Raw genomic sequence first — 57,398 nt, 5'->3', positions numbered from 1 at the left:
ACCACCGTGGGGCAGACGATCGTCGTGATCTCGGGGGGGCTTGATCTTTCCGTGGGCTCGGTCGTCAGCATGACGACGGCAATCGTCAGCCATGACACAATCTTTGCAATTCCGTTGGCGCTTCTTGCCGCCGCCTGCGTCGGGCTGGTCAATGCAGTCGGAATTCTTCGGCTTAATATCCATCCGATTCTGATGACGCTCAGCTCGATGACTGCGGTTCAAGGCGTTGCTCTGCTGGTCCGTCCGACCCCTGGCGGTGAAGCCCCGCGCATCCTTGTCTGGTTCTCTTCCACCAATGTCGTTGGTCTGCCGATCACCATCCTTCTTGCCGGTTTGGTGCTTGTCGCAGCGGGTTATGTCATGAACCGCACCCGAGTTGGCCTTCACCTGCTGGCCACAGGCGGGTCTCCAAAGAACGCGCTGCTCGGTGGGGTCAATGCGCGACGGACTATTGCTATAGCTTACGTCGTCTCGGCTTTGCTGGCTTGTGTTGCGGGTCTGAACTTAGCCGGTCGACTTGCGAGTGGCGATCCGCTTGTCGGAGAAGCGTTTGCGATCGATTCAATCGCAGCGACGGCTCTTGGCGGCACGCAGCTGACCGGCGGACTTGGTGCCGTTGGTGGCCCGGCCGCGGGCGTGCTGTTCCTTGCGCTTCTCTCGAACGGCCTCAACTATATGAATATATCAACCTATTACCAGATGCTGATTAAGGGTGGCCTTTTAGTGGCTGCCGTCTGCGCGCATCGACGTGTGGCCCCTGGCTTGTGAGGAGAAAATCACCGGAAATCAAACTGCTGTTCGATATGCTTGGCGACGGGCATGCTTTGGGATTTGTAAACCCAACGTCTCTATCGGATCGATTCTCTTCGACGCATCGTATTATGCACTGCGGACGGCGGCGACCTGCAGGAATGGAGCGTTCCGCAGAACATCGGTTCGATGGCGATGCGCAACATGAAGGTGCGATCTTTTCTCTGGCCGACGGTTTCCACCGATCTTTGGCGGTAGCACTTCTCGTCATAGACATTATTGGAACGCAAGGCCTCCACGAAGGCCGCCACTAGGGCTAAGCACGGTTGTGCGCAGCTTTGTTGGTACCAAGGCTTCAGGCAAAAACATGCTCTTCGAGCTCCCGCAAGGAATGCAATTGCCTGACGCCGGTGGGGGCGGGCATAATGCTGTGGGGTACGAAAACTGTTTCCATTCCCGACGCTAGTCCGGCTATTGCACCACTGGTACTGTCCTCCACGACGAGACAGTTTTCCATTGCAACGCCCAGCAGGTAAGCGGCCCTTAAATAGCCTTCGGGTTCCGGCTTGCCCTTCCTTACATCATTGCGAGATATGGTGATCAGGCCGGGTCGCAGCAACCCGGCCGCGCGAAGGTTGATGTCAACGATTGCGCGATCGCTGTTTGACACCACTGCCTGATGAATACCACTCGCGTCCAACCGATGCCAGGTTTCAAGGGCCTCATCAAACGCCTTGAGCGCGGATGCAGCCTTGAAATAGTGGTGGTGCTTGCGCTTTTCCCATTCTAGCGGGTCCATGTTGAGGCCGAACCCTTCGACGATGAGCTGGTAGATCTCGTCGCTTGCGCGCCCCACAACTCTCTCCTTGAGATCTGGGGGACCCGTTAGGCCCGCCTCGGCCATCGCGAGATAGAGCGCCTCCACCGCAATGTCCTCGCTGTCCACTAGCGTGCCATCCATGTCCCACAATACCGCTTCAAGCTTTCGCATGCCATTTCCCGCAATTATCCCGTGCCGCCAGGCATTTTGTTCCCGATGGGCCCCATGCCGTTTCGGGTCGGCAAGCTGACGTTTCCACTCAAAATCATCGTGAAATAAAAATCATTTTTTTTCCGGTTGCGCAATAACGAATTTCATTCTACATTTTCTGCACGAAATCAAATTCGATCGGAGGAAGCCATGAACGTGGCGAGCGCAGATGTTGCGACACGCATAGCGGTGGCGCGCATTCTGCCTGTTGTCGTGATTGATCGGGTCGAGGACGCGGTTCCGCTGGCACGGGCACTGATAGAAGGCGGCCTGCCGGTTGCCGAGATCACATTTCGCACAGAGGTGGCGGCCGAGGCCATTCGCCAGATTAGCGCCGATGCACCGGAAATGTTGGTCGGCGCGGGTACGGTGCTTACCACCGGCAACCTTGACGCCGCCCGTCAGGCTGGCGCCGCATTCATCGTCACTCCAGGTTTCAATCCTGCGATCGTTGCGGCTGCTCGAGACGCGGGCATGCCAATCGTGCCTGGCGTCAACAACCCGACTGGTATCGAGCAGGCGATGGCCGCTGGGCTTGATATCGTCAAGTTCTTTCCGGCCGAGCCAACTGGGGGTGTGGCTTTCCTCAAGGCACTCATGGGACCCTATGGTGGAATGCGTTTCGTGCCCACGGGTGGGATTGGCCCCAAGAACCTGGCTTCCTATCTCGCGCTCCCGGCCGTTCTGGCCTGCGGCGGCTCGTGGATGGTCGATCCACAACTGATTCGTCAGGGCCGGTTTGACGAGATTTCACGTTTGACCGGCGAGGCCGTGAGCCTTGCCCGGGCGGATTGAAACAAACGAAAAAATGCCCTTTGCGGGCGTAACATTGGAGGTAAAGCATGGCGAACAACACGCTGTCGGAAGGTCTTTCCCTTAAGGGAAAAACCTGCATCGTCACCGGCGCAGCATCGGGGATCGGCGAAGCCGTGGCCCGTATCTATGCACATAATGGGGCAAATGTCGCGATGATCGATTTCGATCGCGAGCGTCTTGAGCGGATCTCTGCCGAGATCGCGGCCGATGGCGGAACAGTGCTGCCGATTTTCGCCGATGTTTGCGAAGAGGCCGCCGTAAGAGCTTTCTTCGAGCAGGTGAACGACCAATTCGGTTCTATTGACGTAGTGGTGAATTCTGCTGGACGCGACAGTCTTGCTCCGCCGGTTACTCGCGTAACGCTAGAAGAGTGGAACAAGACCATCGGCCCGAATCTTACCGCGGTATTCCTGTGCTGCCGCGAAGCTTTCCTCTACATGGAAAAGCAGGCCGAAGGCGGCCGCATCATCAATATGGGTTCCTCTTCGACCCGTGTCGCCTCAGGCCCGGGCCACAGCCCGTATCGCGCCTCCAAGCACGGCATGCTTGGGTTCTCCAAAAATATCCTGCTCGAAGGCAAGGATAAGAAGATCGGCGTGACGGTTCTCAACCCCAGCCATGTCAAAACCCCGATGACGGAAATCATCGATCAGGGCCTTTATGACGGAAATCTCGAGGCCTATGTCGAGGGCTGGCTGGATGAGAAGGAAATGAAGGAAGGTATCCATGCCTCCTGCATCGACGTTGACAATGTTGCTTGGCTCGCGCTCTACGTAGCCACGCGCACGCCTGATGTGACCATTCCGACGATTTCCCTCTACCCGACCCACAAGGCACACCGCTACGGGATGGAGGTGTAACGCGATGAGGGCCGCCGTATTCAAGGGTAAGGGTCATATCTCGCTCGACGAGCGAGATCGCCCTAAACCGAAGGCCGATGAAGTGCTGGTCCGCGTCTTTGCCGCCTCGATTTGCGGCACGGATCTCAAAGTCATCCGCGGCGGGCATTTTCGAGTGGGCGAGAATGACACCCGTGTACTCGGCCACGAACTCGCGGGCGAGATCGTCGAGGTCGGGCGGCATGTCACTCAGTGGAAGATTGGCACACGTGTTTCTGCGGTGCCTAACATCGGCTGCGGTCATTGCGATATGTGCCGACGCGGCCTCAACAACATGTGCCCCGACTACAGCGCTTTTGGTATCGATATCGACGGCGGCTTCCAGCAGTACATGATTGTTACTCCGCAGGCCCTTTACGGCGGCAATCTCTTCAAGATTCCTGAAACGATGAGCTTCGAGGAAGCATCGCTTGTGGAGCCTCTTTCCTGTTGCTTCAACGGCTGGAAGGATCTCCAGGTGACCCCTGAAGACCGTGTCCTCGTAATGGGGACGGGGCCGATCGCCGGCATGTTCCTTCAGCTTGCCAAGGCATATGGAACCCGGCAGGTGATCGTGGTTGGAAGACGGGCCGAGCGACTTGCCGAGATTGCGCCCCTCGGCGCGACCGATACGGTCGACAGCAGCCAGGTCAATGTCGTCGAGGAGGTGATGCGGCTGACGGACGGTCATGGAGTTGATGTGGCGCTCACCTGCGCGCCGGCTCCGGAGCTTCAGGTCCAGGCCATCGAATGCCTTGCCCGCCTGGGCCGCATGAACTTCTTCTCGGGCCTGAGCAAGGGCTCGAAGGTGGAGATCGACACCAACAAGGTGCACTATTGGGGCCTCAAGCTGCTCGGTTCCACCGGCTCCAGCGTCGAAGACTATGCAAAGGCATTGAAGCTGGTGGAGACCGGCCAGATACGTGTGACGGACGTAGTCACTCACCGCTTCGGAATGGCAGATGCCGTTGCAGCCTTTGAGCACGCGTTGTCGGGCAGGGGTATGAAGACGATCATATATCCGCAGGAGGAGACACTTCAATGAAGGCGGCTGTTTTGCACGCGCCAGGGGATCTTCGCGTCGAGAATGTGCCGGTTCCCGCGATTGGTCCGAACGACGTTCTCGTCAAGGTCATGGCGGCCGGGATCTGTGGCTCGGATATTGGCCGGGTAATGGTCGCGGGGACTTATCGGTTCCCTACAATACCGGGCCACGAATTCGCGGGCAAAGTTGAAAGTTGCGGTGCCAACGTCACTTCAGTATCCGTAGGCGACAGGGTCGCCGTGGCACCTCTGATGCCCTGCCGTCAATGCCAGTGGTGCGATGCCGGCAAGTTCCATCTGTGCGACGATTACGATTTCATGGGCTCACGCAGCGATGGCGCCTTTGCCCAATACATCTGCGCACCGGCAACCAATGTTCTGAAGGTGCCGGAGACTGTATCTTTCGAAGTGGCCGCGACTATCGAACCAGCGGCCATCATCCTGCATGGTATACACAAGCTTGACATCAAGCTTGGCGATGCGGTTGCGGTCGTCGGCTGCGGCGCTCTCGGTTTCTTTGCCTTACAATTCGCAAAGCTTTCCGGCGCGAGGCCGCTTATTGCCATCGATGTCGACGAGGAGAAACTGGCGCTGGCCCGTGCGGTCGGTGCGGATCTTTGCATCAATCCGACGAAGCAGGAGGCGCAGGCCCTAGTCAGGGAGGTGACGAAGGGTCGTGGCGTTGCGGTATCGCTTGAATGCGCCGGTTCGGCCCCTGGCCGCGATCTTTCCATCCTGGTCACGGCCAAGCAGGGCACAGTGATGCTTTACGGCACCGCCTATGGCGATGTGACGCTCGCGGAAAAGGCCTTTGCCAAAATCGTCCGCGAGGAACTGCGGATAGAGGGCTCTTGGAATTCCTACTCCCTGCCGTTTCCGGGAAAGGAATGGTTTGACATCATCGGCCTGCTTGGAGAGGGCCGGCTGGTGGTGGAGCCGCTGATCACTCACCGGGCGGCGCTGGAGGAGGCGCCGGCCATTTTCAAGGCACTGAAAGAACGAACGTTCGGCCCCTATCACAAGGTTCTGTTCAAACCGAACGACTGACGCGTGAGGGGGGGGGAGGAAATCATGTGTGAGAAATATGTAATGGCCCTTGATGAGGGCACGTCCAGCGCGCGGGCAATTCTATTTGACCGCGCGGGCAGCCTGGTCTCGCTGGCCCAGCGCGAGTTCCGGCAGATTTATCCTAAACCGGGATGGGTGGAGCACGACGCAAATGAGATCTGGTCCACCCAGCTCTCAGTTGCCCGGGAGGTGATGCAAAATGCGGGCGTCGGACCGGAGTCTATAGCTGCCATCGGTATCACTAACCAGCGTGAGACCTGCCTCATCTGGGACCGCAAGACCGGCGTACCGCTGCATAATGCGCTCGTATGGCAGGATAGGCGCACGGCGGGGGTCTGCGACCAACTGAAGTCCCGCGGGCTCGAACCTTACGTCAAGGAAAACACCGGCCTCGTCATCGATGCCTATTTCTCAGGCACCAAGCTTGCGTGGATACTCGACCACACGCCCGGCGCGCGCGAGCGCGCGCAACGGGGTGAGCTTGCCGCCGGTACCATTGATACCTGGCTGATCTGGAATCTAACGGGCGGAACTGCGCATATCACCGATGCTTCCAATGCATCGCGAACGCTGCTCTTTAACATCCGCACCGGCGCTTGGGACGAGCGTTTGCTCGAGGAACTGCGTGTGCCTCGTTCGATCCTTCCCGAAGTGTGCGACAGTTCGCAAGTCTACGGTCAGACGGATCGGGATCTGTTTGGTGGCGAAATTCCGGTTGCCTCCTCGATCGGTGACCAACAGGGTGCGCTTTTCGGCCAGTCCTGCTTCCGGGCGGGTATGGCAAAAGCTACCTACGGCACCGGCGGCACGCTTTTGATGAGCACCGGAACAGAGATCCGGTCGTCTGACAACGGTCTTTTGACTACTGTTGCGTGGCGCCTGAATGGTCAGCTTGAATATGCGCTGGAAGGCACGCTCTTTTCAGTAGGTTCCGTCGTCCAGTGGCTTCGCGACGAACTGAAAATCATTCACAGCGCCTCTGAAACCGAGGCCGCCGCCCTTGAGGTGCCGGATACTAACGGCGTCTATATCGTGCCCGCTTTCACCGGGCTTTCAGCTCCGTTTTGGGACCAGTACGCGCGCGGTACCATTGTCGGCATCACCCGTGGCGCGAACCGCAATCACCTAATCCGGGCATCGCTTGAATCCATGGCCTACCAGATCCGCGATGTGATTGACCGTATGGAAGCGGATTCGGGCATCGCGGTTGCCGAACTCAAGGTGGACGGCGGGGCGGCTATGAACGACTTCGTCCTGCAGTTCCAGTCTGACCAGCTCGGTGTGCAGGTGCTGCGACCGAAGGTGATTGACACGACTGCGCGGGGTGCAGCGTTCCTGGCCGGTCTTGCGGTCGGCTACTGGAAGACCAAGGCGGACCTACACAGCGCCTTTGCCCTCGATAAGGCATTTCAACCGACTGCGGACCGGTCGTCCGCCGACAAGCTTTACCGTGGCTGGTGCCGCACCGTTGACCGGTCGCGGGACTGGGCCGAACACGATTGAGGATCTCATCCATGGCCTACGCACCCGCAACCGGGCGGACGATATATTTCATTGGCGTCAGTACGCAAAGATCGTCCATCATGAAGGTCTTTCCGGCCTGGTCGGACGAGCTCGGACTGGACGCCGAGATCAAGGGCATCGACTTCGCACCGAGCTCCGATCCAGTTGCCTACCGAGAGGCGGTGGATTTCATTCGCCGAGACCCCCTGTCGATGGGTGCTTTGGTGACCACTCATAAGGTCAATCTGCTGAAAGCCAGCCGCGATCTCTTCGACGAGCTCGACCCCTACGCTCATACGCTTCATGAGATCAGTTCGATCTCGAAGCGCGGCAATCGAATGATCGGCCACGCCAAGGACCCGATCAGCGCGGGTGCCAGCTTCGAGGCAGTAGTAGCGGAAGGACATTGGGGCAGAACCGGTGCAACGCTCTGTGTCCTCGGTTCAGGGGGCTCGTCACTCGCACTCACGCTCTATCTGCACAACAAGAACGCCGTGGGCGGGGACGTGCCGTCAAAGTTGATCATCACTGCGCGCCGGGCTGCCTCGCTCGAAGAAATGCAGAAGGTGCATGCGGCAATCGGCTTCTCTATACCGATAGAGTACCGGTTGGCTGCGACCCCACAGGAAGCGGATGCGGTCGTGGGCTCCCTTCCGGCCCACTCGCTCGTCGTGAACGCCACCGGGCTGGGCAAGGATGGACCGGGTTCACCGCTTACAGACGCTGCCCTCTTTCCAAAGATGGGGCTCGTCTGGGAATTCAACTATCGCGGGGAGTTAGTCTTCCTTGACCAGGCGCGTGCCGCCGAAGCGTCGCGCGGTCTCACCGTCCATGATGGCTGGGTCTATTTCATTCACGGTTGGACCCGCGTCATCGCTGAAGTCTTTGACATTGATATTCCGATGTCCGGCCCGGCCTTTGATCGGCTGAGCCAACTCGCCAAAGATGCCACATCCTGAAAGGAACGATCAAATGAACTCCCTATTGCCAAGTCTGCATGAATTCAACCTAAACAACGGGCTGAGCTCTACGCGCGAGCCGATACGCCGCACGCTTTCCAAGATGAAAGGCATGTTCCACGACCAGGCCGCGTATGATGCGGCACTCGCCCGCGGTGACGGCTTGCTCTACGAATTCTACGATATGGGCGTCCCCGACAGCGAGAAGGACGTGGCATACGGCACCTCGATAACCTACCCCGGCAAAATCGGCGACGAGTATTATATGACGAAAGGGCACTTCCACACGGTCATCGACACGGCGGAAGTCTACTACTGCTTGCGCGGCCATGGCTTCATGATGATGGAAACGCCGGAGGGCAAGACCGAATGGCTCGAATTCCTGCCGGGCAAAGCGGTCTATGTACCGGGACGGTGGGCGCATCGCTCTATCAATGTCCATCCGACGGAGCCGCTCGTCACCTTCTTTGCCTTTCCCGGTAACGCGGGGCATGACTACGGCACCATTGAAACCAAGGGGTTCCGCAAGCTGATGGTCGAACGGGACGGCAAGCCGACCGTCATCGACAATCCGCGCTGGAAGGGTTGAAACGGAACAGGCCATGACCGATAAGATCGCCGTCACACCCCGATCCCTCTCGGTTCGGGGACACCCCCTGCTTGCCCGCCTGGTTGAGCAAGGCTTCGAGATCGTCTACCCCGCGCCGGGCGAAACTCCTTCGGAGGAAGATCTCCTGCGTGCAATTCCCGGATGCGTCGGCTGGTTGGCCGGCGTGGAACCGATCAGCCTGCGCGTGCTCGATGCTGCCAAGGAGTTGCGTGTTATCAGCCGCAACGGTACCGGCACCGACAATGTTGACGTCCAGGAGGCGGAAAAACGTGGTATCGCCGTCGAACGGGCGATGGGGGCTAATGCGCGCGGCGTCGCGGAGCTTTCGATAGGGCTCTTGCTCGCTGCCGCTCGCCACATACCCTGGTCGCACGACCAGTTGAGCCGGGGCGAATGGCGCCGGAGGATAGGCCAGGAACTACGGGGCCGAACCCTCTCGGTCATCGGTTGCGGCGCTATAGGCCGCGAGGTAGCGCATATGGCCACCGGCCTCGGCATGTCGGTCATCGGCTATGATCCTTATCCCGACCCTCGCAACATCACGGAAAACTTCCGCTACGCGCGCCTGGATGAGGCCATGACCGCCGCGGACGCGGTAAGTTTCCATTGCCCGCCCGGCGACCGCCCCATCCTCGATGCGCCGATGCTGGAGCGGATGCGTAAGGGCGTCATCGTGGTCAATACGGCGCGCTCGGAACTCATCGATGAGACAGCCATGTTGGCCGCGCTCGACAGTGGGCGCGTGGCAACGCTCGCCACCGATGTCTTTCCTCAGGAGCCACCGAAACCCTCGCCTCTTTTAGCCCATGAACGAGTTATACTCACGCCCCATGCTGGCGGGTTTACGGAGGAGAGCGTCGAACGCGCAACCAGCGTCGCCATCGACAATCTGCTGCGGGTTCTGGTGCGCCGATGAGCGTTTTCCACTCCGCTCCGCTTGCCGATCCCAATGACATGGCTCCGCCTGAAACGGGAGCGGATCTCTGGTGGCTGGGGCAGGCGGGCTTTTTGATCGCACAAGGGGGTCTTCGCATCGTCATAGATGCGTACTTGTCCGACAGTCTCGCGCAGAAATACCGTGGTACCGCCTTTCCGCATCAGCGGATGATGCCGCCGCCGGTTGAGCCCGGAGCGTTGCGGGAAATCGACTGGCTGCTGTGCACCCATGGTCATACAGATCATATGGATCCCGGTACCATCCCGGCGCTCCTTGCCGAGAATCCGCGCGCACGGGTCTTGGCACCTCGCGCAGAGCGGGCTCGCGCCCTGGAGCGCGGTGTGCCGCCCGAACGGCTAGTGTTGATAGATGCCGGCGAAACATTCGATCTCGGCGGCGTGCGCTGCACGGCTACACCCTCAGCCCACGAGGATCTCCGCCACACGCCGGAGGGTTATCTTTATCTCGGCTATGTGCTGACAGGGGGTGGTATCGCCCTCTGGCATTCGGGCGACACGATCCCGTTTCCCGGTCTTGCCGAATGGCTGATGCCCTTCCGATTAGATCTGGCGCTGTTGCCCGTTAATGGCCGGGATGCGCAGAGGGCGGCAAATGGAGTCCCTGGCAATTTCACGCTTTCTGAGGCGATGGCTATCACTGACGCCATCGGCGCGCGCGGCCTCCTGGGCCATCACATTGATCTTTTCGCATTCAACACGCTCGTTCGTGAGGAGGGACAGCGCCAGTTGGAGGCCAGTCGCGTCCGAGCTCACTGCGCACTGGCAGCACCTGGGCTTCGATACCGGGTGGAGGCGGTGGCGCGCGCGCCACTTTCGGTGCTTGTGGTTTGTCGCGGCAACATCTGCCGCTCGCCTACCGCTGACGGCATTCTGCGGCAGGCGATTCCCGACCACCATATCGACAGTGCCGCGATCATGAGCTGGAATGTGGGACGACCGCCCCATCCTGAAACCGCTGCCGTGGCGGCTGCGCGCGGCGTGCAGCTGGGCGGGATCGTTGGTCGGCAGATCTGTCTCGCAGACTTCAACAATTTCGACCTCATACTCGGCATGGACGACGAAAACATGGATCGCCTTTACGCAATGCGTCCGGCGGGGGGGCATGCGCGCCTGGGACGTCTTGGCGCCTATGCGTCGCTCGGCGTGGAAAGCTGCATCATCGACCCGTGGGGCCAGGAGCGGGCGGTCTTCGAAGAGGTTTTCGATCAAATCAAAACGGCCTGCGACCGGCTGGCGACTTTCGTTCGTGTTGCCGATAGCCGAGCGACATAAGACGATAGAGATCAACCAAGGGAGTGAGAGAAATGGATTTCGGCGTAACTGGCAAGATAGTCATCGTCACGGGCGGTGCCACAGGCATCGGCCATGCAATTGCAAAGACCTTTCACGAGGAGGGCGCCATCGTCATTATCAATGGCCGCGACCAGGCCAAGCTTGACAAGGCGGCGACCGCCATCGGGACGCGTTGCCACGGGGTCGTTGCGGACCTGATGGCCGCTGAGGGCGCTATCCGCCTTGCGGAATTTGCCGCTAGGCTCGGGCCTGTTTCTTTCCTCGTGAATAATATTGGTGTTTTCGACGTCAACGATTTCTTCGAGGTCAGCGACGAGCGCTGGATGGACTACTTTCAGCACAACCTTATGACGGCGATCCGCATCAGTCGCATTGTCATGAAGGAGATGCTGGCACGTGACGACGGCAGCATCGCCTTCATCTCTTCCGAAGCTGCTATCCGCTCCATTGGTAATATGGTGCCGTATTCGGTGACCAAGACCGCGATGCTAGGCCTCAGCCGCTCGCTCGCGGAGTTGACCCGCGGTACCAATGTGCGGGTCAACAGCTATATGCCGGGTACGACTGCGACGGAATCGGTCGAGACTTATTTCGACGGCCTGGCGCAACAACAGGGTAAAACCGTGGAGCAAGCGCTAGCCGATTTCTACCGCGATGTGCAGCCTTCAAACCTCACCCAAAAGCTAATTGATCCCGCTATGCATGGTCGGGGGGTAGTCCAGCTGATGACCAATGCGGCAATGAATGGTGTCTGCCATCGGGCCGACGGCGGCACGATACGGTCGATCTTCGGCTGACCGGGCGTCGGGATCCACGGGCGCTGGCCCTTACTTGCCGGTTCGGCTTTTGATAAAAACTGGAGGATGATGCCATGGGTGGAAAACTCGGAATTCACAGCCTGGTCTTTACCGATGACTGGAGCGGGGAAAATGCGGCCCAAAGCTGCAGGGCTGCCGCGGAGATAGGTTTCGAGCTGATCGAGGTCCTGATGTTCGATCCGGCGCAGTTGGATATCGCATTGACACGGCGGGTGGTGCGCGAGGCGGGCCTTGGACTGCGCCTCGGTATGGCGCTCGGACCGGACACGGATATTTCCTCAACCGACCCGGATACGGCCAGGCGCGGCGAAGAGACCGTGGCGCGCTGCATGGAGATCGCCTCGGAGTTGGAGGCTCCGGCGATTTCAGGCATCACCTATGCCGCATTCAACAACTATGGCGCGCCGCCCACCGTCCGCCAGCGGACGCAGGTGGCGGAAAGCCTCACTCGGCTCGGCCGGCGCGCAGGTGAGCTTGGCTTGCGCTTGGGGCTCGAGCCGGTCAACCGTTACGAGAGCTTCCTCGTCAACACGCTGGATGAGGCGGCCGCGCTGATTCGTGAAGCAGGCGAATCCAATCTCTTCATTCACATGGATACCTTCCATATGAATATCGAAGAGGCTGATATCTCAGCGGCAATCTACCGCAATGCAACGCTCCTTGGCTACGCTCATGTGGCAGATAGCAACCGAGGGCTCCTGGGCGGTGGGCATTTCGATATCTCAGGTTATTGCTGCGCACTAGAAGCCATTGGATATCAAGGTGATATGACGGTGGAGGCATTCTCGTCCCGGGTGCTTTCGAGCCGTCTTGTCGGCGGCATTCGGCTGTGGAGGGAGGCGTGGGACGATTCCATAAAAGCCGCTCGCATGGCGTTCGATGTGCTGCGTGCTGCCCGAACCGGGGCATCGGCAGCGTGTCGGGTGTGGTAGAAAGAAATTTCTTTTTTTTGATCTAGCCAGATATAGAATTGCAAGCAATGCAATCGGAGGCTTTGGTCGATGGATACCGGAACGGACAACAAGCAATCGATCCTGATGCGGATCCGCTGGAAGGCTGGTTACATGAACCCGGCGCTGCGACGGATCGCGGACCGGGTCCTGAGGGCGCCGGAGGAAATCAAGTCAATCTCCATCAAAGATCTTGCGGTGCAATGCGAGGTGTCGGAATCGACCGTCACCCGCTTCGTCCGGGAGATCGATGTAAACAGTTTCCAGCATTTCAAGATCCTGATTGCCGAAGAGCTCTCTCAGGGCAATTCGGCCGCACCCTACATTACCGATCGGCATGTGTATGAGGACATCACAGATCAGGACGACACGTCTTCCGTGCTTTCAAAAGTGGCTGCACGCTACGCCATGACAGTTTCGGACACGCGGTCCGGACTTGCGGAAGGAGCGCTGGAGCAAGCCGTGGCTGCAATCGAGGCGGCGGATGTGATGGGCTTCTTTGCGATGGGGGCATCGCTGCTCTGTGTGGAAAACGCCCTGCTGCGCTTCATGCGCGTCGGAAAGCGCTGCCTGTTTTTCCGTGATCTCGGTATACGCCAGATTTCCACCTCGACCCTTGGCCCAAGCTCCTTGGCGATCGGGGTGTCAAACTCCGGACGCACCATCTCCACGGTAGACAGCCTGCGGGAAGCAAAGCTTCGCGGAGCAACAACGCTTGCGATCACCTCGTTCCCCGATTCTCCAATCGTGCGCCATGCGGATATTTGCCTGTTCACGCCGACTGTCACCGGTGTGGTGGGCCCGGGCGAATATCATGAATCCATGGTCTCCAAGATCGCTCAGCTTCAAGTCATAGACGTGCTCTACTCGCTTTATGCGGTCCGCAATTTCGGCAGTGCCATAGAGGGCCTTGAACGGACATCCGACGTCACTGCGCTGACGCGCTACTAAGGAGATGATATGACTTACCGATCAGCCGATGCGCATTCGGCGCGGTTTGCCGCTGCCATAACGGCGGCTCGGGCAGCTGGCGCCCTGCTTGTTTCACATTACGGAAAGCTGGAACGCCTGGACATCGAGCAGAAGGGTCTGAACGACTTCGTATCGAATGCCGATCGGGAGGCGGAGGATGTCATCTGGCGGCTTCTTGGTGACGCCTTTCCGCAGGATGGGTTCCTCGGTGAGGAGACAGGCCTTTCCGGGCCTCCCGATGCGGCGCTCATCTGGTGCGTTGATCCCCTGGACGGCACCTCCAACTTCCTGAAGGGGGCCCATAACTGGTGCGTTTCGATCGGACTGTGGTCTGCTGGCGAGCCGTTGCTGGGCGTGATCTACGATCCAATACGGGATGAACTTTTTACAGGCGCGCAGGAAATGGCGGCCACCTGCAATGGGCGGCCGATCCACGTCAGTGCCATAGATCGCCTCGACAAGGCGGCGCTCGGCCTAGGCCACAACCACCGAGTCCGCCCTACCGATTTCGCCGCCGATATGGAAAAACTGGTTGCCGCTGGCGCCAGCTTTCGCCAGGTAGGAGCGGGAGCGCTGATGCTTGCCTATACCGCCGCCGGGCGCGTAGACAGCTATTTTGAGCGGCATATGTGGGCCTGGGATGCGGTGGCGGGCCTTGCGATCATCCGCGCGGCGGGCGGCGTTTCGGCTCCCTATCCGCGCGACGGCATCGACTTGCGGAAGGGTGACCGTGTGATCGCAGCTGGGCCAGCGCTTTATCCCATTCTCACTGATATCCTGCATCAGCAGTGACGACGCTTTTCGGATAGGCTCAGAATCCCCCTTTGATCCCAGGTCTTTCCGAGCGAAATTGCGTGGAGCGAGGTTCGCTCTTGCCCGTCCCGTCATGACTAGATCCGCAAGGGTTCACCGCGAATGGAGTTAGCGGCGGCTGCCTTTAGCGCTGCCCGTTTCGCGCTTTTACCAAATTCGCGCAGAATTATTCCGAGAGGGCGACAATCACATTATCGACTTTCACAATGGCGTAAAATTTTTTTTCTTGCAAATACTACAGAAAGAAATTAGTTTTATATCGGGATGGAGTTCGCCACGGCTTATTCGCTCGGTCATCAGCACCTGTTGCGGATCTGGTCGATTGATCTGGAGGGATCAACGGCGAAAGCGCGAACCTGTTGCCATGGGAGGCGCGGAGGCAATGGACAATAAACTCGCGAACAAGCTTGAATTGACGACCACCGGGCATCACGAAAACCGTCTGGCGATGGCGGAGTGCGCCCGCTTCAAAAGCCCGTGGAGCATCATCTTCTTCGGTTGCCAACGAGCACCGGAGCCTCAGCGGTTGATGCTCAAAAGCGTCGGCTGGATCGAAGTCAAGGCCAACGCTGTGGTGTCAACCGATATGACCGTTAGCCTCCTTCTTCAAAAACAGGCCTGCCGCTGGCGCGCGGTTGAAAGAGCTTTTGACGAGGCCGTTCCGACATCCCTGGTCCGGCGGGGGATTTCACGCGCCGAGGCGGCGCTACGCATTAAAGGGCTGGCTGCATAGCCGACCGTGAAGGGATGGCGATACGCGGCATGCACAACCCAGTCCGAGCAACTCACTGAATTTGAAACCCGGAAAAAACCATGGCCGACCTGTATATTGAAAACCTGGCAAAAGCATTCAAGGGTGGCTTCGATGCACTTCGGGGGATAAGCTTGGATGTAGCCGATCGGGAAGCTGTTTTTCTGCTTGGACCGTCCGGTGCTGGCAAGACAACAACGCTGCGGCTGGTCGCCGGTCTCGAGGAGGCGACCAGTGGTCGCATCATGATCGGTGGACGCGATGTGACGCACTGGACGCCTCGCGAGCGTAATCTTGCGATGGTCTATGATAAGCACTCGCTTTTTCCGCATCTGACGGTCTTCGAAAACCTGGCCTACCCGTTGCGCATCCGGAATATGGCCGAAGGTGAGATCCGGCAGCATATCACGGGCGTCGCCGAGACTCTTCAGATCGTCAAGTTGATGGAGCGGCGGCCGAACCAGCTGTCCGGCGGGCAGATGCAGCGCGTGGCCATCGGCCGGGCGCTGGTGCGCGATGCGGATGTTTTCCTCCTCGACGAACCAATCTCACATCTCGACGCTCAGTTGAGGGCCCGCATGCGGGTCGAGTTCAAGCGGCTGCAGCGCGAATTCAAGGCGACCATGCTTTACGTTTCGCATGACCAGCTGGAAGCCATGACAATGGCCGACCGCATCGTGCTGATCAACAAAGGCCGCGTCGAGCAGATCGCCGCGCCGCAGGAGCTTTTCGACCGGCCGGAAACTCTGTTTGCCGCCACTTTTGTCGGCGAACCGCCCATGAATACGATGAAGGCGGTCGTGCGAGAAACGGCCGGACGCTTCCATCTGAGGATCGGCCGGTCCGACATCGAGGTGGATGCGAACTGGATCAGGGCAGGGGAGCCCCTCTCGCCAAATGCGGACTACGTCCTGGGCCTCAGGCCGCAACAGCTGATGCTTTGCCCACTGGACACCGAGCATCGCTGTCGTGTGACAGGCAAGGTGTTTGCCGTGGAAACTCTCGGCTCCCGCGTGATCTTCGACATCGAGGTCGCAGACGAGATCATCCGTGTGATGACATCGGTGGATGCGGCTCATGCGCATCCCCGCACGACAGGCGCACCCATCGCTTTCCGCATCGATCCAGACTTTGTCTACCTGTTCGACACCGCCACCGGGCGCACTGTGCGCCAGGCCCGTTTCACTGAGCGGGGGAGGGAGGCGATCCCCGCTCTTTAGTGAGGCGATGGTCATTTGCATGCACCCATCAACAAAAGGAGGAGAAAATGAGCACTAAGAAACTCACGGCGGCGATGACGGCGGGACTTTCGCTGATCACACTTGTCATGCCCGCCCGCGCACAGACCACGACCCAGAAGGCACTAGCCGGCAACGAAATCCATTTCCTCGCGCCATCCATGCCGCAATTTGCGGCTCTCTCGAAATTCTTTCCGGAGTTCGAGCAAAAATACGGTATCAAGGTCGTCGTGGACGAAGTGCCTTTCGAAAACTACCGGCAGAAATCGCTGGTGGAAATGCAGCAAGGCACCGGCACATATGATTTCTATGCCGTGGACGTCATGTGGCTTGCCGAATACGCGGCTGCTGGCTTCCTTGAGCCCCTCATGTCCTATGTAAAGAACGCCGATCTCACCGAGACCAACTACGATATTGACGATTTCCTGCCGCGCGTGATCAGCGGTACGGGCGTATTCAACGACACGCTCTACACGATCCCGATCGGCGCCGGCCCTGTCGGCACCACCTTTCGAGCCGATATTGCCGAAAAGGCTGGCTTCAAGCTGCCCGAACGTTTTTCTCCGGAATTCACTACCAAATACATGTTCGATGCGGCCAAGAAGGTCAACAATCCCGAATCCAACATGATCGGTTTCGCCAACATTCCAGGCCGCTGGTTCTGGGGCGTGACCTACCTGCCTTATCTCTATGCCTTCCAGACTCCGCAAACCAGGGGCGACGAGTATGTCGACAAGGATTGGAAAATCACCATCGACAACGATCGCACGGTCGCCTCTATGGACTATTTCATCAGCCTGAAGCAGTTCATGCCATCCGATAGTGCCAATTGGGGCATCGGCGAAGCCACAGCCGTCTATCAGGCCGGCAATGCTTTCGGTACCTGGAACTACCAGGACTTCGTCAAAGGCTTCTTCGAGGATCCCGCGACCCAGGCAAAGGTGGCGGGCAAGAATGTGCATCTGCACACCCCCGCCGGTCCGGATGGGATGATCGATCCCTGGTTTGGTGCCTGGTCCTTCGGTCTTTCCAAAGACTCCAAGAACAAGGAGGCGACTTGGACATTCATCCAATGGATCACCTCCAAGGACGTGCAGGAGCGGGCGACCCAGTATGGCGCTGGTCCCTCCCGCCATTCGACCTACAAGAGCGAAACTTTGGCGAAGTACCAGCCGTGGTGGCCGGCAGTGTATGACTTCATGCTGAAGGAGACAAACCCTGACGAGCGCATCCGCGTTCCGGAATGGGCGGAAATATCCGATATCATGGGCGAGGAAGGCAATCGCGTGTGGATTGGCGAGATCGATAGCAAGACTGCGGCCGCCAACATGCAAAAGCGCATGAGCGAAGCCATGCGCAAGGGTGGCTACTACATACCGGGCCGCAACGACCTGCCGCAGCAACGCTGGCGCGACATGAGCTACTACGACCGCTTACCGTCGCAGTGGAACTGACTTCCCAAGGCGAGCCCCGTGCTGCACGCAGTATCCGGGCTAACCGCGAAGCAGGCATGGCGCCTCGGCGCCATGCCTCCCGCGATGCATCGACACGCTGTCACTGAACCAAATTTGCAAGGAACTGAGATATGACGATCTCGGAACACACCAGCACGAGGGCGGCCCTGACATCCTATGGCCAGCGCGGCACGCTCGCTCGCTTTGGACCATCCAACCGGGCCGTCTTTCCATGGGTCCTGATGGCGCCGACCCTTATCATCCTGTTTGCGATCGGCATTTATCCGTTCCTCTACTCGCTCTATATCGCGGGCCATAACGTGATCCTGTCAAAGCCTTACATTCCGCGCTTCTTCGTCGGCCTGTATCAGTACCAGGCCGTCGTACAAGATCCGGAATTCTGGCATGCGCTGCGCAAGACCCTGATCTTCACACTAGAAGCTGTGTTCATCGAGTTCTGGTTGGGGCTTGGGCTGGCGTTGCTTTTTCAGCGTCAGTTGAGGGGCATCAGTTTCCTGCGGGTATTCATCCTGATCCCGATGATCCTGCCACCGCTCGTCGCGGCGCTGATCTGGCGCTACATGTTCTATCCGGGCGCCGGTCTCGTCACCTATTACGTCGGCGGCATCACACGGGCGCTTGGCCTTGGTGAAATTCCGTTCCTATCGGACCCCACCGTCGCTTTCCAGACCCTGGTCTTCGTTGACGTGTGGGAATGGACACCCTTCATGTTTCTGATGCTCTCGGCAGGTCTCTCGTCCATCCCGCGCCAACCCTATGAGGCGGCTGAGATTGACGGGGCCGGTTCCTGGCGAGTGTTCTGGACAATCACCATGCCCCTGCTGCGCCCGGCGATCCTCATCGCCGTGATAATACGCACGATGGATGCCTTCCGCACATACGAGCTGATCGTGATCATGACCCGCGGTGGACCTGGCAATGCGACGACTACACTCAACGTGTTTCTGACAAAGACAGGCCTTGAATTCTTCGATGCATCCAAAGCAGCGGCCCTTTCGCTGATAATGATGATGATCATCATCGTCATGAGCTTCGTCTTCATCCGTGTATTCCGCTCCCGCACCGAAGTCGCAGAGTGAGGCAAGTCCGATGAAAAAGCATTCCTATTCCCCGCAATCTCCTGCCGCACCGCCAATGCAGCGCAATGGTTGGGTCTATGTGGTTCTCATCCTAGTCTGCGTGGTAAATTTCCTTCCTTACTTCTGGGTGGTGATGACCGGCTTCATGGACGGTGCCGCCGCGTCCTCTGCCACGCCGAGCTGGTTCTTCACTCCCTCATTGGAAGCCTTCGATTATCTGATCTTCGAAAAGGGGATTATGAAGAACTTCGTCAACAGCGTTGTCGTGACGCTAGCATCGACCTTCCTTTCGGTGACGATCGGAATGTTTTGCGCCTATGCGCTGGCGCGCTACGATTTCGCCGGCCGGGATGACGTGTCGTTCTGGGTGCTGACTAACCGCATGATGCCGCCGGTAGCAGTGCTGATTCCGATCTTCGTGACCTTCCAGACAGTCGGGCTTCTCGACACGCTGGTTGGGCTTATCGTCCTATACACCGCCATGCAGCTTCCCTTCGTCGTGTGGATGTTAACCGGCTATTTCCGTGATATCCCGCGCCGTTACGAGGAATCCGCCATGGTTGACGGGGACACCTGGTTTGCTGCCTTCCGCAAGGTGACGCTACCGGTGATGATGCCCTCGATCACTGCGACGGCAATCTTCGTGATGATCCTTTCGTGGAACGAGTTCGCCTTCGCGACCTTCCTTACCAGCACACAAGCCAAGACGATGCCGCCCGCGATCATGGCATATTCCATCGGGGCCGATATTCGATGGAATGTGCTTGGCGCCGCTGTCGTGCTCATCACCGCGCCGCTTATACTTTTTGTTTTGCTGCTCCAGCGCCAGCTCATAAGCGGCCTTTCGCAAGGAGTAGTGCGCAAATGAAATCTTTCGGCAGCTATCGCGGAAACGGGAGGACGGAAGCCCATGGCTGATATTCACATCGATAGCCTGATCAAGGAGTTCGGAGCCTTCAAGGCCGTCAGCGACGTCAATATCCGGGTGAAGGACGGCGAGTTCGTGTTCTTGCTCGGCCCCTCCGGCTGCGGCAAGACCACGACGCTGCGCATGATTGCCGGTCTGGAAATGCCCAGCGGCGGGCGCATAGCAATCGCCGGACGCAACGTCACCTTCTTGCGCCCGCGGCACCGCAATGTCGGCATGGTATTCCAGGACTACGGGCTCTACCGTCATTTGACCGTTTTCGGCAACATCGCCTATCCGCTCGAGGTGCGCGGTCTGAACAAGAAGGCAATTTCCGAGAAGGTCAACGCTGTTGCCCGCACCATGCAGATCACCGAAGTCCTGCAGCGCAAACCGGACCAACTGTCCGCCGGACAGTTACAGCGGGTCGCCATCGCCCGGATGCTTGTGCGTGACGCGGACGTCTTCTTGATGGATGAGCCGATGTCCCATCTTGATGCTCAACTGCGCGGGCAGATGAGGGCAGAGCTTCGTCATATTCAGAAGAGTGTCGGCGTAACCACCATATTCGTCACACATGACCAGTTGGAGGCCATGACGATGGCCGACCGCATCATCGTGATGAAGGATGGAGAGATGCTGCAATTCGCCACTCCGCGCGAGATCTTCGAGCGACCTTCGACTGAGTTCGTCGCCACTTTCGTCGGCGAGCCGCAGATGAACATTTTCGACGCGCGCATCGCACAGGTGAAAGGTGCACTCTGCGCTGTAGTCGATGACTTCCTCGTTCCGCTCGATCCAGACTGGGCCCGGGAAAATCGCCTCGGTGATCTCGACGGCAGCAGAGTCAGGCTCGGTATCCGTCCGGAACATATCTCTGTCCGGGAGACGATTGATGAGCAGCATACGATCCGCGCCGCCCTTTATTCCTTTGAGCCTACAGGAGCGGAGAACCTGTATGTGCTGTCCTGCGGTTCCGTAATGTTGACGACGCGCACATCCACAACCGAAACAGCCCATCTCTCCAAGGAAGAGGGGAGCCCACTCGCACTGCGTTTCGATCCCAACTGGCTCTACATATTCGACGCGCAGACGGGCCGGACAATCGCCCACGCGCCATCGAGCGCGCCCCACGAAAGGGAGTTCTGAGATGAAATCGAACGTCGTCCTCTTTCTCATCCTGGCGCTGCTTCTGACCTCCTGCACCGCGATCACCGGTGGTACGTCCCATTGGCCGGCCTCCATGACGGCGGTGGTTGTCATCATCGCGCTGAAGTTCTGGAATGATCGTGCGCGGCTTCTCGCTTGGCCGATGGAGTTTCTGTTGGCCGCCGGCGTCACCATGATCGTCATAAACCTGGCGCGGCTCTACACGCTGCCGCTTCCCTACTAAGGAGCGCCGACGCCATGACAGGCAATGTTTTGACCATTCGCGGACTGAGCAAGAGCTTCCGTCGTAAGCGGGCGGTCGATCAGGTCGACATTACGGTCTCGCGCGGTGAAATCACCGGGTTTCTCGGACCCAACGGCGCGGGGAAGACAACTGTCATGAACATCGTCATGGGGCTCGTCGGAGCAGATGCGGGAGAGATCGAACTTTTGGGCGTCCGCGACGGTTTCCGTCGCAGGGATGTCCGCTCGCGGATTGGTTTCCTGCAGGAAAAGCCCCGCATTTATCCGGATATGACTGCGCGCGCCTATCTCCATTTCTTTGCCGGTCTTTACGATGTCGGTGACGAAGACCAGCGGGTTGGTGAGGTCCTGGAGCGGGTTGGCCTTTCATCGGTGCGCGGGCGGCTCGGCACATTTTCGCGTGGCATGCAACAGCGCGCATGTTTGGCGCGTGTGCTTTTGCACAGACCGGAGTTCCTTATTCTCGACGAGCCCACGCTTGGGCTCGATCCGAACGGCATGGCTGATATGCGGGCGATCTTCCGGGAAATGAAGGGGCAGGGCGTGACCTTGCTTTTCTCCTCCCACCAGCTCGCCGAGATGGAGCGCATTTGCGACAGCGTCATCTTCATGCGACAGGGAAAGGTTATAGCCTCCGGCCGGCAGGTAGACCTGATGCCTGTCGCAACCGCCCGCGGCGCGGTCTCGGTTGAGCTTTTTGAACCGGTTCGTGATCACACTAGCCGCATCGCTCTCATCGAAGGCATCGCCTCCGTTTGCGAACGGGCGACCAACCATCTCGAGCTTACTCTAACTAATCCGCCCGCCGATGCCCGGCACGCACGGGCGGAAGTTGCCCGGCTGCTTGCTCTAGCGGGCGTGACGGTGCTCGCCATCACCGTGACCGTTCCGACACTGGAAGATCTTTTCATCGGCCTTACAGGCGCAGACGGCGCCGGTCCTGCGCTGGTCCACCATCAGCTTCACCCAGGGAGGGGTATATTACATGGAACTCGGATATAAGAATAAGCGCTGCCTTATCACCGCGTCCACAGGCGGTTTGGGCTTCGCAATTGCTCGAACAATGGCAGCCGAAGGCGCTACCGTAGTTATCAACGGCCGCAGCGGCGAGACGATCAACCGTGCGGTAGCCCGTATCCAGGCCGAGTTGCCCGACGCCCGACTGGAAAAAGCACAGGGTAATTCTGGTACGCGCGAAGGCTGTGATGCGCTGATAGCAGCATGTCCAAACGTGGACGTGCTCGTCATAAATCTCGGCATCTACGAGGCCGTCGATATCTACAAGGCAGGGGATGATCGCTGGTACGATCTTATTGAAGTGAATGTGATGAGTGGCGTTCGGCTTGCCCGTCACTATCTGCCGCTGATGCTTGCGCGCAACTCCGGCCGCGTCATCTTCATGGCGAGTGAGTCCGGCATCAATCCGGCTCCGGAAATGCCAGCCTACAGCGCAACCAAGACCATGCAGCTTTCGCTCGCCCGCAATCTGGCAGAGACGACGAAGGGCACGGATGTCACGGTCAATTCCGTGCTTCCAGGCCCCTGTAGCACTGAAGGCGTAGCGGATCTGATCGCCGGTCTGTACCCCGGCGAGGAGACGTCGCAAGCGGAGCGCCGTTTTGTTGCCGAAAATCGACCGACATCTCTCATCCAGCGTCTCTCGAAGCCGCAGGAGGTGGCGGATTTCGTCACCTTCCTTGGGAGCGAGCGGACCGGCATCGTCAATGGCTCGGCGTTGCGGATCGACGGCGGTCTCATTCGCACGGTCATGTGAGTGGGTGTCATGGAACATGTCAGGCCCCCATCCTTCAGAAAATCTCCGGAACCGGTGGGCATTGCCCGACTGTTGTGGTTGCTTGCTCGCCGAGAAGCGATTGCGAAGCTATCGTCCTTCTGGTTCTTTCTGGTGGCCTCGGTGGTCTGCCTCACCGCCTTTCTTTACGGATTTGGTTTCGAGCGGACATTTGAAACCGAGACGGTGTTGGTGACCTCCGATCCGCTAGCAGCACTCAATATGGCGGTGATAGCCTTTCTTGGACTGGTGCTGGGATTGCGCCTTTCAACCTGCCTCAGCGGCGAGCGCGAGCATCGTACACTTGAGGTGCTGCTTGTCGGACCCGTGCCCTGGAGCGCGGTGATCTTGTCGAAATTTCTCGCCGAGTTGGGCGTGCTGGCTGCACTTGTCGCTATCTACGGGCTCTACCTCCTGATTGCGCAGCCGCTCGGCGGGGGGGTGATAGGGGTTGGCGACGCCGCTTCGCTGCTGAGCACGCTTCTTTTCGTACTCCCGGTCATGGCGGTTGGGCTGCTTGTTTCCGCCTGGGCGCGCTCGGTGCGCGGCGCAGTCGTGCTCTATCTGGCGCTAATTGTCCTGCTTGTCGCGTTCGAAGGTGCACTCGGCGCACTGAAGACCATGCCGTCGGAGGACATGAGTCTGGCTTCACTTTTTCTGCGTGCGGGACTTGATACCGTGGCACCGGTGATACAGCTAGTCTCTCCCGTCTCTCAACTGGCCTCAATGGTGGAGCGGATGTTCACGCAGGACCCGGTGCGCGTCAAGGACGCCGTAGCCGCGGTGGTGCTTTGCGCAGTGATGCTCGCCGCAGCCCCAGTTGTTGCACGCCTCAGGGGAGCACAGGGATGATGAAAAATCTGCTTGCGCTGCTGTTTAGCTGCGTTGCGGTCGGGCAGGCACTCGCACTCGAGCCTGATCGCCGCGAAACCACCGTCATCAATGGCCGGGTGTGGGATGGTTTTTCCTACAAGGAGACACTCCTACCATCGACGCTCGACACACTGTACCTCATGTCGGAAAAGGACAGCGCGATTTCCTTCGTCCGAACCGAGGAGTACTACTGGCCGCTATCGCGTCAGGTCTATGTGGATTTTGAGAAGCGACGGGAAGAACTAAACGGCGTTCTTAGGATTGATCAGGATGGCATTACAGTAGCGGAAATCGCCCCATCGGACTATGCCATCGTCTATCCAGACGGGGTGGTCAACGGTAACGGCAGCCTCCTTTGGGAGGCCGAGGCTTCCGGCGCCTACGCAACCTACCAGGCAGAGGAGAAGGATTTCGCGCGCCGTTATGTCGAAGCTCAAGCCCAGCAAACTGCCTATGAACGCAAGCTGGTCGAGGCAGGCGCCAAACGGCTTGGGCGCGCGCCATCCGTTGTCGGGCCGACCCCACCGCAACTACCGCAGCCAAGCCTGCGACTAGTAACGAAGCCGGTTTCCGGCTACCGCTTGGCGCTTGCCCCCGGTCGCTACGACTTGGCGCTTTATCTGGATGGGAGGCTGGTCGCGGGGACCCGGCGCCGGCTTGAGGTTATCGATGTCGGCAAGCGCCAGGCCGTTGTCGCCGATATAGTACCTGAAGAACGGTGGACGAGGCCGCTTGCGGCAAACAGCGAGGCGTCGCGCGTCTACGCCAGGCCGGGTTCCGTCTTTTACGTGATGCTTCAGGATGCGGACCGGTTCGATGAAGCAGAATACCTATCCGTCGTCGCCCCCCAGCAGGAGCCCGTTAGGGGCCGCATCACCTGGGTCCGCCGAAAGCCAGTAGAAAATAGCAAACTATCCGTGAGCTGGGACGGCCCTCCAGGAACGGTCGAGATGGATCTGAGCAATCTCAAGGTGGAACAGACGGAAGGCTCGGGGTTTGGCTACCGAGTGCGCGCGGCAAAGCCGGGGGAAAAGGAAGACCTGACTGCCTTCACCGTTGCCGTGCCGCCAGAAAATGAAAGGCGACGTGGCGAGATCCGCACGGAAGCGGGCGGCGGCTTTTTGCGAAGGGACATTATCATCGTTCAGAAGCGCCAAGCCGGCCTGGCCTTTGGTCTTGCGATCCTGCCCGCTTCTTGCTGGCTGGCAGCAGCGCTTCTTCGGCGAAGATCTCACTGGGTACGCAAGGATTGAGTTTCTCCTCGTTGGTAAATTGCTGCGCAGGATGAATGAGGCAGATCCTCGATACGGATGCAACAAGACACCTGCCCACGGGCGGGAGAGGAAAGGCATGTCAGGATGATAATAGGTGCATTGAAAGAGACGGCGGCGAATGAGAGCCGGGTTGCCTTAACCCCGGATTCGGCGGCCCAGTTGCAAAGGCTCGGCCATTCCTGCGTTGTGGAGGTGGGTGCAGGTTCAAAAGCTGGAATTACTGATGCCGCCTACAGAGCGAGTGGCGTTACTGTGCTGGAAAGCGCTGCGGCAGTCATTGACGTGGCAGGTATTCTCGCGAAGGTGAGACCTCCGGAGCCTTCAGAAGCACTTAGTTTGAAGCAGGATCAGACGCTGATATGCTTTCTTTGGCCAGGACAGAATCCAGAACTTCTCGAAATTCTCAAAGAGCGCGGCGTGACGGCTGTGGCCATGGACATGGTTCCGCGTATTTCACGCGCCCAGAAAATGGATGCTCTGTCGTCAATGGCCAATATCGCGGGATACCGCGCCGTGATCGAGGCTGGCAACCAGTTTGGTCGCTTCTTCACCGGCCAGGTGACGGCAGCAGGCAAGGTACCGCCAGCCAAGGTGCTGATTGTTGGTGCTGGTGTCGCCGGTCTTGCGGCGATTGGTACGGCTGTCAGTCTCGGCGCAATCGTTCACGCATTCGACGTGCGGCCTGAAGTCGCCGAACAAATCGAATCGATGGGTGCGAGCTTCGTTTTCCTCGAATTCGAAGGCAATCAGGATGGAGCTGCGACTGGAGGCTATGCCGCGCCCTCTTCGCCCGAATTTCGTGAAAAGCAACTGGCGAAGTTCCGCGAACTTGCGCCGGAAATGGATATCGTCATCACGACCGCTCTTATTCCAGGCCGTCCGGCGCCAAAGCTATGGCTTGAAGATATGGTCGCGACAATGAAGTCGGGCTCCGTCATCATCGACCTTGCCGCCGAGCGTGGCGGCAACTGCGATCTGACTGTGGCCGACCAGCGCGTCGTCTCACCGAATGGCGTCATCGTTGTCGGCTATACCGACTTTCCGAGCCGTATGGCTCAGCAGGCCTCGACCCTTTATTCCACCAACATCCGTCACATGATCTCGGATATGACGCCGGACAAGGATGGCAAGATCGTCCATAACATGGAAGACGACGTCATCCGCGGGGCCACAGTTACAAAGGCTGGCGAGATCACCTTTCCTCCTCCTGCGCCAAAGATCGCGGCAATTGCCGCTGCCAAGCCGAAGGAAAAAGCCAAGGAGATTTCCCAGGAGGAACGGCGGGAAAGGGAGATTGCCGATTTCCGCAAGCAGACCATCAACCAAGCTGGCTTGCTTGTGGTCGGAGGTCTGGTGATGGCAGTACTCGGCATTTATGCACCGGCAGAATTCATGGCTCATATGACGGTCTTCGCACTCTCCTGCTTCATAGGCTTTTCGGTTATCTGGAACGTATCGCACTCGCTGCATACCCCCTTGATGGCGGTCACCAATGCCATCTCCGGCATCGTGGTCATAGGTGCGTTGCTGCAGATCGGATCCGGCAATTGGCTCGTGGTCACGCTTGCCGCAATTTCTGTGCTGGTTGCTACCATCAATATTGTAGGCGGCTTTATGGTCACGCGCCGGATGCTTGCTATGTTCCAGAAGTCCTGAGGGGGCGGTTTTCATGAATATCGGTCTGGTTTCTGCCGCCTACCTCGCGGCAGCTGTTCTTTTCGTCCTCTCGCTCGGTGGGCTCTGCGGGCAGGAAAGTGCTAAACGCGCCGTTTGGTACGGTGTTGTAGGAATGGCACTCGCTTTTGGCGTGACGATGCTCTCACCCAACGTTGATCATCTATGGATCATCATCGCCGTTGTGGTCATAGGTGCCATCGCTGGTATGGCCGTGGCTCAGCGGGTACAAATGACGGAAATGCCGCAGCTGGTCGCGGCCCTTCACTCCTTCGTCGGCCTTGCTGCTGTCTTCATCGGCTTCAACGCCCATCTTGAGCTTGATCGTGTGCTTGGAATGGATCAGCTCGCGCGCGAGAGCCTCATGGGGTTTGCTGCAAAGCTCGCCAACAAGGATGCAGTGGAGCAGTCGATCATGAAGGTCGAGGTATTTCTCGGTGTCTTCATTGGCGCAGTCACCTTTACCGGTTCGGTAATTGCTTTTGCCAAGTTGGCTGGCAAGGTCGATGGCAAGGCCATGAAGCTGCCCGGTGGCCACGTGCTGAATGCGGCAGCGGCAATCTCCTCAGTCATCCTTATGGTACTCTATCTGGATGGTGCAGGCATCTGGTCGCTGATCGCGATGACTTTCCTGGCGCTCTTCATCGGCTATCATCTGATCATGGGCATTGGGGGCGCCGACATGCCGGTGGTAGTCTCGATGTTAAATAGCTACTCCGGCTGGGCCGCCGCGGCGATCGGCTTCACACTGGGCAATGACCTGCTGATTGTGACAGGCGCATTGGTCGGTTCCTCCGGTGCCATCCTCTCCTATATAATGTGCAAGGCGATGAACCGTTCTTTTATCTCGGTTATCCTCGGCGGATTTGGTGGCAAAAATGGCCCGGCAATGGAAATCTCAGGAGAGCAGATCGCCATTGACGCCGATGGCGTGGCAGTCGCCCTCAATGACGCTGACAGTATCATCATAATCCCGGGCTACGGCATGGCAGTGGCGCAGGCCCAACAGGCTGTTTCTGAACTGACGCGCAAGCTGCGCGCCAAGGGCAAGACCGTTCGGTACGCCATCCATCCGGTGGCGGGCCGGCTGCCCGGCCATATGAACGTGCTTTTGGCGGAGGCCAAGGTCCCTTATGATATCGTTCTCGAAATGGACGAAATTAACGGGGACTTCCCGTCGACCGACGTCGCTATCGTCATAGGCTCGAACGATATCGTCAATCCGGCGGCGCAGGAGGATCCGAACAGTCCTATAGCCGGCATGCCTGTTTTAGAATGCTGGAAGGCCAAGCAGGTTTTCGTTTCCAAGCGTGGTCAAGGTACGGGCTACTCCGGCATCGAGAACCCGCTGTTCTACAAGCCGGATACCCGGATGTTCTATGGCGATGCCAGGGAGTCGCTTGAAAAGCTCATCCGCCTAGTTGGATGAAATGGCAAAGCCAGTAGAAGGTCGCAATGGAATAAGGGGCGAAGATCGCCCCTTTGCGTTCGCGCGGACGTACCGGAAAACGTCAGGCGGATGCCCGTGGCGCTCGACCAAAGCGCTCCTCCACCAGGCGCATGGCCATGGTCAAGTCCGCTTCCGAAACCGGGCGGCTGAAATTCAGGATATGCCGCGCCTTGGCAGAAGGAGCGGCAATCGCCTCGAAATCCGCCTCCCGGGGTTCCGTCACGCCGAGTGCTGCAAGCGACATTGGCAGGTCGACGGCCCGATAGAGATCAAGAAGCTCGGGCGGAAATCCGTTACCTTCCAACTCCAGCTGCACGATCAGGCCGTAAGCGACCTGTAGACCGTGCGCCGCGCTCGCTGCGCCGGGCACGTAGGATAGTCCACGCGTAAGCGCATGAGCGATGGACAGACCGCCGCTCTCAAAGCCTGGTCCCGCCATCAGGATCATCGCCTCCACAGCCGCATCGAAATCAGCCGTTGGTTCGCCTGTGCCGGCCGCGGTATGAGCTGCAGCTGCATGAGCGATCAATAGCCGATAGCATTCCCCCGCGATCACATTTGCGGTCCGGGTGGAGCAGGCACCGAACATCGTCGGGCCGCCGGCGGCAAAGCACCTGTCGGCCTCGAATTTTTTGCAATTGCATCACCTAACCCGGCCAGGAAGAAGGATCTCGGCGCGCGGGCGAGGAGCTCCGTGTCAACCAGAACGAAATCAGCATTGCGCGGCATGTGTCGCACCTCGGCAAGTCGGTGCTGACTGTCATAGAGCACATAATTCTTGCTTGTCGGAGAATCATTCGACGCGACAGTAGGAAGCGTGATCAGCCCGCCGCCTAGTTCCTCCCGTAGCGCTTTGCCGGCATCAATGCTACGCCCGCCGCCGGCGGCTATTACGGTCGGCCGGCCGTGGGGAAATTGAAGCCTTCGGGAAAGCATTGGACCTGTTTGCGCGTTGATCTCGCCGCTGAATTCGACCCGCTGGAGCTGCACGTCGGCTTCACGGCAGGACTCGGCAATCACCGGTTCCACCAGCGCGGCCACGATGTCATCGCAGACGAGCACCGCATGGCCGCCGAGCGTACCCGCACACGGACCGGCAAGCCGTGCCACGCCGCGCCCCTGCAGATAACGGCCAGGCGCGCCAAAGACGGCGAAGCTGGTGTTGAAGAAATCCATTGAGTTATTGACATCGCTGGTCAACTTTCATTTTTTGACAGGGGTTTGGCAATCCTGGTTGATGAAAAAGATATATCATGTATGATATAGAATAAAATCTACAGTTCCACGGCCTCGGTCGGGGAGGGAGGGACCGAAGTCATGAAAATCACTGGTAAAACGCGTGTTGTAGTACATCTGGCCTACCCGGCGAAACATCTAAGGACGCCCGAATTCTTCAATCCGCTGGTGGCCCGCCTCGGTCATGACGCCGTGCTGATCCCCTGGGAAGTCTCACCATCCGCTCTGCCGGATGCCTGGGCGGGGCTGCGCAAAGTCGAAAATCTGGCGGGCGTTATCGTTACTGTGCCGCACAAGCAGGCCGTGGCCCAATTGTGCGACGAACTCGAGGGCACGGCCGCCGCTCTTGGCGTAGCCAATGTGGCGCGACGCCTGCCAGACGGGCGCTTCGCCGGCCGCATGTTCGATGGCGATGGTTTCGTGAGGGGGCTTTTGAACGCGGGCCATCCGGTTGAGGGCAAGCGTGTATTGCTGCTGGGTGCGGGTGGCGCGGCAACTGGTATTGCCCATGGTCTCCTGGCTGCGGGCGCAGCAGATCTCGCGATCTACAACCGTTCCAACGACAAGGCCGAAGCGCTGGTCACGGCCCTCGTCAGGCTATATCCAGGTCGCCGGATCCGGACCGGTCCGGCCGATGGAGCTGGATTTGATATCATCGTCAACGGTACAGCCCTCGGCCTGAGGACAGAAGACCCGCTACCCCTCGACCCCTCGAGTCTCGGGCCGGGCAGCGTGGTGGCTGAAGTGGTTATGAACCCCGATGTAACCCCACTGCTTCTGGCCGCGCAGATGCGTGGACTGACGATCCACCGTGGCGTTCACATGATCACCGGCCAAGTGCAACTGCTCGCCGATTTCCTGCTTTCCCCTTTCCAACCGTCCGAGGTCGGCGCGCAATAGCGCCAGCCTCTAAGATTTCCAACTGCATTTTCAATGGAGATACCAATGCAGAAACACGCAGTCATCACCGGCGGCGGCACGGGCATAGGTCTGGCGACCGCTCGCAAGCTTGCCCTTTCCGGCTATCATGTAACCGCGCTTGGCCTTGGGGAGCCGGAAACACTTGCCGAGGGCATCAGCTATCAGGAGCTTGACGTCGGCAATGAGACCGCAGTCCAGGCTCTCTTTGCCGGCTTCGAGCGCATCGATGCGCTGGTCAATGCCGCAGGCATCATCGATCACACCGGCGAATGGCAACGCGACGGGTTTTCCCGGGTCATCGACATCAACCTGACGTCGGTGCTTTCTGTTACCAATGCGGCGCTTCCCGCCCTCAGACACGCCCGCGGCGCAGTCGTCAATTTCGCATCCATGTGGAGCTTTTTCGGATCGCCAAAGACCCCGGCCTATGCTTCCAGCAAGGCGGCCATAGGCGAGTTGACACGTTGCATGGCCGTGGCCTGGGCGGCGGATGGCGTGCGTGCCAATGCAGTGGCGCCGGGCTGGATCTTGACAAACCTCGCCCGCCGCGCGTTTGAGGACGCAGAGCGTTCCGCCGGTATCATTAAACGAATTCCCGCTGGGCGCTGGGGTAATCCGGAAGACGTTGCGGATGTGATCGCCTTCCTCGTGTCCGACAGTGCTCGCTATGTCACTGGCACGACGCTGCCTGTTGATGGTGGCTACTCGATCGCCTAATTATCGGCACCAGGAAAAAGGCGGGTTTGTTGGAACCCGCCTACTTGCCCGGCCAAACCGGATGCTATTTGGTCAGGATAGGCTGACCACCCTATTGCCGGGATTGGGACCGTCGCGAAGACGCTGGAGCGCGCCCGGCAGGTCATCAAAGCGTGACACCTCAATCAATTGCGGATCGAAACTTCCCTCCAGCGTGGCTTTGGCGATCTCCGCCCCAGCTTTCGTCAGTGCGCCCCACGCAAGCCGGTCGTGTGCATTCCGGTGCATGGCATTGAGGCCGACTTCGTGCAGGGAGAGATTGGTGGTGAAAGGGGCAAAGGGTGGCTTTTCCTGCCGGTCCTGGATGCAAACGAGGTGTCCATTGACACCGATCAGCCTTGCGAGCGTTTGAGCATGGGCGCCGCTCACCATATCGAAAACCGCACGGAAAGGCGAGGCGGCGGCAAGATCCGCTAGGTCATCGATCCAGCCTGCCCTTTTGTAGTCCCTGGCTGTCGCTGCGCCCAACGCGCGTACGCGGGCGTGACTGTCGACGGAGGCAATAGCGTGGATCGCCCAGCCACGCGGACGGGCAAGCTGGATGAGCGCACCGCCGACAGCACCACTAGCGCCGGTCACGAGCACACGGGAGCCTGGCGGCAGGTTTACCTTTTCCAGCGCCTGCACTGCGGTCAGTGCTGGGCAGGGCAGGGCGGCAGCAGCCTCGAAGGAGAGGCCCTCCGGCAACGGGATCGCGGCATGCGCCGGGATGACGGTAAATTCGGCAAAGCTTCCGTCGCGTAGCAGGTCTTGGTGATAGGCGACCCGCATGCCCGGTATCAAGTGGCCGCAGCCAGGTCCGACAGCCGCTACTTCCCCGGCGCCGTCCACTCCGGGCACATGTGGCCAGGTCCAGTCAGGATGGCCCCACTCGATAATTTTCCAATCGACGGGGTTGAGACCAATCGCCCAATTGCGGATAAGAAGCTCGCCGGGTCCGGGCTTGGGCTTTTCGATGTCCGCCTGGGTAAGCAGGCTGACGGGTCCCGTCTTGTGGTGGATCCAGGCTTTCATCAATGTCGTCCTTTCTTAACTGGGAGCGAGGTGGCATAATCGACCGCGAAAAGTATGGGTTTGAGGACGGCGGGCAGCCTTGCCGCCCGCTTCGTCAATCTCTCTAGATGCGGATCGTCCGGCCGCCGACACTTTGCAGCAGCACGGCAAGCACGATGATCGTGCCCTTGATGATCTGTTGCGGATACGCTGGCACACTCATCAGGTTCATAATGTTGCCGATGAGACCGAGAATGATGACCCCGATGACGGTGTTGAGCACGCTACCCTTGCCGCCCGAAAGCAACGCTCCACCGATGACGCAGGCCGCGATGGCATCGAGCTCCAGCCCGGCCCCTGTAATTGGCGTTCCGACGCCCGCGCGAGAAGTTGCGATGACACCCGCTGCAGCGCTAAGGCCGCCGCAGAGGAAATAGGCAAGGAACTTGTAGCGGATCTCCGAGATGCCGGCCAGGCGCACGGCCACTTCGTTGCTGCCAGTGGCGATCGTTAGGCGGCCGTAGGTGGTGTTCTTCATCACCCAGTGGAAGGCGAAAACCACGGCAAGAGCCAGGACGACGGGCCATGGCAGGCCGACACCAGGTACGCCTTTGCTGCCGAAAGCCGTCAGCCATTGGGAGGAGACCAGATCGCGCGGGAAGCGAATAGGCTGACCATTGGAGATCAAATATGCCATGCCCCGCGCGATGGTCATCATTGCCAGCGACGCAATGAAAGGCGCCATGCGGAAAACCGAGACGAAGAAACCGGTCACCGCGCCGAGCGCAAGGCCGGAGGCCAGCGCCGCGAGGACCGCAAGAACGAGTCCGGCGCCTCCGGCATCTGGAAAGGCCGACAGCGACAATGCCACCACCATGCCGCCGACGGCGGCAACTGAGCCGACTGACAGATCAATGCCGCCGGTGAGGACAACGAGCAGCATGCCCAGACTCGCCAGCATCAGCGGAGCGAGTTGTCGCAGCAGGTTGAAGGCATTCTGGGTGGTGAAAAACGCCTCGGACAAGAGGCTTGAAGCGAGAAGCAGCGCCACCAGCATGAGTAAAATATTGTACTTCAAAATCAGATCGACGGCTTTGACCGAACCCCGCATCAGACCACTCCCATTGCAAGCTCGATGAGCTTTTCTTCGACGATTTCCTTGCCCGACAATTCGCCTTTGATTTCCCCCATGCGCATCACGATGGCGCGGTCGCTCATGCCGATGATCTCCAGCATCTCCGAAGAGATCATGATGATACCGACCCCTTCGGCCGCAAGTGCATTGATCACGCTGTAAATCTCCACTTTGGCCCCGACGTCGACCCCGCGAGTCGGCTCGTCAAGGATCAGCACCCGGCATTTCGAGGCGATCCATTTCATCAACGCCACCTTTTGCTGGTTGCCGCCCGAAAGCGTGGATACCGATGCATCAAGCGAGGCAGCCTTGAGGTTCAGATCGCGTGCCAGCGCGACCACCGCAGCCCGCTCCGCGCACAGGTCTAACCGCCCCAGCCGGTTGGCATAAGGGTTTCGTGGGGAGAGAAGTGCGTTGATCTGTATCGAGAGATCAAGCAACACGCCCTGGTGTTTGCGGTCTTCCGGTAGCATGCCGATGCCCGCTTCAATAGCATGGCGCGGACGGGTGATGGCGAGGGGCTTGCCATCAAGCACGATCTCGCCGCTCTCCGATACATCAGCGCCGAAGAGAGCCCGCATCGCTTCAGTCCGGCCTGCGCCGACAAGGCCGCTGAAGCCTAAAATCTCGCCGGCTCTGAGGTCGAAGGATATGTTGCGCACGAGCGATCCAGCATTGAGATTACGCACGCTGAGCACGGTCGAACCGATCGCCGAATGCCGAGGCGGGAAGAAATCGGAAATCTCGCGACCGATCATCAATCGCACCAGCCGGTCCTCTGTCAGCTCCGAGATCGGGTGACTACCGGTGACCTGCCCGTCCTTGAGCACCGTCACCCGATCGCAAAGCGAGAAAATCTCTTCAAGTCGGTGCGATATGTAGATGATGCAGACTCCGCGCGCTCGCAAATCGCGCACGATCGAAAAGAGCTGTTCGGTTTCATGCCGAGTAAGTACCGCGGTCGGCTCGTCGAGGATCAGCACGGAGGACTTGCGCGAGAGCGCTTTGCATATTTCGACGATCTGCTGGTAGGCAATAGGCAGCTCAGCGACCGGTCGCTGGACGTCAATATGGCCGAAGCCGATTTCGGACAAAAGCGCGTGCGCTTTCAGAGCCATGGCCTTGCGGTCGACCAACCAGCCGCTTCCCAGTTCCTCAATCAGGATGTTTTCCGCCACAGACATGTGCTTTGCCAGTGAGAATTCCTGATAGATGATGGAAATCCCATGGCGGTGTGCCGAGCGTGGACTATGGATATCGGCGAGCTCGCCTGCGATGCGGATATCTCCGCCATCCCGGCTGTAGGCGCCGGAAAGGATCTTCATCAGCGTGGATTTGCCTGCGCCGTTTTCGCCCATCAGGCCATGCACTTCTCCTGCGCGAGCGGAGAATGTTGCGTCCGAAAGAACGGCAAGTCCGCCAAATGTCTTGCGGATGTTCTCCATACGCACATGATCGCCAGTACTGCTTTCGTTCATCGAACCTCCCTTCCGCGCAGTGGCGGGCTCTTGGATTTCGCAAGCCCCGCCACCCGTGGCCCCGCTCGTAGCGTGCTTACTGCTTCATGATTTCGGGGATGGTCCGGAAAGGCGGCGTCTCGAACCGGAAGAATGGATTGCTTTCGTCCGGATAGAGGAAGGATGCAACGTTTTCAGCGGTGATTGCCTGGGCCGGGAAATAGGAACCGAGCGGGAGGTTATTGGCGTCAAAGCTTTCACCGAAGATCTTGTGCACAAGATCCACGGCCGCAATGCCGGTGGCGACACCGCTGTTCGCGCCCGTCACCATCATTTCACCGCTTTTGACCATGTCGAGTGCAACGCGGAAACCATCTGCAGCGCAAGCGACTGGGATGATGCCCTTCTTGCCGATGTTATCGAGTGCTTTGAGGGCGCCGATACCCATAAAGTCGTTTTCTGCGAGGATGATATTGAGCTTGTCTGCGTTCGCAGTCAGTAGATCCTCCGCTGCAGTCAGGCCGCCCTCTTCCGTCCAGGACCCAGCGCCCCAGCCAACCACCTCGAACTTCGCTTCCGGATAGGAGAAAGCGCCGCGGTTCTTCACTTCCTGGAAGAGATGAAAACCCTTCAGCATTGCGTCCTCACGGGAAAGACCGAGACCGAGTACATTGCTGCGTTCGAAAACGATGCCTGAGATCATGCCGTTCAGCCGGCTCTCGGAGGTAGAGTTACCCATGGTGCCGATGATCATTGCGGCGGTGATCGGCGTATCGTTGCCGAGCTTCTGGGCCACATATTTACCGGCCTCGAAACCGTTGCCGTAAGGATTTGCGAGCGTGGTGGTCACGATCGGTGCGGCGGCGTCGGGCACAGTACCAAGGGCGATTACTGGAATGCCGGCATCGACGGCGCGCTGCGCATCGGCTGCGGCGCCCACCACATCCGTTGGGTCGATCACGATGATGTCCACACCTGTGGCGATGAAGGAATCGATCTGGGCGCTTTGCTTCTGCACATCGCCATCGGCAACCTGAAGATTGATCTCATAGCCGTATTCGGCGGCCTTCTTTTTGGCCCCGTCGGCAACACCCACAAACCAGGGATTGCCAAGTGTGATTTCCGACCAGCCGATGACAATATTGTTCGGATCACGCGGCTTCTTCGGCAATGCCTTATTGATAGAAGTGCGGTCCTCCATTTGCGGATCAACCACGCCGGATAGAGCGGTATTCGGTATGAGTTTGTAGATGTCGTGTTTCTCCTCGGCCCCAGCCGATGTGGCGACGACGGCCAAAAGCCCTACCGCTGCGGCCAGTGACAGCGTTGTTGTCCTAAATACGTTCATGTGGACTTTTCCTCCCAGGTTGCGTCCAGTCAATCCGAAGGGAAGCAGCCTTCCCGACGATATATAATGCATCATATATTTCAGTTGCCAAGAGGATGATTGCTCGATCTGCCGTCGCCCGCTTTAAGTGAATGATAATATATGATATATGATATTGCCCTACAAGCTCTTAAAAGGAACTGCGAATAACATCGCCCAAAATAGACAGATAGCGGATCTGCGGGTCCCAAGATCCAGCAGGCACGCGAGTTCACGGCTTCGGCGGCGTGACGTCGAAGTGATTGCAAAGCGGAATGCCTTAACGACTTCGCGCCTAACGCTCGGAGGGAAAGCCCTGCCGCTTAGTCCTGTCGTGATCGATCAGGCGTTTGCTGCGTTCTTGCGCTCGAGCCATTCAATCATGACCTGACCCCAACGGATATCGTCCTGGATCGCGGCCTTGGCCTTGGCCGCATCCCGGGTCTTCAGCCCTTCGAGCACATCGAAATGCTTGTGCTTGCCGCTGGCAAGATCCCGCTTCGGCATCTCAATGTGGAAAGTCCGAAGCAACGGCCCCATCAACACCCACATGTTTTCCACCGTATTGAAGATCAGCGGCATGCGCGCGGCGCCGATCAGGCCGAAATGGAATTCGCGGTTGAGAAGGGCGGCCTTCTTGGGATCGGTCGCCGCCGCCTTTTGAAAGCGTGTCTGGATATCCTCCAATCGATCGAGTTCTTTTGGGGTAATGCGCTGTGCGGCAATGCTGGCCGCCTCACCTTCGAGCAGCAGGCGGATCAGCTGAATTTCCCGCAACTGATCCGCAGTTAGTTCTGGAACGTGAATGGCGGTTGCGGCTTTCATTTCCAGCACATGATCGCTGACCAATCGGAAGATCGCCTCGCGTACCGGTGTAATGGAGACACCGAGTTCGTCGGCAAGCGCGCTGATGCGCAATCGGTCACCCGGCTCGAATTCACCGTCCATCAGTGCATTGCGGATGTTGGCATAGACGCGTTCGCTCAGGTTGCCCTTGTCGATTGGCTTGCGCTCGCTGACGCTCATGATCGTCTACTCCCGTCCGGTTATCTACACTATATGATATATTGCAACCCACATAGGAATGACAATCCATTTTCATTAGTGCACGAAAAGCCCAGAAGGAAATACGAGATTTTCGGATTTCATCCGGAGGGGCCGCTAGCGCCATTACACCGGCGACGGTTGGAGTGCGCGCACCCCCCGGACGAGGTCAGACGCCTTTTCACCAATCATGATCGCCGTCGCGTTCGTATTGCCAGAGATAAGTCGCGGCATCACGGAGTTGTCGACGACGCGCAGATTCCGTATTCCGCGCACGCGCAGTTCCGGATCCACGACCGAGCCGTCGTCCTTCCCCATCCGGCAGGTGCCGACGGGATGATACACGGTCTTGCCCCGATCGCGCACGTATTCGGCAAGCGCCGCGTCGCTTTTGACTTCACGACCCGGATAGGCTTCTTCGCGCTCCACATAGGGCAAAAAAGCTCGTGCGGCGAGAATTTCGCGAGCCCGTCGAAGCGCCGCGACCGAAAGCCTTAGGTCATCAGGGTCGCTAAGGTAGCGCGGATCGATCAAGGGCGCGTCTGCCGGGTTGGTAGAACGCAAGCGAACCTCACCCCGACTTTTAGGGCGGAGTACGCAAGGGTTCACCGTCGCGCCAGCCTGTTTTACCACCTCTCGGTCCATATCGAAAAAGACGATCGGTACGAAATGCATCTGGATGTTCGGCTCGGCTTGGGGATCATCTACGTTGATGAAGCAACAGGCCTCGGTGACATTTGACATGACCGGACCGCTGCGGAAAAACAGATATTGCAGACCGTTCTTGATGGTATTGCCGATGCTGTCCTGGCCGAAATAGCCGTATGGACCAGTGCAGAGCCGGATCGCCGGAAATTCCAGATGATCCTGTAAGTTCTGGCCAACGCCCTCGCTCTTGACACGTATTGCAATGCCATGGCTGCGGAGCTGCTCCTCCGGGCCAATGCCCGAGAGCATCAACAACTTAGGGGTCTGGATCGCGCCTCCAGCCAGGATTACCTCGCGACTGCAACTGACCGTCTTGACCTTGCCATCCTGGATGTATTCGACGCCCGCAGCGCGGTCTCCCTCGAAAATAATGCGGGTGGCCATGCAGCCCGTCTCGATGCGCAGCTTGCCCGTTTTTTGCGCCGGTCGCGCATAGGCGACTGCGGCACTGCTTCGTCGCCCGTTGCGCGTCGTGGTCTGGTTGAAACCAACGCCGCGTTGCCGTGCGCCATTGAAATCGGCTGTGTAGGGTATCCCGGATTCCTGGCAGGCCAGCACGAACGCGCGGGTCAGTTCGTTGACATGGCCGACATCCGAAACACCAAGTGGGCCGCCGGTTCCGTGATAGTCATCACTCAGCCGGTTATTGTCCTCCGCGCGACGAAAATAGGGTAGCACATCCCGATAGCCCCAGCCTTCGGCACCATCCTCAGCCCATCCGTCATAGTCGGCACGCTGGCCACGGATGTAAATTGCAGCATTCACCGAACTTCCACCGCCCAGCACGTTGCCCTGCGGCAGGATGCGCTCCTTGCCGTTCAAGCCGGGTTGCGCCTCTGTGCGGTAATGATGCAGCAGTCCGGTAGACAGCAACTTGGTAAAGCCGGCAGGAATGTGAATAAGAGGGTTTCGATCCGGCCCCCCCGCCTCTAGGATCAACACTCGCCCCGCGTCGGCGAGGGCAAGCCGTGCCGCAACAGTGCATCCCGCCGATCCTCCGCCGACGACCACATAATCGTACATTGACTCTCTCCCAACAAATATATGATATATGTTGCCATGGCGCAAATGGAGGGTCAATCCTGTTTCGCCAAATGCCGGTCAGACATTGTAACCCGGCCAAACGCGCAGGGAGGAACGTGAAACTCGCGGGTCGGTAACGGATGATCGGCCGATGCCCCGGGATTTGTGGCCGCAATACATCCCGCTTTTCATGAATTCGTGTCGGATCCCGGATCGCTTGACAGCGGAAGGGCGCGGCCAGTTGTACAAAGGATAGGCGGAGGAGGATCCGCCGCCCTGGAAAGGGCACCAAATGAGGAAAAATCATGCTTCAGAAATCCCAACTTATTGAAAAGACTGACTTCTATATCAACGGTGGCTGGCAAGCAGTACCTGGCCGCGAGCGGATCGCGGTCATCAATCCGGCAAACGAGGAACCTTATGCGGTGATCTCTGCCGGAACCGCCGACGATATCGACAGGGCGGTTGTTGCTGCTCGGGCCGCCTTCGATACATGGAGCCTGACCAGTCGAGCCGAACGGTTGGCGGCACTGGAGCGCATAGCGGCCATTTATGCGGCGCGAATGGAGGAGATGGCGCAGGCGATATCCCGAGAAATGGGCGCGCCGATCCGGTTGGCGCGCGATGCCCAGGCCCAAGTGGGACTTTCACATCTCAACGCCTTCATCGATGCTTTCAAGGCGCATGAGTTTGAGACAGTTCCGAACGAGCGCTATCCGAACCAGAGGGTAGTCCATGAGCCGATCGGCGTCTGCGGTCTGATCACGCCCTGGAACTGGCCGATGAACCAGATTTCGCTGAAGGTACTGCCGGCGATCGCGGTAGGCTGCACCGTCGTACTTAAACCGTCGGAGATCGCGCCGATGTCGGCCATGCTCTTTGCCGAATTCGTCCACGAGGCTGGCATTCCGGCGGGTGTGTTTAATCTCGTCAATGGCGAGGGCACTGTGGTGGGCGAAGCGCTATCCAACCATCCGGACATTGACATGATGTCCTTCACCGGCTCCACCCGCGCGGGCATCGCAGTTTCCCGGGCGGCGGCGGCGACCGTCAAGCGGGTATCACTGGAACTGGGCGGCAAATCGCCGAACATCGTGTTCGCCGACAGCGACTTGTCCGCTGCCATCCAACGCGGCGTGGCCCAGTGCTTCGAAAACAGCGGGCAGTCCTGCAATTCGCCAACACGGATGCTGATCGAGCGCCATGTTTATGATGAGGCGATCGCTTATGCCAGAGCGGCGGCCGCCTCAATTTCGGTCGGCGATCCCGCTCTTGACGGCGATCATATTGGGCCGGTCGTCTCGGCACTGCAATATAGCAAGATCCAAGGTTTGATTGAGAAGGGCGTTGAGGAGGGCGCTCGCCTGATCGCCGGTGGACCCGGACGTCCCGAAGGCTTCGACCGCGGCTATTTTGTTCGGCCTACAATATTTGCGGATGTAGATAGCGATATGGCAATTGCGCGCGAAGAAATATTCGGTCCGGTGCTGGCGCTTATACCATTCGACACTGAGGAAGAGGCAATACGCATCGCCAATGACACGCCCTATGGCCTTTCCGGATATATCCAGACCGGCGATCCGGCCCGGGCCGGTCGAGTGGCCCGTCGCATCCGTGCCGGGATGATCCAAATCAATGGTACGTCACGCGCGCCGGGAACGCCGTTCGGCGGCTACAAGCAGTCCGGGAATGGGCGCGAAGGTGGCAAGTGGGGGCTAGAGGATTTCCTTGAGGTGAAGCTGGTCAGCGGTTGAACGTCACTTCCCCGGAGCGCGTTTGCTCCGGGGGACTGCGCCTCGCGCGGCTTGCTTGGGCTAGTCTTCCCGCCGTTGCTCTGCGAGCAGTGCCGTCGGCCCATTAGATCGGCGTCACGGCAGCGGTCCAACGTCCAATCCAGGATTATAGACAGGCCACTCCCGTATGTAGTTCGCGTCCCAGTGCTTGGCTGATGCGGTCAGAAGAGGTCAAAACAGGGCTTATGGGTAGTGTGTATATGATATATCATGGAACATGTATAAAGGAGCCCGAGATAACTATGACAGACCACTATAGCGCAGCCTTGGCAACCCGCATCATCTTTGGCTGTGGCGGCATTGAACAGTTGTCCGATCTCGCGGCACCCTTCGGTGAACGCGCTTACCTTATGATCGATCCATTTCTCAAGGGATCGGCGCTTGAGATGCGCATTGTGGAGCAACTCCGGTCAAGGGGCATCGAGACACGCTTGTGGCACGATATCGTGCCCAATCCGCGCGCCGAGAGTTGCGATGAAGCGGCTGCCGATCTCCTGCGTTTCGGTGCGGAATTGATCGTGGCGATCGGCGGCGGGTCTACAATTGATGCTGCCAAGGCCGTGGCGCTTGTCGCTAGCAATGGTGGCCGCGCATGGGACTATACCGCCCGGGCGAATTCCGAAATCCTTGTGCCTTCACGACGCGGCTTGCCGCTAATTGCGGTACCAACGAATGCAGGCACCGGGGCAGAGGTCACTCCCTATGCCGTTCTATCAAACCAGCAGGCAAAGCTGAAGGCAACGATCATTCATTCCTTTTGTCAGCCGGATGTGGCGCTTATCGACCCTGTCCTTCATATGACGAAGCCTGCACGGCTGACGGCATCCACCGGTGTGGACACTTTTCTGCATGCGTTCGAAGGGTACATTGGCAATCGGGCGAACGGCTGGGCCGATCTGTTCGCGGAAAAGGCGATGGAGCTAACGCTGCGATGGTTGCCGAAGGCGTGTCAAAATCCGACGGACATCACGGCACGTAGCCATTTGGCGGAAGCCTGCTACATGGCCGGCATCGCGCTTTCAAACGTGGGCGTGGGCATTCCGCATGCCCTTGGTCAGGCCCTGGGTGCACTCAAGGATACGCCGCATGGAGAAAGCTGTGCGGCCTTTCTCATTGCAACCATTGACTGGACACAACCGCAGGCCTCCGATCGACTAGCAAAGGCCGCCAGGCTGTTCAATCCGGAGTTAGTCGAAACAAGCGATGACATTGCTGCATCAAGACTAGCAGGGCTGGTTGCAGATTTCTTCGAGCGTATCGGGATGGATACTACGCTCACCCGCAGTCTTGGCGCCCAGGAAATCGATGATTTGTTGCGGGTTGCTGAAACCAACTACGGTTTTGATATCGCCTGCTCGAGGAAGCTCGCCGCATATGATGATCTTAAAATGATCGTTAGAGCGAGCCTCTAGATATTCGCAAGTCTGGGATGGAAGTTGACAGCCGTTGAAAGCAGCCAGCCATCGTCTTTATACAGACCAATCAATGTCCTCTCTGGCAGCCTGTCTTCATCGCGATGGCGATGGTGTGTGGCGAGATCTATTGGCGCAACTCACGTCTGCTGTCGCCGCCAGCCGACACAGCGTTGCCCTTTTATCGGTGTGACGGCTATTGGAAGAGAGAGATGTATGTCTGGCTCAAAAAGGTTTGAAGGCCGGTCAGCCCTTCAGCTCATAGCCGATGTGACAACAACTCGCGCGAACCCAGGCACAAACAAAGTTGGGTTCTCCCAGTTCGTCTGTCCGCATCTCAATAGGTTGGCACTGAAGTTAAACCAAGCGGGACTAATTCGTGAATAAGCCGAAATCCTCTAAGCGTGCCGATGCGGTCGATCTCCAAATTGGAAAGCGAGTACTACAGAGGCGAAATGCTCTGGGATTGTCGCAGTCCCAACTTGCCCAACAGCTCGGAATTAGCTTCCAACTGGTCCACAACATAGAAAGTGGGAAAACCCGGGTTAGTGCCACGCGTCTTCAGAGACTCTCGCTGATATTGAGGGCACCTATAGAATATTTTCTGGAAGAGGTAGCAAACCCAGTAGGACCCCATGACACGCTTGCCCCCAGCGAGATTGAATTGTCTGGGGTTGCATCTGGCGCGGAGGGCTTCGAGCTAAGTAAGGCGTTCATGCGCATCAGCGACCTTACTGCACGTCGGGAGTTGATTCTACTGGTCGAGAGTATTGTTGAAGCTCAGGTTAAGGTCGGCGGGTAGCACAAATTTGCGGGCCTCGTCAGACCGTAGTGCGCGCTATTGTTTTCAGGTGGCCTATGAGTTGGAGATTCGCTTGCAGCAACTCCCAGTCACCGCTTGAAGCGCGACTGTGCATTCGATGGTCGCTCCTTCAAACAAAGGGCCTCGGCTTCCCGGCTGCTCAACCCAACGGGTTGGCTGACATGACGTTGTCAGCCACCTTTATTAGGTGGCCTCCCTGTTCACTGTACTAACTGAGATCTTTGTTTTCTAGGATCGCCGGACTTTGCCTGATTGACTGGATTCATCGCGACGAGCCCGTCGCAGCTCCTCTGTCCCGAAAAGGAAGAACCTTGCTGTGTTTAGCATCAGACCGCCCGCGCATAATCAGTATATCCGGCTGCTCCCCCGCCGAAGAGCGTGCTGGCGTCGAGTTGGTTCAGCCCCAGGCCCAGTTGCAGGCGCGCCGGGAGATCCGGATTAGCAACAAAGGGGCGCCCGAAACCGATTAGGTCGGCCCAGCCGTTTTGAAGAGCCTGTTCCGCACGTTCGGCCGTATATTTTCCTGAATAGATCATCGTGCCGCGATACATTAGCCGCAGCGCCTCCTTGAAGGCTGCAGGCATCTGCGGCGCATCATCCCAGTCGGCTTCCGCAATGTGGATATACGCCGCACCGACATCATCGAGTACCTTGGCGGCGGCCAGATAGGTGGCTTGCGGCGTATCATCCACAGCGCCCTGAAGGGTGGTCAGCGGCGCCAGACGCACACCGACCCGATCCTCGCCGATCGCGACTGAAACCGCTTCGGCGACCTCACGCAAGAAGCGAAGGCGCCGTGACAGGGAGCCGCCATAACCGTCCACGCGGGTATTGGCCTGCGAGTCTATGAATTGGTTGATCAAGTAACCATTGGCTCCATGCAGTTCCACCCCATCGAAACCGGCGTCAATCGCGTTGCGTGCTGCGTTGACGAAATCTTGCACCACATATGCGATTTCCGCTTCGCTCAGGGCGCGAGGTTTTGAATGCTGGACCATCTCACCAATGCCGCCCTCCGGCCCGCGACCATCCGGGTCGATGAAGACCTTTACACCCTCTGCGACGAGCGGCGAGGAAGACACCGGCGCGCCGCCATCGGGCTGGAGTGTGTTGTGCGACACGCGTCCCACATGCCATAATTGCGCGAACATGCGGCCACCCTTCGCATGCACCGCATCTGTCACCGTGCGCCACCCAGCGACCTGTTCAGGCGTATAGATACCGGGCGTCCAGGCATAGCCTTGTCCTTGCCGGCTGATCTGGGTGCCTTCGCTGAGAATCAACCCGGCCGAGGCGCGCTGCGCGTAGTATTCGCTCATGAGCGGCGTAGCTACATCACCATGACCTGCCCGCGAGCGGGTCATGGGAGGCATGACGATACGGTTGGGAATTTCTAGGGCGCCCAGTCTATAGGGTGTGAACAGCATGGTTTCGCCTTTCGTTATTGGGACATGTAAGATTGTGTACTAGGCCACCGGGGCGCCGGAGAACACCTTTTAGACAGTCCCGCCAATGCCTACTGATACAATTAGGGATTGCGATAAATCGTGGCCGATCATCGACCACTGTCTACGCCATCAATTATGAAAGCCCGGTACTCCGCACCCTTTTCGCGATGTTTCTTCGCATCCTGATAAGCAGGGCTGTGGTACCAATTCCGGGCCTGCTCGATGGTGGAGAACTGGAGGATCACCGCTCCCTCGATCGGCGCGCCCTCAAGGAGGTCGATCTCGCCATATCTGGCGAGCGATGTGATTTCATGCCCGACCCGCGCCGCGGGAACCTTTTCCCAGTACGTCTCGAGCTCGGCAGCGTCCAGTGTGCTCTCACGCATAAAAACTACATAGGCGGTCATGTTTTCTCCTCAACCAAATGGCTCGGATGGTGCGGACGGTCCAATCTCTGAATGAAATCGGCACTCCGCAGACGAAGGCTTCTGGATGTCGCGCGCTTATCGTTTTGACCAAGCGCGGCTGTCGCTAAATCGAAGAACTGTTGCTGCGATCTTATTGGCGTAAGCACGGTGATAAACCAGGTTTCGGGAAAATCATTTGTGCTTCAAAAGCCAAAATGGATCCTTTGCTTGGTCAATCGATGCTGAGTGTCAGGATATATACGTGACGTGATAGCCCCTGTTCACACTGAACAAGGGCCCACGTTAAGCTGTCACCGCATCCAAGGATTTGCCGCAAAACCTTCAACGAGGCGAAAGCGAGAAGCGCCAGATCTCAAATTGCTCGCTCCCCTGTTGAACTGCATTGGCGAAATGATTGTTGGCGTTGCTGGATGTGAAATAGACATTGTTTCCGTCACCTCCAGTCAGTGTATCCGGCCAGAACACGCCTTCGCTCGCTTGTGCCAATTGAACGGTTCCGGTCGCGGGATCCACGCGCGTGATGCCGTTATGGGCAACGTCGGTGATCAGTACTGCGCCATCGTCAGCCACCATGATGCCGTCTGTGCCAAAATCTAGAGAGGCAACCGTTTTGACGGCGGCAACCACCTCGTTTGCCGGTACCGCGACATCGTTGAGCTTTTCTGTGCTGATAGAATGGAGAGCGTCGCCTGTGGTTACCGTCCAATAGAGCGTGCTGCCGTCCTTCGACAAGGCTATACCGTTGATACCGATAAGAATGGGTTGGCCCTCCCATACAGCCTCGCCGTGCGAAACCACCCTTATGTCCTTCTTGACCTGGACCGAAGGATCCTGGTTCAAAAGGCGCCGCGCGTTATCGGCGTTGAAATTGTAGACGATGATGCCCGTCTTGTTGTCAGGCGCGCTGCGAAATCCGCTGTCGGAAATATAGGCAATGCGCGCTTCCTCATCGACGGCGATGTCGTTGAGGAAGCTGCCCCGCCGATCGGCAACAGTATCGAGAACTACGGTGCGCACCGGTTCTCCTGTGGCGAGGTCAAAGATAACGATTTTCTGACCACCCTCCGGCGCTTCTGCTTCGCCGGCAACAAAGCCCATATCCAAAGCCCAAAGCCAATTGTTGGTGTTGTCGATGTAGAATCCGAGGACGTTGCGAAGGGTCTCGGAGGGGTTGCCTCCAGCGACATTCCATTTTGCCGAGGGGTAAGGTGTCAGGGCTGCCGGCCCATGCGTGACTTCGGTGGACAAACGATTGAGCGTTGCCGGGACGGCGGGATTGATCCAGCGTGGAACGGAAACGAAGGCTTCGCCGTGCTTGGCGAAATGCAGGCCCGCGATCGGAGCCTGGTGAGAAACGGGATCACGTTTCCTATCGGCAGCGGTCTGCCACGAGACCCCCCTAAAACTGCGCCAGAGTTCAGGTTCCTTGGGCTTGTCCGATGCAACAGTTCCCCCTGCCGGGGCTGCCAGCGCGATGACGAGCAACAGTCGTTTCAGGCTCCTGCCTACCATTATTATAACTCCTTCGTTGCGCATGCCATCATTGATGCGGGCAATGCCGAGTGCGTTCTTTTTCAGATAGAGTTTGACCTATTATAAGAAGGACGCCTCTTTTCTAAAATCATGAGTTAGGGTAAGAGCCATAGGAATTCTTATGGGTCTTTATTTGTTTTTATGAATCAGCTTGTCTACCTGCGCACCTTTCTTGATGCTTATCGCTCCGGATCTCTGACGCGCGCAGCAACGCGGCTCGGGATTACGCAGCCTGCAGCATCGGCGCATATCCAGAGCCTCGAAAACACATTCGGAAAAGCGCTGTTCACTCGGCAGGCCCGCGGTGTGGCGCCTACCGCCGCCGCAGACGATCTTGCCCGCGCCATCGCTCCGCACCTCGACGCACTCGAAGCCAGCTTCGATACACTGCGCCTGAGGTCAGGAAGCGTACAGGGAACTGTACATATTGCCGGCCCGGCGGAGTTTCTTTCCGTGCGGCTTGTCCCGATGATCTTGCCACTTCAAGTTCATGGCCTGAAATTCCGGCTGCAAACGGGTAACAGGAACCGCATCCGGACGTTGCTCGACGACGGGGCGGTCGATCTGGCAATCACAACGTCAAAGCCAGATAATGCCACGCATGGCCATGTTGAGATCGGACGTGAAAGGCTGCTCCTCGTCGCTGCGCCCGAAATTGCGCGGCAGATGAAGGGACGCTCTCTCACCGCCGCCTTTCTCCGCGAGCTACCTTGCCTGGCGTATGACGAGCATCTGCCTTTGGTCCGTGAGTTCATCGAGGCGGTGTTCAATGAAACCCCGTTGTATCAGGCCGCCGTTACGGCGCCCGACCTGAGACTGCTGGCTAACGGTGTTGCCACTGGAGCGGGATGGTCGGTGCTCCCCGATTATATTGCCGCAGACTACATCGCAACTGGGAGAATGGCGGAATTGCCGACTATCCGTCCAGGCCCGGAGAACCTGCTCTATCTCGTATGGAACAAAGGAGCCTTGCGCCAACCGCGCGTCGCATACGTCCGAGACCATATCGTTGTTTCCGCGTCGCAGTTCGCGTCAGACGGCCAGGGTTGATTTAGCTATCCTTGGCTAGGAAATCGATAAGCGCGCGCGTGGCGGCTGAAAGGCGACGATGCGGCGCAAAGATGATAGAGAATGGCCGAGAGCGCCCACGGGCATCTGCAAGCACTTCCACCAGGCGTCCCTGCTCGATCCGGTCCCTAACGATAAAATCATAAGTCTGGCAAATTCCGAGACCGTTCTCTGCCAATGACACGACGCCAAGCACGTCATCAAGTATCCGGATTGGGCCCGACGCTAACCAGTCCACGTCGAGACCATCGCGGCGCAGCAGCCATGGGGAGCACCGCCCCGTGCTCGGCATCACGAAGGGTAGACACCGATGCTCCGCCAGATCATCAATCGTGTTCGGCGCACCTGCTCTTTGAAGGTAGCGTGGTGAGGCCACCAGACAAAGCGCGGCGTCCTCTAGCTTGCGTCCCATAAGTCCGCTGTCCGGCAACGGTCCCAGTCGGATCGCCAGATCGTAGCCTTCCGCCACCAAATCAACGTTCCGGTTCGTAATGCTCAACTCGACGTGGACTTCAGGATAGGCTCGGCTAAACCGCGCAAGCATGTCGGGCAGTCGGTAATGCCCATAGGTCGTCGAGACGCTGACGCGCACATGGCCCGTCAGGGATTCGCCATCCCGCCCTTGAATAGCCCGCTCGGCATCGTCGATCAGCGAAAAGGCCACACGCGTTTGCTCAAGATAGGAGCGTCCTGCATCCGTCAAGCTGAGGCGGCGGGTGGTCCGCCGCATGAGTTGAGTACCGAGCCGGGTCTCCAACCGTGTTATCGCGCGGCTGAGGACCGAGGGGGTGGTAGATAAGGCGATAGCTCCTTCGGTCATCGAACCTTTTTCAACGACGGTGACGAACGCTTCCACATCGCCGAGATGGTCAAACCGGCGGCCCATTCCTAACCTCTTGCGAACAAATCTGTTTCCTTCACGAAGCTTTATCCCCGATATCGCCATCGATAAAGTGATTTTCTTGTCGCCACATGATCGCCAAGAAGCGATCGGAACCCGCATCAATTCATAAATGTCATTCGACACAAGAAAATTGAAAGGTTGAGCTAATGGCTGAAAACCGAACTTTCCTCGTTACGGGCGCCAGTAAAGGCATCGGGCGCGCCTTGTCCGAACGCCTCGCTGCCAAAGGCCATCATGTGATTGGTCTTGCACGAGGCGCAGACGACGCCCAATTTCCCGGAACGCTGATATCGGTCGATTTGCAGGATCGCGAACGTACAGGACAGGTCTTTGAAACTATCTGCGCTCGCTACAAAATAGACGGAATCGTCAATAATGTCGGGCTGGTTCGTCCGCAACGTCTCGGCGAAATCGAGCTCGGCGATCTTGACGACGTGCTGCACTTGAACCTGCATCCAGCCGTTTGCGGGGTTCAGGCCGCGCTGCTAAACATGCGCTCCAATGGATGGGGACGCATCGTTAACATTTCCAGTCTAACCATTCTCGGCGTCCCCGAAAGAACCGCCTATGCAGCCGCAAAAGCGGCGCTTGTCAGTTTCACACGTTCCTGGGCACTCGAGCTTGCGAGGACAGGTATCACAGCCAATGCCGTGGCGCCCGGACCAACGGAGACCGAACTGTTTCGTGCCAACAATGCGCCCGGCAGTGACGGCGAAAAGCGGTACCTGTCCGGCGTGCCTATGAATAGGCTTGGAAAGCCCGACGAAATTGCAGCATCAATCGAATTCCTGCTGTCGGAAGACGCTGCCTTTATCACGGGTCAAACGCTCTTTGTGGATGGCGGCGCATCCATCGGCAAATCTATGCTGTAAACGCGCATACCGCATTGGCGATACAGCACGCGTGAGGTGTGGGCATATTCTGTAAGATATCGCTCGTTCCTGCGGATAATCCTAGCGGGCACCAGCCGCTGATCCGACGGAACCGAATGTCTGACGCAACGCCGCTTCTAAGAAGCCTCGATTCATCTTGCTCTTTGATGAACAAATAAATTCCCGCTATGCATCTTTATTGCCGCGTGAGCCTCAATAATATTGTCCCAACAGACGCGGTCTAGCGTCACTGTCCCAACCAGATATGAGGAGTAGGTCATGACAAGCGAAGTTCACGATCGGAAGCCGGTACTGATCGTTCTTACCAGTCACGGCGTCAAAGGCGAAGGCGGCGAGCCAACAGGCTTCTACCTAGGCGAAGTCACCCATCCGCTTGCCGTGTTCGATGCTGCCGGCATTCCGGTCGAATTTGCCTCGATCGAAGGCGGAGAACCGCCGGTTGACGGCCTCGACCTCAACGATCCGATTAATGCGCATTACTGGAATGACGAACGGTTCCGCAACGCTATCCGCAAAACGCCTCGTCTGGCCGACGTAAACGCCGGACGCTACGCCGCGATATTCTTTGCAGGAGGCCACGGGGCGATGTGGGATTTTCCAAATAGTCCCGCGGTTCAAAGCGTCGCACGCGACGTCTTCGAGGCCGGCGGCGTCGTGGCCGCCGTCTGCCACGGGCCCGCAGCACTGGTCAATGTGACGCTCAGTAACGGCAGCTATCTCGTCTCCGGCAAGAATGTCAGCGCCTTTACCGACAATGAGGAGCACGCCGTCAACCTCGACACAGTCGTACCATTTCTCTTGGCAAGCACGTTGTCCGCCCGCGGAGCGCATCACCATTCCGCCCCCAATTGGACTGCGAAGATCGTCGTCGATGGAAAGCTTGTTACCGGCCAAAATCCGCAATCTGCAACCGGCGTCGGCGAAGCCGTTCGGGATCTTCTTTCCGCCTAACCATCGCAAGGCATCAAGCCGAGGATAACCGCAATGACCTGCAATCCCCGTGCCTTAGGTCTTACGGGATGCTGGCTGCTCTTTTCTGGAGAAATATCATGAAACTCATCCGCACATTTGCAATTGCCCTCGCACTGAGCACCAGCGCGCTCAATGCGCATGCGGCCAATGTCCTAGTCGTCCTTTCAGATTCCGACCGCCTCGACCTGAAGGATGGCAAGGTTTTTGAAACGGGCTTTTATCTCAACGAACTGATGCAGCCGGTCGAAGCGTTGCTTAATGCCGGTCACGTCATCACTTTCGCTACTCCCAAAGGATCGGCACCGACCCTCGATAAATCGTCCGTCGACAAGATGCATTTCAGCGGCGACGAGGCAGCGATGCAGGCGAGCAGTGACCTCCTCGACAAACTCAACCTGACATCGACGACCAAATCTCCGGTCATCAGCCTCTCTCGCGTCGAACAGATCGGCTATGATCAATTCGATGCCGTTTATGTCCCGGGCGGTCACGCCCCCATGCAGGACCTGCTTGTCAGCCCCGAGTTGGGCAAGCTTCTCACCCACTTTCACACCAACGCCAAGACGACGGCACTGGCTTGTCATGGACCGATCGCGCTTCTTTCCACCTTGCCGGATGCGAAAGGCTTCACAGGACAGCTTGAAACCCAAAACAGCGTCCAGCAGAAGCCGGATTGGATCTACGCCGGATACAAGCTCACCGTCATCAGCAATCAGGAGGAGGAGATGGCAAAAAGCCTGTTGAACGGCGGAGAGATGAAGTTTTACCCGCAGACAGCCTTGGAACAGGCCGGCGCCGCATACTCGAGCAATCAGACGCCATTCACTTCCAACGTCGTGACGGACCGCGAACTCATAACCGGCCAGAACCCCGCGTCTGCCCCGGCAGTTGCCGAGGAACTACTGAAGCGGCTTAAGTAAGGCACGCTCCAAAACGTCAAATGCATCCGGCACCCCCAGCAAACAGCCTGTGGGTGCCAATGCAAAGTGTCATTCTAGCCGCCGCGCTGCAATCCCGGCCCGTCCTAAACATTTCCCAAACACGAAAGAAACAACATGACCACCAGCATCAAAGTCGTCGCGCGCGTCGTCATAGCTCCGGGACAGGAAGCCGCGTTCGAAAAGCATGCAAGCGCGCTTTCCATCGCAACGAGGGATGAGGAGGGTTGCCTCTCCTATCACCTTTTCCGCAATTCGGCGCAACAAGGCGTCTACGTCTTCGTTGAAGACTGGGCGTCGCGTGAAGATTGGGAAAAGCACATGTCGGGCACGGCAATCCGCTCCTTCAACACCCAGCTGTCGCCCGGGACGATTGCCCATATTGAAATTCACGCGCTTGATCAAATCGCCTGACGCTGCGCCGGCCTTTCGCAACACCTTACGAAAAACGGGACATGCAATGAAAAAGTTGAACCTCGGGATCGTCGGCACGGGCTTTATTGCAGGAATTCTTGCACCGGCAATCCAGTCGTCGAAAAATGCGCGGCTGACGGCCGTTTCCAGCCGGACCCTGGCGAAAGCAGAAACCTTCGTTGTGGACTATCCGGGCGTGGTTGCCGTCGAAGGCGCGGAACGATTGCTCGCGCGCCCCGATATCGACGCGGTCTATGTCGCGACCCCCACCGCCGCCAAGGAAGGCATCGCGAAAAGTGTCCTTGAGTCCGGCAAGCACGTGCTGATCGAAAAGCCACTGCAATCAATCGAAGTCGCCGAGCGTCTTTCTGCATTGGCTCGCGAGAAAGGGCTGGTGCTGATGGACGCCACCCATTTCGTCCATCATCCGCGCACTGCGGTGATGCGCGAACGATGTGCAGAACTGATCGGCACGCCGCGTTCCCTGCATACGATGTTCTATTTTCCGTTCTCGGACCGCGACAATATCCGCTTTGACCCGGACCATGAGCCGATGGGCGCGGTGGGCGACATGGCGTGGTATTCGATGCGCGCCGTCGTCGAATATCTCGCGCCGGAGAGACTAGAGGATATCAAGGTCTTCACCGAACGCGATTCAGAGTCGGGCGCAGTCATTCGCGCAACAGGCGTCCTGAAGTTCGACGATACAAAAACCGCGACGTTCGATATCGGCTACACCGCTGGCGCAGCGGTGATGGACCTCACGCTGGCAGGAACGTCCGGTATCTTGACGCAGGATGACTTTGTTTTGGACTGGCAAAGCGGCTTCGGCTTCGACAATCCCGATATTGCGACCGGCATCACCCATCGCTCCGGCATGGCGACCAGAAAGGAGTTCGTGTTTATCGAGACGCCAACCCCGATCTCGCAGCACACCCTTATGGTCGAGACTTTCGCGGATCTGGCGCTGAATCCGGATGCGGGCAACCGAGAAAAATGGCTGGAGGCGTCCGCGAAGACGCAAGGTTTCCTCGATGCGGTCTGGCTAAGCGCTCAATTGAGCACGTGAGCCACCACCCGACACTGTCAAGCAGAACACGAAAGAAAATCAATGACTACTCTCTTCGATCGTTACGATTTAGCCGGGCGCATATTGAAAAACCGGCTTGTCATGGCGCCTATGACACGCGCGCGCGCCAAGAACGGTATTGCCGACGCCCAAACGGCCCTTTACTACAGCCAGCGTGCCGGTGCCGGCCTTATCGTGACGGAAGGGACACCAATTTCGCAGGAAGGGCAGGGCTTCGCCTATGTACCGGGCATCTGGTCGGAAGAACAGGTGAAGGGTTGGCGCCTGACGACCGACGCGGTGCATGGGGAAGGAGGAACCATCTTCGCGCAGATCTGGCACGTCGGGCGCATGTCCCACAACTCCTTGCAGCCCGGTGGCAAGGCCCCCGTCAGCGCCACCGCCCAGCCCGCGCGGGACGCAAACAGCATGGCGTTTGCCTTCGATGACCAAGGCGAGCCCGGCTTCATTCAAGCGAGCGTGCCACGGGCGCTGGGGACCGAGGAAGTCAAGCGCGTCGTGAACGACTTCGCAAATGCCGCCACAAATGCGGCGGAGGCCGGTTTCGATGGCGTCGAACTTCACGGTGCCAATGGTTACCTTTTCGAGCAGTTCCTGAATCCCACCGTTAATGACCGCACCGACCGCTATGGGGCGGCGACAATGGAAGACCGCACGCGATTCCTGCTCGAGGTCGTTGATGCAGCAATTGAGCGTATCGGCTCTGCCCGAGTCGGCATTCGTCTGTCGCCCTATGGACAGCTGTTCCAAATGGCGCACTATCCCGAAATTGAAGCCACCTATCTGCACCTCGCGGCGGAGCTGTCGAAACGCAATCTAGCATATGTGCATTTCATGGATCAGGGCAGTCGTGGCTCTTCGCCCATGCCTGTCGGTTTCCTGCAGAGTTTCCGCGCAGCCTATTCGGGAACACTCATCCTGGCTGGCGGGCTTGATCAGACGAAGGCAGAGAGCTTGGTTCGCGATGGCCTCATCAACTTACCAGCTTTCGGTGAGCCGTTTATTGCCAACCCCGATCTCGCCGAACGTTTCCGCCAGGGCTGGCCGCTTGCCCAGGCCGACCGCGACAGCTTTTATGGCGGTACTACGTTGGGATATACCGATTATGCCGCGTATCGCGATCTGGCAGCTTGGCCTAACGCGGCTCCTGCGGCACGCTCGATTTAACCTCGAGCATCGCTTTTGAGCCGAGCCGCAAAACCGGCGCGGCTCGTTCACAGCAAGAAACGTGATGGCCACGATGGAAACGATCCGATAGGCTGCCTAGCTACCGTCGCTTGGACCAAGCCGTCCATATCCAGGCATGAATTTCGGTTGCACTCCTAAATTTCGCATTTGATGAGTGACATTGTGTTAGCATTGGTGGGCGTTGGCGTTGTACACACAGATCGAAGCATATTTTTGTTCCGTCGATCCGCGGATTCCCGGTCTGTTACTGCGCCTTCTTGAGGGGTCCTTCGCTACCAGCATCAGCGATTGCTTCTCTAACTTGCCAAGCGCTACCAATTCCCTAGGGCCACCCCATAGATGCGACCTGCGAGTTACATGCTGTTAGCGGGCATGTTTCATCGTGCCAATAGCAGCCCAAGAGGCGAAATGACGAAAGAGGTGACGGATGGATCGAACGATAGTCAGTCGCGCGGGCGTGGGCGCAACGGCAAGAATCATTCAACGACGGCAGCTGTTATTGCCCGCAGTCATCATTGAGGACCCCACCCTTATCGTTGTACGACACGGAAACAAGCGACTACGATGGGCTGGCAGGGAGTGCTTGGTTGAAGCAGGAACGGCTATAGCTGTTGCAGGCGGACAAACCTTTGACATATTGAACACACCCGATATAGACACCAACCTCTATGAGGCAGAATGGCTAGTCTGCGATCCGGCAATCGTGGCAGGCTTCGCAGATAGGAATGCCGCTGCCACGCCCATCCAGTGTGTGCATGCTCTCTCGACATTCTCTCTTGCCTTCCATGAAGCCTTTCAACACGCACAGAAGGGCGTGTTCGAAGAAGCCCATGTCCCTACCAAAGCAGCGATCGCACGCATCGTCGAAATGCTTGCCTGGCTTGATCAAAGTGGCGGTTACTTTCGTAATCCCGTGAGCAAGTCGATGTCGGACCGGGTAAGGCGAGTGTTCGGCGAAGACTTAAGCGCCAAATGGCTCGCCCCAGCTGTTGCTAAGCACCTGGGTGTTAGCGAGGCGACACTCAGGCGCCGCCTGGCGGTTGAGAACACTTCGTTCAACAGTCTGCTGATTGATGCTCGAATGAACCGTGCGCTGACGCTTCTTCAGGTGACTGATTTGCCGGTAACGCAGATAGCCTTCCAGATAGGATATGAGAGCGCGTCACGGTTCTCGGCGCGCTTTCGCGCGCGTTTCGGCTGTAGCCCCTCAGCTGTGCGCTCGCCCGAATGAGGGTTGACCGTCCGGCACCAGACCACGGCCCGCTGCTGCGCCCAATTCATTTGTCATGGCAGAGCGCTTTGATCGAATTAGCATAGGAATTGATCGGATGAGGTCAGCAACCGCGCGCAGGCTGTATATGGTTTCGGCTTCAGATAAACGAGGTCAATCTATGCCTAAGCTATTTCCAACGCTTGTATCTGTAATTGCAATTTTGGGATCGTCATCGGCGGTGTTTGCGCAAAGCTTTACCCTGTCCAGTCCTGACCTGGAGGGGGGGAAGTTCAAGGACCAACAGCTCCTGAGCGAGCCTTACGGATTTGGTTGCTCTGGTGGCAATGTTTCCCCGCGGCTGACCTGGAGTGGCGCCCCGGAAGGGGCAAAAAGCTTTGTACTGACAATGTATGATAAGGATGCGCCGACCGGCTTGGGCTGGGTGCATTGGGTTGTCGCCAATATACCAGCCGACGTGAACGAGCTCCACAGTGGAATTACCGCCGAGGGCAACCGGCTTCCGGCCGGTGCGTTCCAGACCCGAACGGACTTTGGGAGTGCCGGTTATGGCGGTGCTTGCCCGCCCCAGGGCTCAAGCCACGACTACGTCATCACGCTGACCGCACTGAAGATCGAGAAGCTACCGGACGCGATCACACAGGAGGCGACTCCCGCGCTCGTTGGCTTCTTCACCAGAGCCAATGCGCTTGGTGAAGCCACTCTAACAGTCAATCAGGGTCGGTAAAGCGATCGGACGAACTCGAATTTGCGGAGGACTACCATGATCTCTCCCCGTTCTTTAATGGCTGCTGCGGCAGCTGTGGCGACGTTGCACACTGCTCCCGCAATCGCGCAATCGAGTGGTGCTTGCGTGGCTACGGAAACGATGCGTAGCGGCGCTAACAACTACGTGCCGAACGCTCCCATCATCGAGAACCTCGGTACTGGTTGGACGCTCACTGGTATAGTGCGCGAAGCAGGCACATGCGCGCCGCTTGCCAATGTCCGGGTGCAGGTCTGGTCGGCGACCGATCGCGGGGGCGAACGCGAACCCTCCAACCACGGCTCGGTCCTCACGGATGCCAAGGGTCGCTATACCATGGAGATATCCGAGGTCCGCCCGTCTTTCGGGCAACCCCATGTCCACATCGCGTTCGTCGATCCGAATTATCAGACATTGTTTTTACGTTCGGTTCTCGGCAGCGATGACCGGGAAGGCATGACGGTAGATTTTGTTGTGCAACCGATGGCGAATAGTGATGCGCAGCCGAGCGGCTGACCGTCCGCGAATCGTCATTCGCGCACTGGCCGCCGCGCTCTTAATTTGGTCCTTCACAATTGCCGCGGCCTCGCCGTTGCAAGACGGTCGCTCCCCAAGCTTGGTGGCTGGTGGGTTGGCCGGCGTGCTTGCACTAGGATTGCTCCTCGTGCAGCCGCTTTTGGTCACAGGCTGGCTGGTGTCGAAACCGTCGGGGAGGCAAGTGCATCGTTTCGTTGGAGGGGCACTCATAGTGCTCGCTGTTGCGCATGTGGGAGGACTTTGGCTCTACAGCCCTGAGGATGTAACCGACGCCCTCTTGTTGCGTGCCCCGACACCCTTCTCTTTCTGGGGCGTCATAGGGCTCGGCGGGCTTGTGGTCGGAGCGCTGACCGGGGCCGCACGGAGAAGAGTCCCTGCAGCGCTGTGGACCGCTACACACTTTGTCGTCGCATCGATTGCAACTACTTCGGCTGCAATCCACGCCTGGATGATCGAAGGCGCGATGGGACCGTGGAGCAAGGCTCTGCTCTGCGTTGCGATTGTGGCTTGCCTCATTGCCGCTGCAGCCTCCGTCTTTCGCGTCAGAATCGATCGGTGGCGCCACTTCAAACGCGAACAGGTGCTGGACAAGGGGTGACGCGAGAGCAAGGGATCTCGCACGATAGGCGTCGAGGTACGTTCGCAGGCAGACAAGTTGGTCTATATGAAATGTGAAGCCATAAGAATCATGATGGCTATTACCCTATCATATGATTTGAGCCGGTAGATGGCATTTCATAGTTTCAATCGGAAGCAACCTGGGAACTAGTTTGCTTCCTGATTACCGATTGGACCTCTAGTCCAGCCGGAAGGGACTGCTGATGGAAGCAGCCAAGGTGCGTTTGGCCAGACAAGATAATTGGAGGTGACGGAGGCAACACTTGTTTTGCCTCACGTAACGCCACCACTGGTTTTGTCAATGCCAACGAATGGCGGGAGTTAATACTGGGGGTAC

At 58.3% G+C, this 57,398-nt stretch carries 55 protein-coding genes (1 of these 55 cut by a window edge); 42 read left to right on the top strand and 13 right to left on the bottom strand.

Annotated features, from left to right (window positions below; genetic code table 11):
• On the top strand, positions 1–768 hold the 3' portion of the coding sequence (locus BLU15_RS24970; protein WP_090299006.1) for an ABC transporter permease. Its footprint begins 159 nt before the window's first position; the window shows 768 of its 927 coding nt (coding positions 160–927); its start codon lies beyond the left edge, outside the window; its stop codon occupies positions 766–768.
• Positions 769–1,105: 337 nt separating this feature from the next.
• Here BLU15_RS24970 and BLU15_RS24965 read toward each other — a convergent pair whose 3' ends face one another.
• Positions 1,106–1,741, bottom strand: a complete 636-nt coding sequence (locus BLU15_RS24965) for an HAD family hydrolase (RefSeq protein ID WP_090299003.1) — start codon at positions 1,739–1,741, stop codon at positions 1,106–1,108.
• 189 nt (positions 1,742–1,930) lie between these two features.
• On the opposite strand from BLU15_RS24965, the gene BLU15_RS24960 reads away from it, so the two are divergent.
• The 26 genes from BLU15_RS24960 (at position 1,931) to BLU15_RS24835 (ending at position 28,366) form a co-directional block, all read left to right on the top strand.
• Positions 1,931–2,575 (top strand): bifunctional 4-hydroxy-2-oxoglutarate aldolase/2-dehydro-3-deoxy-phosphogluconate aldolase, encoded by a 645-nt coding sequence (locus BLU15_RS24960; RefSeq protein WP_090299000.1) that lies wholly within the window; start codon positions 1,931–1,933, stop codon positions 2,573–2,575.
• 47 nt (positions 2,576–2,622) lie between these two features.
• Positions 2,623–3,456 carry an SDR family NAD(P)-dependent oxidoreductase gene (locus tag BLU15_RS24955; RefSeq protein ID WP_090298997.1) on the top strand — a complete coding sequence of 278 codons (834 nt, stop codon included), beginning with the start codon at positions 2,623–2,625 and terminating at the stop codon, positions 3,454–3,456.
• Between the two features lie 4 nt (positions 3,457–3,460).
• Positions 3,461–4,519: a zinc-dependent dehydrogenase gene (locus tag BLU15_RS24950; RefSeq protein WP_090298995.1), complete on the top strand. Its 1,059-nt coding sequence runs from the start codon at positions 3,461–3,463 to the stop codon at positions 4,517–4,519.
• A complete protein-coding gene (locus tag BLU15_RS24945) occupies positions 4,516–5,565 on the top strand; it encodes a galactitol-1-phosphate 5-dehydrogenase (protein WP_090298993.1) in 1,050 nt (349 codons plus the stop codon). The genes BLU15_RS24950 and BLU15_RS24945 overlap by 4 nt, the downstream gene beginning before the upstream one ends.
• Positions 5,566–5,589: 24 nt before the next feature.
• Positions 5,590–7,089, top strand: coding sequence for a glycerol kinase GlpK (gene glpK, locus BLU15_RS24940; RefSeq protein ID WP_090298991.1), 1,500 nt, complete (start codon positions 5,590–5,592; stop codon positions 7,087–7,089).
• An 11-nt stretch (positions 7,090–7,100) separates the two neighbouring features.
• On the top strand, positions 7,101–8,048 hold the full coding sequence (locus tag BLU15_RS24935; protein WP_090298988.1) for a shikimate dehydrogenase family protein: 948 nt from the start codon (positions 7,101–7,103) through the stop codon (positions 8,046–8,048).
• A gap of 13 nt (positions 8,049–8,061) precedes the next feature.
• On the top strand, positions 8,062–8,637 hold the full coding sequence (locus BLU15_RS24930) for a glucose-6-phosphate isomerase (protein WP_090298985.1): 576 nt from the start codon (positions 8,062–8,064) through the stop codon (positions 8,635–8,637).
• Between the two features lie 13 nt (positions 8,638–8,650).
• A complete protein-coding gene (locus BLU15_RS24925) occupies positions 8,651–9,574 on the top strand; it encodes a phosphoglycerate dehydrogenase (RefSeq protein ID WP_090298983.1) in 924 nt (307 codons plus the stop codon).
• Positions 9,571–10,887 carry an arsenate reductase/protein-tyrosine-phosphatase family protein gene (locus BLU15_RS24920; protein WP_090298980.1) on the top strand — a complete coding sequence of 439 codons (1,317 nt, stop codon included), beginning with the start codon at positions 9,571–9,573 and terminating at the stop codon, positions 10,885–10,887. The genes BLU15_RS24925 and BLU15_RS24920 overlap by 4 nt, the downstream gene beginning before the upstream one ends.
• Positions 10,888–10,919: 32 nt before the next feature.
• A complete protein-coding gene (locus tag BLU15_RS24915) occupies positions 10,920–11,705 on the top strand; it encodes an SDR family NAD(P)-dependent oxidoreductase (RefSeq protein ID WP_090298977.1) in 786 nt (261 codons plus the stop codon).
• Positions 11,706–11,779: 74 nt separating this feature from the next.
• The gene (locus BLU15_RS24910; protein WP_090298974.1) at positions 11,780–12,658 is read left to right on the top strand and encodes a sugar phosphate isomerase/epimerase family protein; all 879 of its coding nucleotides are present in this window, start codon (positions 11,780–11,782) and stop codon (positions 12,656–12,658) included.
• A 69-nt stretch (positions 12,659–12,727) separates the two neighbouring features.
• Complete coding sequence (locus BLU15_RS24905) at positions 12,728–13,627, top strand: MurR/RpiR family transcriptional regulator (RefSeq protein WP_090298972.1); 900 nt, start codon at positions 12,728–12,730, stop codon at positions 13,625–13,627.
• A 9-nt stretch (positions 13,628–13,636) separates the two neighbouring features.
• On the top strand, positions 13,637–14,440 hold the full coding sequence (locus BLU15_RS24900; RefSeq protein ID WP_090298967.1) for an inositol monophosphatase family protein: 804 nt from the start codon (positions 13,637–13,639) through the stop codon (positions 14,438–14,440).
• 403 nt (positions 14,441–14,843) lie between these two features.
• On the top strand, positions 14,844–15,194 hold the full coding sequence (locus BLU15_RS24895; protein WP_143034252.1) for a hypothetical protein: 351 nt from the start codon (positions 14,844–14,846) through the stop codon (positions 15,192–15,194).
• A gap of 80 nt (positions 15,195–15,274) precedes the next feature.
• Positions 15,275–16,432: an ABC transporter ATP-binding protein gene (locus BLU15_RS24890; protein ID WP_090298962.1), complete on the top strand. Its 1,158-nt coding sequence runs from the start codon at positions 15,275–15,277 to the stop codon at positions 16,430–16,432.
• 47 nt (positions 16,433–16,479) lie between these two features.
• Complete coding sequence (locus BLU15_RS24885) at positions 16,480–17,904, top strand: ABC transporter substrate-binding protein (RefSeq protein WP_090298959.1); 1,425 nt, start codon at positions 16,480–16,482, stop codon at positions 17,902–17,904.
• Between the two features lie 131 nt (positions 17,905–18,035).
• Positions 18,036–19,004, top strand: a complete 969-nt coding sequence (locus BLU15_RS24880; protein WP_090298955.1) for a carbohydrate ABC transporter permease — start codon at positions 18,036–18,038, stop codon at positions 19,002–19,004.
• Between the two features lie 10 nt (positions 19,005–19,014).
• Positions 19,015–19,872, top strand: a complete 858-nt coding sequence (locus tag BLU15_RS24875; RefSeq protein ID WP_090298953.1) for a carbohydrate ABC transporter permease — start codon at positions 19,015–19,017, stop codon at positions 19,870–19,872.
• A gap of 42 nt (positions 19,873–19,914) precedes the next feature.
• Complete coding sequence (locus BLU15_RS24870; protein WP_090298950.1) at positions 19,915–21,060, top strand: ABC transporter ATP-binding protein; 1,146 nt, start codon at positions 19,915–19,917, stop codon at positions 21,058–21,060.
• Position 21,061: 1 nt separating this feature from the next.
• Positions 21,062–21,304 carry a hypothetical protein gene (locus BLU15_RS24865; RefSeq protein ID WP_090298947.1) on the top strand — a complete coding sequence of 81 codons (243 nt, stop codon included), beginning with the start codon at positions 21,062–21,064 and terminating at the stop codon, positions 21,302–21,304.
• Between the two features lie 14 nt (positions 21,305–21,318).
• Positions 21,319–22,326: an ABC transporter ATP-binding protein gene (locus tag BLU15_RS24860; protein ID WP_090298944.1), complete on the top strand. Its 1,008-nt coding sequence runs from the start codon at positions 21,319–21,321 to the stop codon at positions 22,324–22,326.
• Complete coding sequence (locus BLU15_RS24855; RefSeq protein ID WP_090298942.1) at positions 22,310–23,098, top strand: SDR family NAD(P)-dependent oxidoreductase; 789 nt, start codon at positions 22,310–22,312, stop codon at positions 23,096–23,098. Before BLU15_RS24860 ends, BLU15_RS24855 begins: the two co-directional genes overlap by 17 nt.
• A gap of 9 nt (positions 23,099–23,107) precedes the next feature.
• Positions 23,108–23,968 carry an ABC transporter permease gene (locus BLU15_RS24850; RefSeq protein ID WP_244546806.1) on the top strand — a complete coding sequence of 287 codons (861 nt, stop codon included), beginning with the start codon at positions 23,108–23,110 and terminating at the stop codon, positions 23,966–23,968.
• Positions 23,965–25,242 (top strand): hypothetical protein, encoded by a 1,278-nt coding sequence (locus BLU15_RS24845; protein WP_090298938.1) that lies wholly within the window; start codon positions 23,965–23,967, stop codon positions 25,240–25,242. The genes BLU15_RS24850 and BLU15_RS24845 overlap by 4 nt, the downstream gene beginning before the upstream one ends.
• Before the next feature lie 105 nt (positions 25,243–25,347).
• Complete coding sequence (locus tag BLU15_RS24840; protein WP_090298936.1) at positions 25,348–26,919, top strand: Re/Si-specific NAD(P)(+) transhydrogenase subunit alpha; 1,572 nt, start codon at positions 25,348–25,350, stop codon at positions 26,917–26,919.
• Between the two features lie 13 nt (positions 26,920–26,932).
• Positions 26,933–28,366: an NAD(P)(+) transhydrogenase (Re/Si-specific) subunit beta gene (locus tag BLU15_RS24835; RefSeq protein ID WP_090298933.1), complete on the top strand. Its 1,434-nt coding sequence runs from the start codon at positions 26,933–26,935 to the stop codon at positions 28,364–28,366.
• Between the two features lie 82 nt (positions 28,367–28,448).
• On the opposite strand, the gene BLU15_RS40670 is transcribed toward BLU15_RS24835, so the two are convergent.
• The gene (locus tag BLU15_RS40670; RefSeq protein WP_176960345.1) at positions 28,449–28,916 is read right to left on the bottom strand and encodes a dehydroquinate synthase/iron-containing alcohol dehydrogenase family protein; all 468 of its coding nucleotides are present in this window, start codon (positions 28,914–28,916) and stop codon (positions 28,449–28,451) included.
• Positions 28,917–28,939: 23 nt separating this feature from the next.
• Positions 28,940–29,587 (bottom strand): iron-containing alcohol dehydrogenase, encoded by a 648-nt coding sequence (locus tag BLU15_RS40665; protein WP_143034251.1) that lies wholly within the window; start codon positions 29,585–29,587, stop codon positions 28,940–28,942.
• A 117-nt stretch (positions 29,588–29,704) separates the two neighbouring features.
• Between BLU15_RS40665 and BLU15_RS24820 the strand changes: the two genes are divergently transcribed.
• Both BLU15_RS24820 and BLU15_RS24815 read left to right on the top strand, forming a co-directional pair.
• Positions 29,705–30,523, top strand: coding sequence for a shikimate dehydrogenase family protein (locus tag BLU15_RS24820; RefSeq protein ID WP_090298925.1), 819 nt, complete (start codon positions 29,705–29,707; stop codon positions 30,521–30,523).
• Positions 30,524–30,568: 45 nt separating this feature from the next.
• Positions 30,569–31,261: an SDR family NAD(P)-dependent oxidoreductase gene (locus BLU15_RS24815; protein ID WP_090298923.1), complete on the top strand. Its 693-nt coding sequence runs from the start codon at positions 30,569–30,571 to the stop codon at positions 31,259–31,261.
• A 72-nt stretch (positions 31,262–31,333) separates the two neighbouring features.
• Here the strand turns inward: BLU15_RS24815 and BLU15_RS24810 are convergent, their stop codons facing one another.
• The 6 genes from BLU15_RS24810 to BLU15_RS24785 form a co-directional block, all read right to left on the bottom strand.
• Positions 31,334–32,314 carry an alcohol dehydrogenase catalytic domain-containing protein gene (locus tag BLU15_RS24810; protein WP_090298920.1) on the bottom strand — a complete coding sequence of 327 codons (981 nt, stop codon included), beginning with the start codon at positions 32,312–32,314 and terminating at the stop codon, positions 31,334–31,336.
• Positions 32,315–32,417: 103 nt separating this feature from the next.
• Complete coding sequence (locus BLU15_RS24805; RefSeq protein WP_090298917.1) at positions 32,418–33,404, bottom strand: ABC transporter permease; 987 nt, start codon at positions 33,402–33,404, stop codon at positions 32,418–32,420.
• On the bottom strand, positions 33,404–34,906 hold the full coding sequence (locus BLU15_RS24800) for a sugar ABC transporter ATP-binding protein (protein WP_090298914.1): 1,503 nt from the start codon (positions 34,904–34,906) through the stop codon (positions 33,404–33,406). The genes BLU15_RS24805 and BLU15_RS24800 overlap by 1 nt, the downstream gene beginning before the upstream one ends.
• 76 nt (positions 34,907–34,982) lie before the next feature.
• Positions 34,983–36,305 carry a sugar ABC transporter substrate-binding protein gene (locus BLU15_RS24795; protein ID WP_244546805.1) on the bottom strand — a complete coding sequence of 441 codons (1,323 nt, stop codon included), beginning with the start codon at positions 36,303–36,305 and terminating at the stop codon, positions 34,983–34,985.
• A 288-nt stretch (positions 36,306–36,593) separates the two neighbouring features.
• Positions 36,594–37,277: a GntR family transcriptional regulator gene (locus BLU15_RS24790; RefSeq protein WP_090298909.1), complete on the bottom strand. Its 684-nt coding sequence runs from the start codon at positions 37,275–37,277 to the stop codon at positions 36,594–36,596.
• 144 nt (positions 37,278–37,421) lie between these two features.
• Positions 37,422–39,026: a GMC family oxidoreductase gene (locus BLU15_RS24785; protein WP_090298905.1), complete on the bottom strand. Its 1,605-nt coding sequence runs from the start codon at positions 39,024–39,026 to the stop codon at positions 37,422–37,424.
• A gap of 305 nt (positions 39,027–39,331) precedes the next feature.
• Between BLU15_RS24785 and BLU15_RS24780 the strand changes: the two genes are divergently transcribed.
• The 3 genes from BLU15_RS24780 (at position 39,332) to BLU15_RS40905 (ending at position 43,033) form a co-directional block, all read left to right on the top strand.
• The gene (locus BLU15_RS24780; RefSeq protein WP_176960344.1) at positions 39,332–40,780 is read left to right on the top strand and encodes an aldehyde dehydrogenase family protein; all 1,449 of its coding nucleotides are present in this window, start codon (positions 39,332–39,334) and stop codon (positions 40,778–40,780) included.
• 281 nt (positions 40,781–41,061) lie between these two features.
• Positions 41,062–42,231 carry an iron-containing alcohol dehydrogenase gene (locus BLU15_RS24775; protein ID WP_176960343.1) on the top strand — a complete coding sequence of 390 codons (1,170 nt, stop codon included), beginning with the start codon at positions 41,062–41,064 and terminating at the stop codon, positions 42,229–42,231.
• Between the two features lie 379 nt (positions 42,232–42,610).
• Positions 42,611–43,033, top strand: a complete 423-nt coding sequence (locus BLU15_RS40905; RefSeq protein ID WP_090298900.1) for a helix-turn-helix domain-containing protein — start codon at positions 42,611–42,613, stop codon at positions 43,031–43,033.
• A 347-nt stretch (positions 43,034–43,380) separates the two neighbouring features.
• Here BLU15_RS40905 and BLU15_RS24765 read toward each other — a convergent pair whose 3' ends face one another.
• The 3 genes from BLU15_RS24765 to BLU15_RS24755 form a co-directional block, all read right to left on the bottom strand.
• On the bottom strand, positions 43,381–44,481 hold the full coding sequence (locus BLU15_RS24765) for an alkene reductase (protein WP_090298897.1): 1,101 nt from the start codon (positions 44,479–44,481) through the stop codon (positions 43,381–43,383).
• 128 nt (positions 44,482–44,609) lie between these two features.
• Positions 44,610–44,909 (bottom strand): DUF1330 domain-containing protein, encoded by a 300-nt coding sequence (locus tag BLU15_RS24760; RefSeq protein ID WP_090298894.1) that lies wholly within the window; start codon positions 44,907–44,909, stop codon positions 44,610–44,612.
• Positions 44,910–45,251: 342 nt separating this feature from the next.
• Complete coding sequence (locus tag BLU15_RS24755) at positions 45,252–46,442, bottom strand: SMP-30/gluconolactonase/LRE family protein (RefSeq protein ID WP_176960342.1); 1,191 nt, start codon at positions 46,440–46,442, stop codon at positions 45,252–45,254.
• Positions 46,443–46,604: 162 nt separating this feature from the next.
• Between BLU15_RS24755 and BLU15_RS24750 the strand changes: the two genes are divergently transcribed.
• Positions 46,605–47,513 (top strand): LysR family transcriptional regulator, encoded by a 909-nt coding sequence (locus BLU15_RS24750; RefSeq protein WP_090298890.1) that lies wholly within the window; start codon positions 46,605–46,607, stop codon positions 47,511–47,513.
• Position 47,514: 1 nt separating this feature from the next.
• Here the strand turns inward: BLU15_RS24750 and BLU15_RS24745 are convergent, their stop codons facing one another.
• Positions 47,515–48,534, bottom strand: coding sequence for a LysR family transcriptional regulator (locus tag BLU15_RS24745; RefSeq protein WP_244546804.1), 1,020 nt, complete (start codon positions 48,532–48,534; stop codon positions 47,515–47,517).
• 47 nt (positions 48,535–48,581) lie between these two features.
• On the opposite strand from BLU15_RS24745, the gene BLU15_RS24740 reads away from it, so the two are divergent.
• The 9 genes from BLU15_RS24740 to BLU15_RS39060 all read left to right on the top strand — a co-directional run bounded on the left by BLU15_RS24740 (position 48,582) and on the right by BLU15_RS39060 (position 56,422).
• On the top strand, positions 48,582–49,307 hold the full coding sequence (locus BLU15_RS24740; RefSeq protein ID WP_090298884.1) for an SDR family oxidoreductase: 726 nt from the start codon (positions 48,582–48,584) through the stop codon (positions 49,305–49,307).
• 279 nt (positions 49,308–49,586) lie between these two features.
• Complete coding sequence (locus BLU15_RS24735; RefSeq protein ID WP_090298881.1) at positions 49,587–50,279, top strand: type 1 glutamine amidotransferase domain-containing protein; 693 nt, start codon at positions 49,587–49,589, stop codon at positions 50,277–50,279.
• Between the two features lie 98 nt (positions 50,280–50,377).
• Positions 50,378–51,220 carry a type 1 glutamine amidotransferase domain-containing protein gene (locus BLU15_RS24730; protein ID WP_090298879.1) on the top strand — a complete coding sequence of 281 codons (843 nt, stop codon included), beginning with the start codon at positions 50,378–50,380 and terminating at the stop codon, positions 51,218–51,220.
• Positions 51,221–51,355: 135 nt separating this feature from the next.
• Entirely contained in the window at positions 51,356–51,652 is a 297-nt protein-coding gene (locus tag BLU15_RS24725; RefSeq protein WP_090298876.1) for a putative quinol monooxygenase, read from the top strand.
• 46 nt (positions 51,653–51,698) lie between these two features.
• Positions 51,699–52,721 carry a Gfo/Idh/MocA family protein gene (locus tag BLU15_RS24720; RefSeq protein WP_090298873.1) on the top strand — a complete coding sequence of 341 codons (1,023 nt, stop codon included), beginning with the start codon at positions 51,699–51,701 and terminating at the stop codon, positions 52,719–52,721.
• A gap of 42 nt (positions 52,722–52,763) precedes the next feature.
• Entirely contained in the window at positions 52,764–53,909 is a 1,146-nt protein-coding gene (locus tag BLU15_RS24715; protein WP_090298870.1) for an alkene reductase, read from the top strand.
• 604 nt (positions 53,910–54,513) lie between these two features.
• Positions 54,514–55,161, top strand: coding sequence for a helix-turn-helix transcriptional regulator (locus BLU15_RS40095; protein ID WP_176960341.1), 648 nt, complete (start codon positions 54,514–54,516; stop codon positions 55,159–55,161).
• 97 nt (positions 55,162–55,258) lie between these two features.
• Complete coding sequence (locus BLU15_RS24705) at positions 55,259–55,888, top strand: YbhB/YbcL family Raf kinase inhibitor-like protein (protein WP_244546803.1); 630 nt, start codon at positions 55,259–55,261, stop codon at positions 55,886–55,888.
• Positions 55,889–55,924: 36 nt separating this feature from the next.
• Positions 55,925–56,422 (top strand): peptidase associated/transthyretin-like domain-containing protein, encoded by a 498-nt coding sequence (locus BLU15_RS39060; RefSeq protein WP_143034250.1) that lies wholly within the window; start codon positions 55,925–55,927, stop codon positions 56,420–56,422.
• Positions 56,423–57,398 lie beyond the last annotated feature (976 nt).

The organism is Ensifer sp. YR511 (assembly GCF_900103045.1).
Lineage (GTDB): Bacteria > Pseudomonadota > Alphaproteobacteria > Rhizobiales > Rhizobiaceae > Ensifer > Ensifer adhaerens.
The sequence above is the reverse complement of the archived record's forward strand: the minus strand, read 5'-3'. Positions and strand labels throughout refer to the sequence as shown.

Bases quoted from the DNA above. Each gene is read 5' to 3' on its own strand.
- BLU15_RS24965 (WP_090299003.1), bottom strand. From the start codon at position 1,741: ATGCGAAAGCTTGAAGCGGTATTGTGGGACATGGATGGCACGCTAGTG.
- BLU15_RS24960 (WP_090299000.1), top strand. From the start codon at position 1,931: ATGAACGTGGCGAGCGCAGATGTTGCGACACGCATAGCGGTGGCGCGC.
- BLU15_RS24955 (WP_090298997.1), top strand. From the start codon at position 2,623: ATGGCGAACAACACGCTGTCGGAAGGTCTTTCCCTTAAGGGAAAAACC.
- BLU15_RS24950 (WP_090298995.1), top strand. From the start codon at position 3,461: ATGAGGGCCGCCGTATTCAAGGGTAAGGGTCATATCTCGCTCGACGAG.
- BLU15_RS24945 (WP_090298993.1), top strand. From the start codon at position 4,516: ATGAAGGCGGCTGTTTTGCACGCGCCAGGGGATCTTCGCGTCGAGAAT.
- glpK (WP_090298991.1), top strand. From the start codon at position 5,590: ATGTGTGAGAAATATGTAATGGCCCTTGATGAGGGCACGTCCAGCGCG.
- BLU15_RS24935 (WP_090298988.1), top strand. From the start codon at position 7,101: ATGGCCTACGCACCCGCAACCGGGCGGACGATATATTTCATTGGCGTC.
- BLU15_RS24930 (WP_090298985.1), top strand. From the start codon at position 8,062: ATGAACTCCCTATTGCCAAGTCTGCATGAATTCAACCTAAACAACGGG.
- BLU15_RS24925 (WP_090298983.1), top strand. From the start codon at position 8,651: ATGACCGATAAGATCGCCGTCACACCCCGATCCCTCTCGGTTCGGGGA.
- BLU15_RS24920 (WP_090298980.1), top strand. From the start codon at position 9,571: ATGAGCGTTTTCCACTCCGCTCCGCTTGCCGATCCCAATGACATGGCT.
- BLU15_RS24915 (WP_090298977.1), top strand. From the start codon at position 10,920: ATGGATTTCGGCGTAACTGGCAAGATAGTCATCGTCACGGGCGGTGCC.
- BLU15_RS24910 (WP_090298974.1), top strand. From the start codon at position 11,780: ATGGGTGGAAAACTCGGAATTCACAGCCTGGTCTTTACCGATGACTGG.
- BLU15_RS24905 (WP_090298972.1), top strand. From the start codon at position 12,728: ATGGATACCGGAACGGACAACAAGCAATCGATCCTGATGCGGATCCGC.
- BLU15_RS24900 (WP_090298967.1), top strand. From the start codon at position 13,637: ATGACTTACCGATCAGCCGATGCGCATTCGGCGCGGTTTGCCGCTGCC.
- BLU15_RS24895 (WP_143034252.1), top strand. From the start codon at position 14,844: ATGGACAATAAACTCGCGAACAAGCTTGAATTGACGACCACCGGGCAT.
- BLU15_RS24890 (WP_090298962.1), top strand. From the start codon at position 15,275: ATGGCCGACCTGTATATTGAAAACCTGGCAAAAGCATTCAAGGGTGGC.
- BLU15_RS24885 (WP_090298959.1), top strand. From the start codon at position 16,480: ATGAGCACTAAGAAACTCACGGCGGCGATGACGGCGGGACTTTCGCTG.
- BLU15_RS24880 (WP_090298955.1), top strand. From the start codon at position 18,036: ATGACGATCTCGGAACACACCAGCACGAGGGCGGCCCTGACATCCTAT.
- BLU15_RS24875 (WP_090298953.1), top strand. From the start codon at position 19,015: ATGAAAAAGCATTCCTATTCCCCGCAATCTCCTGCCGCACCGCCAATG.
- BLU15_RS24870 (WP_090298950.1), top strand. From the start codon at position 19,915: ATGGCTGATATTCACATCGATAGCCTGATCAAGGAGTTCGGAGCCTTC.
- BLU15_RS24865 (WP_090298947.1), top strand. From the start codon at position 21,062: ATGAAATCGAACGTCGTCCTCTTTCTCATCCTGGCGCTGCTTCTGACC.
- BLU15_RS24860 (WP_090298944.1), top strand. From the start codon at position 21,319: ATGACAGGCAATGTTTTGACCATTCGCGGACTGAGCAAGAGCTTCCGT.
- BLU15_RS24855 (WP_090298942.1), top strand. From the start codon at position 22,310: ATGGAACTCGGATATAAGAATAAGCGCTGCCTTATCACCGCGTCCACA.
- BLU15_RS24850 (WP_244546806.1), top strand. From the start codon at position 23,108: ATGGAACATGTCAGGCCCCCATCCTTCAGAAAATCTCCGGAACCGGTG.
- BLU15_RS24845 (WP_090298938.1), top strand. From the start codon at position 23,965: ATGATGAAAAATCTGCTTGCGCTGCTGTTTAGCTGCGTTGCGGTCGGG.
- BLU15_RS24840 (WP_090298936.1), top strand. From the start codon at position 25,348: ATGATAATAGGTGCATTGAAAGAGACGGCGGCGAATGAGAGCCGGGTT.
- BLU15_RS24835 (WP_090298933.1), top strand. From the start codon at position 26,933: ATGAATATCGGTCTGGTTTCTGCCGCCTACCTCGCGGCAGCTGTTCTT.
- BLU15_RS24820 (WP_090298925.1), top strand. From the start codon at position 29,705: ATGAAAATCACTGGTAAAACGCGTGTTGTAGTACATCTGGCCTACCCG.
- BLU15_RS24815 (WP_090298923.1), top strand. From the start codon at position 30,569: ATGCAGAAACACGCAGTCATCACCGGCGGCGGCACGGGCATAGGTCTG.
- BLU15_RS24810 (WP_090298920.1), bottom strand. From the start codon at position 32,314: ATGAAAGCCTGGATCCACCACAAGACGGGACCCGTCAGCCTGCTTACC.
- BLU15_RS24805 (WP_090298917.1), bottom strand. From the start codon at position 33,404: ATGCGGGGTTCGGTCAAAGCCGTCGATCTGATTTTGAAGTACAATATT.
- BLU15_RS24800 (WP_090298914.1), bottom strand. From the start codon at position 34,906: ATGAACGAAAGCAGTACTGGCGATCATGTGCGTATGGAGAACATCCGC.
- BLU15_RS24795 (WP_244546805.1), bottom strand. From the start codon at position 36,305: ATGCATTATATATCGTCGGGAAGGCTGCTTCCCTTCGGATTGACTGGA.
- BLU15_RS24790 (WP_090298909.1), bottom strand. From the start codon at position 37,277: ATGAGCGTCAGCGAGCGCAAGCCAATCGACAAGGGCAACCTGAGCGAA.
- BLU15_RS24785 (WP_090298905.1), bottom strand. From the start codon at position 39,026: ATGTACGATTATGTGGTCGTCGGCGGAGGATCGGCGGGATGCACTGTT.
- BLU15_RS24780 (WP_176960344.1), top strand. From the start codon at position 39,332: ATGCTTCAGAAATCCCAACTTATTGAAAAGACTGACTTCTATATCAAC.
- BLU15_RS24775 (WP_176960343.1), top strand. From the start codon at position 41,062: ATGACAGACCACTATAGCGCAGCCTTGGCAACCCGCATCATCTTTGGC.
- BLU15_RS24765 (WP_090298897.1), bottom strand. From the start codon at position 44,481: ATGCTGTTCACACCCTATAGACTGGGCGCCCTAGAAATTCCCAACCGT.
- BLU15_RS24760 (WP_090298894.1), bottom strand. From the start codon at position 44,909: ATGACCGCCTATGTAGTTTTTATGCGTGAGAGCACACTGGACGCTGCC.
- BLU15_RS24755 (WP_176960342.1), bottom strand. From the start codon at position 46,442: ATGGTAGGCAGGAGCCTGAAACGACTGTTGCTCGTCATCGCGCTGGCA.
- BLU15_RS24750 (WP_090298890.1), top strand. From the start codon at position 46,605: ATGAATCAGCTTGTCTACCTGCGCACCTTTCTTGATGCTTATCGCTCC.
- BLU15_RS24745 (WP_244546804.1), bottom strand. From the start codon at position 48,534: ATGCGGGTTCCGATCGCTTCTTGGCGATCATGTGGCGACAAGAAAATC.
- BLU15_RS24740 (WP_090298884.1), top strand. From the start codon at position 48,582: ATGGCTGAAAACCGAACTTTCCTCGTTACGGGCGCCAGTAAAGGCATC.
- BLU15_RS24735 (WP_090298881.1), top strand. From the start codon at position 49,587: ATGACAAGCGAAGTTCACGATCGGAAGCCGGTACTGATCGTTCTTACC.
- BLU15_RS24730 (WP_090298879.1), top strand. From the start codon at position 50,378: ATGAAACTCATCCGCACATTTGCAATTGCCCTCGCACTGAGCACCAGC.
- BLU15_RS24725 (WP_090298876.1), top strand. From the start codon at position 51,356: ATGACCACCAGCATCAAAGTCGTCGCGCGCGTCGTCATAGCTCCGGGA.
- BLU15_RS24720 (WP_090298873.1), top strand. From the start codon at position 51,699: ATGAAAAAGTTGAACCTCGGGATCGTCGGCACGGGCTTTATTGCAGGA.
- BLU15_RS24715 (WP_090298870.1), top strand. From the start codon at position 52,764: ATGACTACTCTCTTCGATCGTTACGATTTAGCCGGGCGCATATTGAAA.
- BLU15_RS24705 (WP_244546803.1), top strand. From the start codon at position 55,259: ATGAGGTCAGCAACCGCGCGCAGGCTGTATATGGTTTCGGCTTCAGAT.
- BLU15_RS39060 (WP_143034250.1), top strand. From the start codon at position 55,925: ATGATCTCTCCCCGTTCTTTAATGGCTGCTGCGGCAGCTGTGGCGACG.